This is a genomic window from Borreliella chilensis (genome assembly GCA_000808095.1).
Lineage (GTDB): Bacteria > Spirochaetota > Spirochaetia > Borreliales > Borreliaceae > Borreliella > Borreliella chilensis.
Genome location: CP009910.1, coordinates 1 through 57,671, shown reverse-complemented (window position 1 = coordinate 57,671; position 57,671 = coordinate 1). Strand labels below are relative to the sequence as shown.

The following is a 57,671-nucleotide window of genomic DNA, read 5'->3' as shown; positions in this document are numbered from 1 at the left end:
GTTAATCCTCTTGAAGTTGAGAGTGAATTGCCAAAAGGCATAATAATTCGTCAAAGCCCATCGCCAGGTAGTCAAATATCAAGTTTAACAGATCTTCAATTTTTAGTTAGTAAGGGCAAAGATCGTTTAGATAAATATGTTAAAAATTATATTGGAATTTATTATAAAGATGCAATTGCTTCTCTTTTAAATGATAATATTATCTTTGATATTGATTTGGCAAATACAGATGATTTTGGAAACATTGTATTTCAGTCTATTCCATCTGGGACTAAAGTAAATAAAGCAGATAAAATCTTAGTTACTATTGCAAGGCCTAAGATTGACAATAACGTTGTTTTTGGAATTTTGACCTATAAATTAAAGGAGCATCCGTCTTATGTTGATATATCTGTTAGATTAAAAGGTTTGGATGGTGAGAATTCTTTAATTTATTCTTTTAAATCAAAAGGAGGGTTGATTAAATTGCCCTATGAGGTTTACAAAGGCTCTACGATTGAACTTTATATTTATGATAAGCTTATCAATCAGACAGTTGTGAATTAATTGCACTTAAACGGTTTGACTAAATTAATAAAAAATTTCTAATATAAATCACACATTAATTAGTTTTGATACAGTTATAATTGATGCAGCGATTACGGCTGTTTCTGTTCTTAGAATGTTTGAAGACATGCTGTAAGAAGAAAAATTATGTTCTGTTATTAATTGTTTTTCTTTTTCTGTAAACCCTCTCTCAGGACCTACAATAATGGTTGCATTATTTACTTTTTCTATATCAATTAAATTTTTTTCGCTGTTTTTTTCAAGCAATATCTTTATTTCAAAATTTTCTTGTTTAATATATTTGAGAGCATCTTTCAAATTTTTCATAATTTTTATTTTTGGCAAATGCGTTATTCCTCCTTGCATTGCTCCAGTTATTAAATGTTTTTCGTAATCATTGTTTTTAAAGATTTTAGAATTTAAATATGATTTTTCAGTAAGCTCAGTGTTGAAAAAAATTATTTCGCATATTCCAATGCTAGCAAGTTCTTTTATGATTCTCTTAGCAACAATTGGCCTTATCATTCCAATTAGTACATTTAATTTTTTAAGTTGATTAGATTCTCCTATTTTAAAGCTTTTTTTAAAGAATAGTTTTTTATCTTTTTTATAAATACAATAGTATATGCCTTTTTCTCCGAGAATGCCAAATTTAAATTTATCGTTATCTTTTAATTTTAAGATCTTAACAAGATGTTCTGCCCTAGTGTCATTGGGTGAAATTCCTGTTTTAAATTCATTAGAAGTTATTAACATTAAATTCATTTCTTTATAATTCCTTATTATTAATATTGTATTTGTGATATAATTTTAAGTCGATAGGGGGGCATGTAGAATATATGGCTATTTCTTTAACCAAGGAAGATTTTGTTGCTAAGGTTTTTGATTATAAGAATAATAAAGAGTGGAATTTTAAAGGCGAAAGGCCCGCAATAATAGATTTTTATGCTGATTGGTGTGGTCCATGTAAAATGCTTTCTCCAATTTTTGAAAGACTTTCCAAAAAATATGAGAATAGTGTTGATTTTTATAAAGTAGATACAGACAAAGAGCAAGAGGTTTCTTCTATGCTTGGTATACAAAGCCTTCCAACTATTCTTTTTATTCCTATTGATGGCAAGCCAAAGGTTTCTTTAGGGTTTTTACAAGAAGATGCTTTTGAGAATATAATTAAGGATTTTTTTGGTTTTTAGTTTGCAAAACAAATTTAATGGCTATGGCAATTTAGGCATATTTGCAGGTTGCATATGGATTATTCTAGGGTATATTTAATTTGGCCAAATCTGATTTGAATTTATTGGTAGAAAATATTAAATTTGAGCACCTTAATGTTTTTTATGATTTTATTTTATCTGTTTTAAATACTCTTTCTATTATTGATTTTGAACTTTCAGTTATTCTTTGTGATAATGTTTATATACAAAAATTAAACAATAGGTTTAGAAAAAAGAATGAGCCGACCGATGTTCTTTCTTTTAATTATAATGAATTTAACGAAGATTTGATTGATGGCATAAATTATAAAATACAAGGAGATCTTATAATATCTTTTGAATATTTAAAATTTAGTGCTCAAGAGTTTAACGTTGAAATTTATGAAGAGCTTCAACGTGTTACTATTCATGGGATTTTGCATTTAATGGGATATAAACATGAAACTAATGATTTTCAAAAAGAAAGTATGTTAATTCTTCAAGAAAATATCTTAAGAAAAAATAAAAGGGTATTTTAGATGTTGGGATTTTTAAATTTTAAAGATAAAAAGAAAAAAAAAAGAAGCCCAGAAAACGATCTTGAAGATAAGCCGAATATTGGAACTTCTTTGATAAAAAATTTCAATGCTCTTAAAGAGACTATTGTAAAAGAGATTATGATTCCTAGGATAGGAGTTATATTCGTTGATTATGCTAAGAGCAAGGATGAGCTTTTAAAGATTGTAACATCTAGTAGTCATTCAAGATTTCCTGTTTATCACGGTACTATTGACAACATTGTTGGGATAATTCATACAAGAGACATACTTTTGCATATGTGTAAAAAAGACTTCTATGAAATAGATTTAAAAGATATTATGCGAAAGGTTATGTTTGTTCCTGAAAGCAAAAAAACAGATTCTCTTTTAAAAGAATTTCAAGAAAATCATGTGCATATTGCAATTGTAGTTGATGAGTATGGAGGGGTTTCAGGACTTGTAACTCTTGAAGATATTCTTGAAGAGATAGTAGGTGATATTCAAGATGAATTTGATAATGAGCTTGATGAAATAGTTCGCCTTGATGATGGTACTTATCTTTGTGATGCTAGAATTTTAATAGAGGATTTGAATGAAAAGCTTGATTTAAATTTGCCAAATGGAGACTTTGATACTCTTGGAGGTTTTGTTTATGATCTTTTTGGGAGGATTCCTTTGAAAAATGAAAAGGTAGAGTATGGCAATTTAGTTTTTTCTATTAAAAATATGCATCAAAGAAATATTAAAGTGATAAAGATTTCCGAGAAGGAAGGTTTATGAATTTTAGTCGAGTTTTAATGTTACTCCTTTTTAATTTTGGTATTCTATTGGGCAGTGATACTACGGCATTAGTTCATTATAAAAAGGCTCATGAGTATTATTTATCTCAAAGATATTATGATGCTATTGATGAACTTGTTGAGGCAATAAAAATTAATCCTAATTATTATGAAGCTTATAAATTTATTGCATCAATTTATTATCGTCTTAAGATATATACTCAAGCACAATTTTTCATAGAGAAGGCTTATAAAATGTCTAACGAAGACGCTGAGTATAAAATTCTTTATGCAAACATATTATTAAAAAATAATAAAATTGATCAAGCAAAAAAAATTTATTCTGAGGTTTTAGTTAAGCAGAGAAATAATATTGATGCTTTGGTCGGACTTGCTTCAATTTTTGAAAAAAATGGATTATTCATAGCTGCTGCTAATTATTATTTATCGATTCTTGATTATAGTCAGAATAATTATAGTGCTTTTGAGCATCTTATCGATATTTATCAACGGTTGGGAATGCATGATAAGATTAGGCATTTGATAAATAAAGTCAGAGTAAATTTTCTGTCTTTTCCAGATTTTCATAAAAGAGTAGCTGAATTTTATATTAGCATTAATAATTTGGGACTTGCTGAAAAGTACGCTCTAAATTATTTGGCTTTGATTGAGAGTTCTTACAAAGATCTTGGGGTTGTTGATGCATATAGATTACTTGCGATTGTTTATTTGTATGAATTTAAGTATGAAGACGCAATAGAAGTATTGCATAAAGCTGTTTTGGTTAATAAAGATTCTGATGAACTTTATTATTTGTTGGGGTATTCTTACTTAAAGTTTGGAAATGTTGAAAAGGCTATTTTAAATTTGGGGCGAGCTAAAAGTCTTAAAAAAGATTTAGAGTTTTATAATATTGCACTTGAGGAGAGTTTTTTTGCAACTAATTTTAGGAATTTTTTGAAAAATAATTCTAATGCTGAAATTTCTAAACATTATGAAGATGAGGGTGTTAAGGCCTTTAAATCTTTAAATTTAAATAAAGCATTGTTTAACGCAAAAAATGCTATTGATATTTGGCCTGATAATGATAGTGCTAGATTTTTGCTTTCAAAAATCTATAAACTTATGAATTTGGATATTATGGCTTATGAGCAGCTTTTTTATTTGGTAGAACAAAGAAATTCTACTGATTCTAGAATTTTAGATTTTTATGACGTTGTGTCTTTTGATATTAGAAAGTCTTTATTTTATAAATACGGATATAGAAGCATTGCTGATTTTAATAAGCTTTACGATGACAGAATAGTTTATAGAATGGCTATTTTTACTCGAAGCGAGAATAAATTTTTTGGAGCAAATGATTTGATATTAAGATACGCTGAAAGAGTGCTTGAGCGCAATTTAAATATAGAAATAGTTAACTATAATTTTGATTATAATAAAAATAGAGACTATCTGATTGATAATTTTTCCGAAGGATTTTCTTATTCAAGAAATAATAATTTGGATTTATTTTTAATTTTTGATTTTAAGGCAGATATTTTGAAAAATACAGTCACTTTAGTGGTAGATGTTTTTTCAGGTAAGACGGGTATTAAGGTCAAATCTTTTTCTTATAATGTGGGAGGTGTTAATTATTTAAGCAATGTTTTAAATTCCTTTTCTAAAGATTTTCATGATTATTTACCCAAAAAGGGTAAAATTTTACAAATTAAAAATGATGATGCTCTTATTAATATTGGCCAGGTAAACGATGTTGTAAAGGGCGATGTTTTTTTGATTCTTAAAGAAGGCTCTCTAAACAGTGATACTGGAGATTCTAGTTTTATTGTTTACAAAAGATCAGATATTTTGGGAGAGATTTTAATTGAAGATGTAAGTGATTATATTTCTCGAGGTACTATAAAATCTTCAACTTTTTTAAAGGATTATATTCAAGAGGGAGCCACTGTGCTTGTAAAGAGATAGTTTGACACTTGTTATTAATTTATGATTTAATAATTCTAGTAAGGATAAAATCAAAAAATTGGAGGATTTTGTATGAAATTGGCTATTAATGGCTTTGGTCGTATTGGTAGAAATGTTTTTAAAATTGCCTTTGAAAGAGGAATTGATATTGTTGCAATAAATGATTTAACAGATCCCAAAACTCTTGCGCATCTTTTAAAGTATGATTCAACTTTTGGAGTATATAATAAAAAAATTGAGTCAAGAGATGGTGCTATTGTTGTAGATGGAAGAGAGATAAAAATTATTGCTGAGAGAGATCCAAAAAATCTTCCTTGGGGGAAGCTTGGAATTGATGTCGTAATTGAATCAACAGGTGTTTTTTCATCGGCAACTAGTGATAGAGGAGGGTATCTTGATCATGTGGATCATGCTGGGGCTAAAAAAGTTATTTTAACAGTTCCTGCTAAAGACGAGATTAAAACAATAGTTCTTGGTGTAAATGATCACGATATTAATTCTAATTTAAAGGCTGTTTCAAATGCTTCATGTACAACCAATTGTTTGGCGCCTCTTGCAAAAGTGCTTCATGAATCATTTGGAATTGAACAAGGGCTGATGACAACTGTTCATGCCTATACTAATGATCAAAGAATTTTGGATCTTCCTCATTCTGATCTTAGACGAGCAAGGGCTGCTGCACTTTCTATTATTCCAACTTCAACTGGTGCTGCAAAAGCAGTTGGACTTGTTTTGCCTGAGCTTAAGGGAAAGTTAAATGGGACTTCAATGAGAGTACCTGTGCCAACAGGTTCAATTGTTGATCTTACGGTTCAACTCAAGAAAAGGGACGTTACAAAAGAGGAGATTAATTATGCTCTTAAGAAAGCATCAGAAACATCTGGGCTTAAGGGTATTTTGGGATATACAGAAGATCCAATTGTCTCTTCAGATATAAAGGGGAATTCTCATTCTTCTATTGTTGATAGTCTTGAGACAATGGTTCTTGAAAATGGATTTGCCAAGGTATTATCATGGTATGACAATGAATTTGGATATTCTACAAGAGTGGTTGATCTTGCTCAAAAATTGGTAAAATGAGTAAAAATGCTCGTGAGGTAATGAAATGTCAATAAAAACAGTAAAAGACTTTAACTTTGCGGGCAAGCGAGCTTTAGTAAGATGCGATTTTAATGTTCCCCTAAAAGAGGGGATCATTAGTGATGATACTAGAATTAAAGCTGCATTGTCCACAATAGAGTATTTAAAAGAAAGAGGAGCTAGGGTTGTTCTTGTAAGTCATTTGGGCAGACCAGAGGGTAAGAAAAATCTTAAATATTCCCTTAAACCAGTTGCCAATAGATTGTCAGAACTTTTAGGCCAGGATGTTAAGATGTTTTCTGATTGCATTGGAGGCGAAATTGTAAACAATACTTTGCAAATGAAGGATGGCGATGTTGTATTGCTTGAAAATGTAAGGTTTTATATAGAAGAAGAAAAAAATGATAAAAATTTTGCAAAACAACTTTCTGAGAATGGAGATGTTTTTGTAAATGATGCCTTTGGTGCGGCTCATAGGGCTCATGCTTCAACGGTAGGGGTTGCTGATTATTTGCCATCTGTTGGTGGATTTTTAATGGAAAAAGAAGACAAATTTCTTGGAGGAATTTTAAAGAACCCGGAAAGTCCATTTGTTTCGATTATTGGTGGATCTAAGGTTTCTTCAAAGATTGCAGTATTGGAATCACTTTTATCAAAGTCAAATGTAGTTGTAATTGGCGGTGGAATGGCTTATACTTTTTTGCATTCTGAAGGATATTCTATAGGGAAATCTCTTTTAGAGATCGAATATATTGATATAGCTTCTTCTTTTTTAAAGAAAGCAAAAGAGTTAAATGTTAAAGTGATTTTACCACTTGATCATATTGTAGCAAGCAGTTTTAATAAAAATTCTATTCCCGAGTATATTGATTCTTTTAATATTCCTGAAAACAAGATTGGTATGGATATTGGAATTAATACTTTAAAAGAAATTGAAAAGGTGATAAGCACTGCAAAAACCGTAATTTGGAATGGTCCTCTTGGTGTATTTGAATTTGATTTGTTTTCAAAAGGAACCGCAAAGGTTGCTGAAATGGTAGCTTCTTGCCCAGGTTTAACGGTTGTTGGTGGTGGAGATTCTGTTGCAGCTGTTAATCAATTTAATTTATCTGATAAAATTACTCATGTTTCAACAGGTGGTGGTGCATCTCTTGAATATCTTGAAGGGAAAGTTTTGCCAGGCATTAAGGTTTTGGAGAAGTAAAGTGAGAAAAACGTTTTTAGCGGGAAATTGGAAAATGCACTATACAAGTACAGAAGCTTCTATTGTTGCAAAAAAAATTGCAGATGGGGTTAAAACTTTAAGAGATGATATTGTGGTAATGATAGCTCCTTCATTTACAGCTTTGTCTAAAGTTTCAGAATGTATTAAGGGTAGCAATATTCTTCTTGGTGCTCAAAATATGTCTTATATGGAAAGTGGAGCAAGAACGAGCGAAGTTTCACCTTCAATGCTTTTGGAATTTGGAGTAGAATATGTTATACTTGGTCATTCTGAATGCAGGTCGTATTTGGCAGAAACGGATGATATAATAAATAAAAAAATTCTTGTAGGGCTTAAGCATCCTTTTAAGTACTTAGTTCTTTGTGTTGGCGAAACTCTTGATGAAAGAGTTTCTGGAAAAACTTTAGACATTGTTTTAAATCAGGTTAAAAAGGGGTTGTCAGGTGTTTCTGAATCAGACATTAAAAGAATAATTTTAGCTTATGAACCTGTTTGGGCGATTGGAACAGGCAAAACAGCAACTAAAGGGGAAGTAGAAGAAGTTCATAAGGCAATTAGGCTTGAGATTATGAAGCTATATTCAAAATCAGCTTCAGAAAATATTATAATTCAATATGGGGGATCTGTTAATTTAAGCAATGTAAAAGAGCTTATTAATGAACCTGATATTGATGGTGCATTAATAGGTGGAGCATCTTTGAAGGCCGAATCTTTTTTGTCTATAATCAATAATGCTTTGTAGTTAAAGAGGTCTGTTTTGGATTTATTTAGGTTTTTTATTTTTATAATTTTTGTTATTGTTTCAATTTTTATCATTCTTTTAGTTTTAATTCAAGATGAGCAAGGCGATGGAATAGGTGGTGTTTTTGGAGGTGGTAGTTCTTCTATTTTTGGAGCAAAATCTTCAAGTGTTGCTGTAAAAATTACTGGATTTTTTATAGCGCTCTTTTTTATATTTGTAGTTTCTCTGTCTTTTATGAATACCAGAAGAGCAGATAATAGTTTTCTAGATGGCATAAAGGCGGAAGACAAGAATAGTTCAACTTTTTGGGATAATGAAAGCAATCAATCAGATATTGATGTTGATGAATTTAAAGAAGAAAATTCTAAAGAAAAAAATAATTAAAATTGATTCATAATGTGTTATGAATAGTATTTTACATGGAGATGTTTTCTCTACGTAAAATACTTTTAAATCATAACTGTTATTAAATTTATTAATTCTACTGAAAGTTTATTTTATTTTTATTATGTTTTTTTAAATAATGTAAAGCACTGCTAAAATGGTTCGATCCTAAAAATCCATTGTTTGCTGAATATGGAGATGGGTGGCTTGTTTCAAGAATTAGATGTTTTGAAGAGTCGATGAACCTTTTTTTACTTCTTGCTAAATTACCCCAAAGCATAAATACAATGTTTTGCAGATTTTTAGAGATTATTTTTATTACTTCATCTGTAAAAATTTCCCACCCAATAGCCTTATGAGAAGAAGGCTTGCTTTCTTCGACTGTTAAGATTGTATTTATTAGAAATACACCTTGAATTGCCCATCTTTTTAAATCTCCGTTTGGGATAGTTTTTATTTTCAAACTTCTTTCTATTTCTTTAAATATATTTTGCAAAGATGGTGGGATTTTAATTCCTGAATCTACAGAAAAAGCAAGTCCATTTGCTTGGTTTTTTCCATGATATGGATCTTGCCCGATTATTACTACTTTTATGTCTTTAAATGGTAGGGAATCAAAAGCATTGAATATAAGTTTTGGGGGAGGAAAAATTTTCCCTTTTTTTGTTTTATATTCATGTTTTATAAACTTTACAAGTTTTTTAAAGTATTCTTTATTAAATTCATTGGTTAAAACTTCTTTCCAAGATGCTTCAATTTTTACTTCCATTCTTGTATTATATAGGAAATAGTTTGTAATTCGAAATATATTTAGAGGGCAGATTTACTATTTTTGAAATTTGATTTTTATTGTGAATGATGTATTAAAGAGAATAGATGTTTTATCTGAATTTATTACAAGTAAAAAAAAAGCCAGAATTGAAGAAGTATTAAGTTGTCGTACTAATTATTTAACTTTTGTGCTTGAAGATATTTTTCAGTCTCAAAATGCAAGCTCCGCTATTAGAACGGGTGAGATTTTGGGATTTAGTGATGTTCATGTTATTGAAAAAAAGAATAAGTACACTTTAAATCCAGATATTACCTTAGGATCTTCACAATGGATAAATTTAAATAAGTATAAAAATGCTAAGTTTGCCATTGACAGGTTGAAGTCTGATGGATATGTTATAGTGGCTACATCTTTAAGTGAAGATTCAATAAATCTTGAAAATTTTCCAATTAACAATAAGATGGCGGTATTTTTTGGGACAGAATTAACAGGTCTTAGTTCAGAGGTTTTGGGAGCTGCTGATTTATATGTAAAAATACCTATGTATGGATTTACTCAAAGTTATAATATTTCTGTTGCTGTTGCAATAGTTATGTATTCTTTAGCAATTCGCTTAAGGAAAAGCAACATTGATTACTTATTAAATGAAGTTGAGAAATCTAACTTGAGATTAAAATATTATAGGCAAGTTGTTAAAAATTATCAATGTATTGAAAACCTTATTAATTCTTAAATTTCTCTTATCTTTTTCCAAGAATTTAAAAATAGATAAAAAATGGTATCAATTGTAATTATTGTTAATGTAATAATTAAAGAACCTTTTGTAAGTTCAATATTTTTTACTTCAGGATGGAATTTAAATATTGCATTTATAGATATTGAAACTAATAAATTAGCCAGATACCCAGAAATTAGTCTTGATAGAGGATGAATGATCCATAATGATTTTATTTTTATTTGTTTAAAGTAACTATATAGCAATATGTTTATATATTGGGATAAAAAAAATGCATACGTTCCGATTAATACTGTTAAGATGTATGTAAAGTTATTGAACAATATTTTAAAATGAATATTTGACGTGTCTAGTTTATTGTGATTGAATGCTAACATAAAATTAATCATAATTGTGAAAGTTATGTTTAGTAAAAGACTTAATATTACTGAATTTGTTGCTTCTTTTTTGTTGTATTTTTCTACCATTAGATTTAAAGAGAACAATGCTGACAGGAAAGTAATACCTGATAAATTTAATGACATTCCAAATGCTTTTAAATTTCGTAGTATTACAATATTTGATATTGTTGAAACAATTGCATTAAAACAAAAAAGACCTGACTTGCCAAAAAATCGGTAAAAAATTCCCAATGTTATATATGTGAAAAGTAGCACTCCTGACCACAGGCTTAAATCAAACATATCCTTGTTCATAGCATTTGATTATACCAGATTAATTATGTTAGATAAAGTTTTTTCTTTTTATGTATTAACTTTTTTATTTTTGAATTTTTATATATTTTACAAAATATATAAAAGGTGTTCCTAAAATTCCCGCGAAACCTTTGATTAGGTACGTGGAAATTACTATATCTAGGAAAGCTTGCTTTGGAAATACTTGGAAATAGGTTGCTATGCTTACAAAAATTATTGTATCTATTAGGCCACTTACTAATGTTGATCCATTGGTCCTAAAAAATAAAAATCTAGGAAATTTGTTTTTAATAAACTGATATAGATATACGTCGTGTAATTGGGATACTATATATGCAGTAAGAGAAGCTATTAGTAAAGCTGGTATTGAAGAGAAAATGCTTTCTAAACTTTTAAAATTTTCTTCAGTTTTATTTGACATAAAGTAAATTTGGGCATTTGTCAATACTGTAAAGACAATAAAGCTGATAAATCCAATATAAACAGCATTTTTTGAAGTTTTTTTCCCATAAAATTCTGAGAGAATGTCTGTTGCAATATATGCTGACGCATAAATAATATTGCCTAATGTAGCATTAATTCCAAATATTGTAATTTGTTTTAAAACTTGAATGTTTGCTATAATAATTGACACTGCAATCCACGCAAATAGTCCGGTTTTTTTAAAAAAAAGGAACAAAATAACCAGAAATGAATAAGTAGTAATTAGCATAGCAAGCCATAAAATTTCATTAAACATAAAATTCCCTTTTATAATATCGGATTTACTATTATAAGATTTTAGTTTAGTTTTTGCAAATAAGGCAATGTTGTTGTTTTTTTTTAACTATGTTAGAATGACAATTATTTGAGGGGATGTTTTGGATTTGACTGAAAATGCTAATATTATAAGTTGCAGGCAGAGGGAATCTCTTAAAACTTCTAAAATAAATGCAAAAAATAATAACTTTACAAGCTCAAACCTTGTAATGGCTGCTTAAGTTAGCAGGGAGTTTTGTTGGATTTGGCTTTGAGGTTCACTTATACTCTTTTTGACATCAAAGCTTGCTTAGAAATATTTTCAAGTTGATTTTTAGGGACTTTTATACTTGGGAGCAATTTGGCGGTTTGCTAGTATTTCCAAACCATATTGCTTAATAAAATACTAGATAAGCTTGTAGAAGCTTATAGTATTGTTTTTAGGACGCGGGTTCAATTCCCGCCATCTCCATTTTATATTATTTTTACTTACAAATAATGCTTTAAGACATTTATAAATTTGGAAGGCATATAATTGTTATTTAAGCGTCCTATCGGAATCGAACCGACATCATTAGCTTGGAAGGCTAAGGTAATAACCATTATACGAAGGACGCAAGACAATGTATTATTTATATAAAAAAAAATAACTTATGTCAATAAGATTTGTTGTAATGTTAATTTTAGCTAGCATTTTTTATTTTAAATAAGTACAATTAATTTAACTTAAAAGTAATCAAGTACAAAAACTTGTGTGGAGGAAATTAATGGGAGAGAGAGGGGAAATATACTCTGAAAAGCTATTTACAGAGTCTGAGAGAACTTATTTTTTTAATGTCAAGGAAAATAGAAAAGGGGATTATTTTTTAAATATTGTAGAGAGTAAAAGAAGTCCAAGTGGAGATTTTGAAAGGCATTCTATTTTTGTATATGAAGAAAATATAGGTGAATTTGAATCCAATTTGCTTAAGGCAATAGCAGTTATTAAGCAGAAAATAGCTGGAGGAGCTATTAGCTCTTCTATGGGGCATAATAAAGGATATGGCGAATATGGAGAGAGGTCTAAATTAGACGATTCTAGATTCCAAAAAAAATCCCATTTATCAGGTGGGAGATTTAGAAAGAAAGATTATTAATTTTATTTTATTAAATTAGTTTAAAATTTTTTCTATGAAGGCTTAAAACCCCATATTTCTTTATTGCATTTTTATGCTCTTTTGTGGGGTATCCTTTATTTTTTTTGAGCAAATATAATGGGTAAATGTTATCGTATTCGTCCATCAGTTTATCTCTTTTGACTTTAGCAATAATTGAAGCAGCTTTAATCTCGTCGATTATTGAATCTCCTTTAATTATTGCTTTGACAGTTTTTGCTTTTATTTTTGGGACAAATTTTCCATCTACAAGTACCAAGCTGCAATTTAATTTTAAGTTTTCATATGCGGTTTGCATTGCAAGAAGAGATGCGTTGTGAATATTGATTTTTTCTATTATTATGTTTGAAATCTCAGCAAATGCATAATATGAGTTTTCAAGTATTAGTGAGGATAGATATTCTCTTTTTTCTTTTGTCAGCTTTTTAGAATCGTCTAGTTCTTTTGTAAAGTTAATTTTTTTTTTGAAAACTACAGCAGCACATAGAATGGGTCCAAAAATACAGCCTCTTCCAACTTCGTCTATTCCACAAATCATGATTGACCTTTTTAAAAATATATTTTTATTTATTATAATATGAAATTGTAGATTTATCAGTAGTTGATTTTTAATTTTAATTGGGAGTTAGTTTGGTTTTAAAAAAAATAGTGCTTTTGGGATTTAAATCTTTTTTAAATAGACAAGAGCTTGAAATAGGTCAAAATTTAAGTTTTGTTGTGGGACCTAATGGGTGTGGAAAAAGCAATCTTATTGATGCTGTTCGGTTTTGCATGGGAGAAAATGATTTAAAATTTTTAAGAGTTGAAGATATTTCGGATTTAATTTCTGTTTCAAAATTAGGAAAATCAAACTTTGCAGAAATAACTCTTTTTTTTAGTAATACTAATGATGAAAAATTGTCTTTAAGAGAATTTGGAGAGAATTTTTATATTCGCAGACGTCTTTATAAAGATGGTTCAAGCGAATATTATTTTAATAATAAAATTTTAAATCTTCAAGATTATAATAGACTTTTAAACAAGTTCCAGTTTAAAAAATCTCCTTATATGTTTATAACTCAAGGTAAAGTTGAAGACATTTCTTTAGGAAGGAATGTAAGCCTTAAATCTTTAATTGAGCAAGCAAGTGGAATAGATGTTTTGAAATTTGAAGAAGAAGAAGCCTTTAAAAATCTTAAGCAATCTAATCAAAATTTGTTGTCTTTGTTGACCTTGCAAGAAAATTTAAAACAAAAATATGACAACATAAAAAATGTTTATCTTTTGAGAAAAAAACATCAAGATTTGAGTCAAAAATTAGAAGCTCTAGAAAAAACAATAACATTAAAAAAGCTTTTCAATATTAATTTTGATCTTAATACTTTAAAAAGCGAATTAAACTTAGGTGGTTTGGGTAAATTATTGTCTTCTAGCTTTAAGGAAAAGTTAGAATTTTATTCGTTTAGAGAAAAAAGTGTTGTGGATAATATTCAAGTATTAGAAAAAGATCTTGAAATGATGAATTCTAAGATTCTTGGACTAGAGATTAAGATTCAAAAATTAGAGCAAGAAAAAAAGGTAAAGATAAATTTAGAAGATAAGTTTATTAAAAGCAAAGCTACATTTGAAGAGAAAAAAAATTTTATAAATAACGATTTATATCAATTAAATAGTTTGCTTAAAGAAAAGAAAAATGAATTTTTTTCTATAAGTGATGAGATTAATAGATATACTAAAAATTTTTTTGAACTTGTAGATTTAATTTTATCTGTATTAAAGAGCGCTAAATCAGAAGAGCTTGTTTTGTTGAAAGAAAATATATTAGAATCCCTTAAGCTTTTTGAAGAATCTTTGAGTATAAAATATATTAAAGAGATTAGGGTAAATTTAATCAAATATATAAGTAAAGATGAAGATCTTTTATCCTTATTAAAGGAGAAAATTGAGCCCATTTTTGATCAAAATGTTAATTTGAAGAAATTTTTGCTAGAAAAAAATGCTTTGAAAACAAATTTTGCTAAAGAAATAACAAATACTGAGAGATTGATCGAAGAAAAGACATCCCAATTAAATGATATATTGGGGGAGCTTGAGTATATAGAGTTTTCTAAATTTAAAAATTTAGATGAAATCAAGTTAATAGATGGTAATTTGGCATTTTTATTTGAATCCAAGAATGGTCTTGATGAGGAGCTTAAAGGTTTGTATTCAAAGCTTGAAAATTTGAATTTAGAAAAGAGTGATATTCAGCTTAATTTAAGTAATCTTATTTGTGCTTCAAAATCCGGTGATGATTCTTTTAAGGATAAAGATTTTAATTCTTTAAATTTTTTAAATGATTTTAAAAAAACTAATTATTATGAATATATAAAAAAACAGACAGAGTACGAATTTCTTTTGAATTCTAATGCAAGTATTAAGGATGAAATAGAAAATTTCAGTATTTCTAGTGGAATGTCATCTAAGTTTGAATTGGAAGAAGATCTTGAGAACAGAAAACTATTGAATAAAGAGATTGATGCAATCAATTTAGGTGATTATGTATTTTTCAATATTGATAAAGAATTTGATGAAACTAAGGATCGTTTTGAAAAAATAAGTTTACAAATAGAAGATTTAAAACTTTCAAAATATTCATTACAAAAGCTTCAAAAAAAAATAAAAAATGAGATTTATAAAAAGTTTAGGGAAGCATTTGATGAGATTAATAAAAATTTTTCTTATTTTTTTAAGAAAATTTTCAAAGGAACAGCCATTCTTTTTTATAATGAAAATACTGATAATGTCGAGATCAGAATAAATTTTTCAAATAAATTTGTTAAAAGCAATAATATGCTTTCAGGGGGTGAGAGCACTTTGGTTAGTATGGCTTTTTTATTTGCACTTTATTATTATTCTCCTGCTTGTTTTTGTATGCTTGATGAGATAGATGCAGCTCTTGATTTTGAAAATAGTAAAAAACTTTCTTTACTTTTAAAAGAGTTAGGGAAAAAAATTCAACTCTTAGTAATAACCCATAATGCATATGTTTCTGAAGGTGGTGAAAATCTGATAGGCATTACGCTTGATAATGGTGAAAGTAAAGTGTTTAATATATAATTAAGTTAGATTCAAGGGAATTAACATGCAAGATAGAAAGTTTAGTTTTAGAAAATATTTTTTAATTTTAATATTTTTGGTTTTTATTGTTTCAAGCATTACTTATTTTTATTCAACTCAAATGTTGGAAAAATCTCAAAAGTCGGTTGAAGACAACTTAGACGCTAAGCTTAAATTAGTCAATATGGAAGATTTTTATTTTGATTTAAATGAATGTTTAAATATGGATGATTTTTTTATTCCAAGGCCTGATTTTTTAAATGAAAATTTAAATAAAAATTTAGTTATTGATGGGTTAATTAAAAATAAATTTCTTGATGAGAATTTTTTCAAGGGTATTTGGATTAAAAAAGAGAATTTATTTAACATTGATATTGAGAAGGAAAATGAAAAATTAATAGATAAAATTTTAGAAATTTCCGAATGATTAAAAAATATTTGATTTATATAAGTTTGCTATTTATTATTTTTGAAGTTTATCCCCAGGCAACTTTTATAAGTCAAAATGATTTATATGAGCTTGATTTTAGCAGCAGAGAAGTAGATATTAATGTCAATACCGATTCAAAGTTTAATCTTTCTTTTAAAGATGAGTCTTGGATTTATATTAAAAGCAATGAAAATGGAGCTTTTATTAAGTTGATTGGAGAGTCTTATGATAAGGGTGCTGTTTTTACTTTTCAAACTTTTAAAAAAGAAGGTGAAATTAAGTTGATTTTTAGCTACCAAAATGTTGAAGATTCAAATGAGTTTAATAAGATAATTATCTTGAAGATTACAAAAAAGTTTAAAGTTGAAATTCCACACGGGAATGATTATTCTAATCAAGATAAGGGGATAGAAAACAATAATAACCGTTTTGAACTTGAAAATGGTGGTATTGATAGATCAGTTTCCTCAGAGATTATTGCTAGAGCTTTGAATTTGTCTTATATAAATGATTACAAAGGAGCAATAGATTTGCTTAATAAGTATAATTTTAATGATGATAAATATATTTTATTGAAGGCAGAAATTCATTATAAAAATGGGGATTATTTGGAATCTTATGAGAATTACTTAAAATTGAAGAGCAGATGCTTTGAAAGCATCATTTTTAATCTAATTAGGCTTGGTATAGAATTGAATATTAAAAAAGAGGTTTTGGATAATGCTAGATATTTAGTTGAAAAGAATGTTGATTTTTCCGAGAGTATTTATCTTGATATCTTTGAGTTTTTAGTAATAAGCGGAGAGTATGAGTTTGCTTTAAATTTTAGTTCTCTGTACTTTCCTAAGTATAGGAATTCAACTTTTTCAGATAAATATAGTTATTTATTGGGAAAACTTTATGAATCTGAGAGCGAGTATAAAGATTTTTTAAAGGCTTTGTATTGCTACAAGTTAGTTATTGATAATTACCCTTTTAGTGATTATTATGAGAGAGCCAAGATAAGATATTTGTTTTTAAAGCGGTTTTTTTAGGAGATATAGTATGGTACGAAGAAGGCTTACTAAACAACTTGAAATAATAAAAGATTATCTTTGGGATATGAAAGAATGTGTGCTCAAAATTATAGATGACTCTTTATTGGCTTTAGAGTCTAAAGATAAAAGTTTAGCTAAAAAAATAATCAATGAGGATGAGAAAATAATAGATGATTATCAATACGATATTGAGGATCTTTGTGGGAGAATAATTGCTACTGAGCATCCTGTTGCTACAGAGCTTAGAGAAATTTTAGCAATTATTAAAATAATAAGTTCTCTTGAAAGGATTGCAGATCATGCTACTAAGATAGTAAGAGTTGTTCTTCTTCTTGAATCGGACTTAGACGATTTTGATTTTCTTAATCTATATTTTAAGCCTTTAAGAGAAATGGCTGATACAGCTAAAGAGATGTTGTCTGATATTTTTGATGCATATTTCGATGGAGATTTTACTAAAATATTAAAGATAGTTAAGTATGACAATATAATAGATAAATTATTTTCAAAGCAAAAAAGTGTTGTTATTGATGCAATGAAAAAAAATCCTGAAAATTTAGATTATCTTTTAAATATATTGTTTTTGAATAGTTTTTTAGAAAGAGTAGGCGATCATGTGGCAACAATTGGAGAATTGCTTTATTTTATTAAAATAGGCGAAAAAGTAAATTTAACCTAGGGAATTATTTTAGGCTTTTTAAGCCAAATGGATGCTTATATAATATAAAATTGTTTTCTTATAAAAAGAACCAGTAATTTTAATCACTGGTTCTTTTTATAAGTTGCAGGCATTATGTATTCAAGATTTTTGTTTCCTCTGATTGTTTCTGAATGCCCAATTAAAAGATAAGAATCATTTTTAAGATAAGAGTTGAATTTATTAGCAAGGGTGTTTCTGGTTTTTTCATCAAAATAGATCATTACGTTTCTACAGAATATTAGGTCAAATTTTTTGCTAAATGGAAATTTGTCATCCATTAAATTTAATTTTTTAAAGTAAACCATTTTTTTTAAAATTTCTTTAACTTGAAATTTATCATCTTTGAGTTGATTTAAATATTTAATTTTCAAATATTTGGGCAAATTCGTTGTACGATCTTCAGGATAAATCCCTTCATGGGCTTCATTTAGAACGCTAATCGAAATGTCTGTTGCTAAAATCTTGACTTTAAAATTTACTTTATTATTTTCCATGTATTCTTTTAGTATCATTGCAATTGTATATGGCTCTTCACCACTTGAGCAACCAGCTGACCATATTCTAATCTCTGAGTTTTCCGATTTTAATATTTTTTCAACAAGTTTGGGCAATATTTTTTTATTTAAAAAGTCAAAATGCTTAGGTTCTCTGAAAAAATAGGTATGATTTGTTGATATTTTATCTACTAATTCAATTAATTGAATATTTCCAGTGCTTTTTTCTAAAAAGTTGATGTATTCAGTAAAATTTTTAAAACCTTTAACTTTAAGAAGAGATGATAATCTGCTTTCAATTAACATCTTTTTTTTTTCGCTAAGATTGATTCCAAAATTGTTGTAAACTATTTTTATTAATCTTAAAAGTTCATCCCTAGTTATATTTATATTAAGGTTGAATTTGTTTTGATTCATATGCGTTTGAATTTATTCTCCTTTTTGAATTAGAGTGATTCATTCTCATGCTAGAAATGTAAAATTTCTTTTTTAAGTTCTATACTATTAAAAGTACAGCTTAAGTTAGATATTTCAATTGCAATAATTTTTCAATTGTGATAATTTAGTATTTAAATCATTAGTATACTTACTTATTAAAGGTTGTTTTATGCAAAAAAGAAGTAGAAAAATCAAAAACGATTTAGTTATGTCTGAGTCTAAAGAGAGAAAAGTTGGTATATGGAGTATTTTTGCTCTTATTCTAATTGTTTTCGGATTTATTATTGCGCCTTTGCTTCCAGGGTTATTTGACAATCCCCATTCTTCCGGATTAAAATTTGGTTCTTATAAAGGCCAACCTATTTTCTATAAAAAAGATAGCAAGTTTGCCAAGTATGTTAATTATTATTCAAATCTTTATTCTAGATTACAAGGAAATTCTCAAAATATTAATATAGATTATAATGCTTGGTATTTGGCATTTATGAAATATGTTGAGGACATTGCTTTTCTTGACTTGATAAAAAGAAATAATTTTTATATTTCTAAGGAAATGCTCAATAAAAACTTACTCAGATCTCCCGAATATTTAGACTCTAGTGGAAATTTTAGCTCTAAAAGATATAATAAAACTTCTGATTATAAAAAAGTTAAAATTTATGATGATATGGTAGAAAATATGCTGTTTTCTAATGTGAAAATTTTTTTAAACGGTAATTTAGTATTTCCCGATTCTCTTTTCAATATGATTAAAAATATGAGTAGTGTAGAAAGGCGTATTTCATACCTTTCTCTTTCGTATCAGGATTTTTCTAATAAAGAGGCAATAATTTATGCTGAGAAAAATTTAAATTTATTTAAACGCTTGACACTTGCGACTATTCGTTTTAAAAATTTGAGTGATGCTAAGAATGCTTATGATAAGTTGTTAAACAAAACTCCATTTGAAGAGCTTGCTAAGCTTTATTCAGATGATATAGCTAATTTTAAAGGTGTTGCTTTTCTGGATAAGTATTATTTTGATTTAGATCTTAGTATTGAAAAGAAAGAGGATCTAAATTCCATTTTTTCTTTAAGAGAAAGTGAGTTTAGCAAGCCCATTAAGGTTAAAAATAAAAATGAATATCTAATATATAAGGCATTTGGGAATATTCAAGATTTTGATAAAAATTCAGATCGTGATATTAGCTCTGTTAAAAATTATATTGAAACCTATGAACCAAGTGTTATTGAAGGTTATTTGGAAAATAAGTTAAATGATTTTCTTGGCGATGTTAAATCTAATAGTTTAAGCCAAGCTCTTGAAAAATATAAATTTAGTTTAAAAGAAGAAACTGTTAATTTGTCTTATAATGTTAATGTCTATCCCAGTACTTTAAAGGAGTTGGTTGAATTTAATAATAGTAAAGCTTTTTATGATACCGTTTTTAGATTAAAAGAAAATTCTTGGTCTCAGCCTTTTGTAGCTAATAAAAAAGTTTATTTATTTTTCTTTAATACAGCTAAACAAAGATCTAATCTCATGAAAGAAGGTATTGAAAATGAAAAGCTTCTTGAAAGTTTTAACATTGCAAGTAGCGGTTTAATTACAGATTTTTTATTGAATAAAAAGGATTTTGTTAATAATTTTAATGAGTCGTTTTTTGCTTTGCAAAATTTTAGTAAAGATTAAAAAATAAATGATATGACAAAGGTTTTAGGGGCTAGTGCAATTAATTTTATTAAAGAATTAACCCAGCTTTATAGTTGTTTTTATAAATTTTATAAAACTTTGTTTTTGTTATTTTTTTTCATATTACTTGCTTGTTCTAAAGTAAGCAAAGATTTTATTGTTTTTAACAAAGATGTAAAATCTGATTCTAAGATTGATAATCTAAATTCCAATGTTTTAGAAATTAATAAAATGGAAGATTTTTTTGGAGATATTATAGATTTAAAAGGTTATAAAATTCTTGCAGTTCAACAGGAAAATTTAAATTTAGATGTTTATTTTGAACAGGTAGTTTTAGCTCAAAATTTTTCAAATCTTAATGCGTATTTGTTTATTATTGGTTTTGATCCTAGAATTAAAGCTGGAACCATTCTTTTTAAAACTCAAGTAGATATTGATCCAAAAAATTCTTACAACATGTATCTTGAAGATATTACGGGTGATTATGATTTTAATATAGTTATTCAGGGATTTTCAAAAGATAACTCTGTGTTGTATGTTTTTCAAAAATCTGTTTTAAATGATGTTTCGTCTTATAGACCTATATTTTTTGATATAGTTAATGGCACTATTCTTATTAACAAGTATGCAAGATCTTCAGCTTATGAGGAGAATAGATCAAGAGAAAGCTATTCTATTTCTTTAGAAAAGTATGAAAAAGTAGGCGAAGATTTAATAACTAGTAAGATTGAAAAATATGAATATTCTCATGTTCAAGGTAAATATTATCTTTCTTCTGTGAATGAAAAAGTTGGAAAGATTGATAATAATATTTATAAAACTTTAAAGGATTTAAGTAAAGATGAGGTTTATAGATTTTTGCATGGAGTTTGGTACGATGCCCATGATTATAATAAAAAACAGGGTAAAGATATCGATGAAGTTTTATTTTTATCTTTTGAAAGGCAGTCAAGTGAGATTAATCTTTTTAGAAAAAATTCTCAAGAAGTTGCAAAGATTGAATATATTTCAAAACCAGCTTACAATACTCTTAACATTAGCACAAAGTCTCTTTTCTCAGATTTAATAGTTTACAACTTTTGGATAAAAATTGTAGATAGAGAGAATATCGAAGTAAAAATTGACACTAGTACAAATTCTTATGATAATAGTGGATTTTCAGGGGCATTTAAGAGATATGACGAGAATGTCTTAAATTCTAAAAAGAAGGACAGTAATTCCTATTTTATTCCTAGTGGAAATTACGTATATAAGGATAAAATTTATGATTTTTCTTATCCCCATTTAACTTATATTGATGAGAATAAAATTTATTATGGTATTTTTAATATTTTCCCTTTAAACAATAATTTTGTTCTTGAATATGAAATTGATATGGGTAGTTACAAACTTATTGAATCTTTTTTCCTTGAACATAGCGAGAGAATTGTTCAAAAGCAAAAATTTTCTACAATCATTCTTAATCCTATTAAAATTTTAAAAGATGATGTAAGCTTAGTTAAAGGGCAAAAATTAAAACTTGAGAGAATAGAAAAAATAGGATAATAGTTTTTATGAAAATATTGAGAAGTATTATGGCTTATTTTAATGTTTTGTTGTTCTTGTTGATTTTAATTTTTTTATCTCCTTTTTATTTTCTTTGTAAGATTTTTTTACTTGAGCGCTATTGTATTAGATTAAGCTTTATTATAATGCGAGTTTGTATTAAGATTAGCTTATGGATTGCTGGAATTAAGATTGTTATTACAGGTTCTGAGAATATTCCCAAAAAAAGCAATGTAATAATAATGGGAAATCATATTGCGGCTATGGATCCTTTGATTTTTATTTATACTTTTGTTAATCCATTTGTGATATTGGCAAAGCACTCTTTGCTTAGAGTTCCTTTTGTGAATCTTGTTCTGATTGTTATGGGTGCTATTTTTGTTAATAGAAAGAGCATAAAATCTGCTGCTGAGGCTGAAATTAAAGCAATAAAGGTTATGAGAGAGGGTAGGTCTATTGGAATTTTTCCTGAAGGAACTAGAAATCGGGGGGGAGATACTAAGGTTTTTAAAAAAGGTGCAATTAAGATGGCGTTAAAGACAGGAACATCTGTTCTTCCTGTTACTCTTTATAATACTAATAATTTTTTTATTAAAAATATTATTTTTAATTCTGGATTATCTGTTTATATTCATGTTCATCCTTTGATAGATATTTTAAAATTAAGTGAATATGAAAAAGATAATCTTGCTAGTATTATTAGAGATCAAATAGTTAAAAAGCTTGAAGCTATTAAAATTTAATTCGTAAAGCAAGGATTTAAATGAAGACTCAAAATTATGATGAAAGCAAAATAATTACGCTATCTTCTCTTGAACATATTAGATTGCGATCTGGTATGTATATTGGGCGTTTAGGAGATGGTTCTAATATTGATGATGGTATTTATATTTTAATTAAAGAGATAATAGACAATTCAATTGATGAATTTATTATGGGTTACGGTAATGAAATTTTTATAAAAAAAGAAGGCAATCTTATTACAGTCAGAGATTATGGAAGAGGAATTCCTCTTGGTAAAGTTGTTGAAAGCGTTTCAGTTATTAATACTGGAGCTAAGTATAATGATGATGTTTTTCAATTTTCTGTAGGGCTTAATGGGGTTGGAACTAAGGCGGTTAATGCCTTAAGTTCAAGGTTTCTAGTAAGATCAACAAGAAATGGTAAATCTTTTGAGGCTTTGTTTTCTAAGGGAAACTTATTGGAATCTAGGGAAATGCAATCTTTTGATAAAGACGGTACTTATGTTGAGTTTTTAGCAGATTCAGAGATATTTGGAAAATATTCTTACAGCGAAGATTTTCTCAAGAGAAGATTTTTTCATTATGCTTGTTTGAATAAAGGACTTATAATAAACTATAATGATCAGATTTTTGAATCTAAAAACGGTCTGTTAGATTTTTTGAATTCAGAAATTAAAAGCGATGATTTACTTTATGATATTGTTTACTATTCTAGTAAAACTTTAGAATTTGCTTTTTCTCATACTAATAATTATGGGGAGACTTATTTTTCATTTGTTAATGGGCAGTATACTAGTGATGGGGGTACTCACCAGACTGGTTTTAGAGAAGGCTTTGTCAGAGCTATTAACGATTTTCTTAAAAAAACATATTCGTCAACAGATGTTAGAGAGGGTCTTGTTGCAACTCTTTCTGTTAAAATTAAAGATCCAATATTTGAAAGTCAAACTAAGAATAAGCTTGGGAATATTGAAACTAGAAGTAATGTTGCAAAGGAAGTGCAAAAGATAATTTCTGAGATTTTATATAAAGATAAAATACTTGCAAAATTGATTGAGAAAAAAGTAGTTGACAATGAGCGGCTTAGAAAAGAATTAAGCAGTGTAAGAAAAGAAGCAAGAGAGAGGGCAAAAAAAATATCTTTTAAAATTCCCAAACTTAAGGATTGTAAGTTTCATTTTAATGATAGCAGTAAGCAGTCAGAGCAAACCATGATCTTTTTAACAGAAGGAGATTCTGCGACAGGTTCAATGGTATCTTGTAGAGATGTTTATACTCAGGCCATATTTTCTCTTAGAGGAAAGCCTCAGAATATGTTTGAAAGAAATAGATCTGAAATATATAAAAATGAAGAGCTTTACAATATGATGGTAGCTCTTGGAATTGAAGAATCAATTGAGAATTTAAGGTACAATAAAGTTGTAATAGCAACCGATGCAGATTTTGATGGATTTCATATTAGAAATTTATTGTTAACTTTTTTCTTGACTTTTTTTGAAGATTTAATTTTAAATGGTCATATGTATATTTTAGAGACGCCTCTTTTTAGGGTTAGAAACAAAAAAATCACAGCCTATTGTTATTCTGAGGAAGAAAAACAAAAAGCTATTCTTGAGCTTAAGGGGGGGGGCGAAGTAACAAGGTTTAAAGGTCTTGGTGAAATTTCTCCAAATGAATTTAAAGGATTTATTGATATTAATAGTATTAAACTTACAAAAGTAGATCTTTTTAATATTAAAGAAATAAAAGGAAAATTGGGTTTTTATATGGGGCAAAACACTCCTGAGAGGCGGAATTTTATTATGGAGAATTTAATTTAATGGATATTAGAACTGTACTTAAAGATAATTTTTTGCAATATTCATCTTATGTTATTAAAGATCGTGCTATTGCTAGTGTTGTTGATGGATTTAAACCAGTCCAAAGAAGAATTATACATTCTCTTTTTGAAATGCATGATGGCAACTTTCATAAAGTTGCAAATGTTGTTGGTAATACAATGAAATACCACCCTCATGGTGATACGTCAATTTATGAAGCTCTTGTTAATATTGCTAACAAGGATCTGTTTATCGAAAAGCAGGGGAATTTTGGTAATTTGTTTACAGGTGATCCTGCCTCTGCTTCTCGTTATATTGAATGCAGATTAACCCCTTTAGCTTTTGATGTTCTTTACAGTAAGGAAATAACAGTTTATGAAGCGTCTTATGATGGAAGGAATAATGAACCTTTGCTTTATCCTGCAAAAATTCCTGTTATTTTAATTCAAGGAAGTGAGGGAATTGCTGTTGGAATGGCAGCCAAAATCTTGCCTCACAATTTTAATGAGATTTTAAATGCAGTAAAGAGTGAACTTCTTGGAGAGACTTACGATCTTTATCCTGATTTTCCAACAGGAGGGATAGTTGATGTTAATGAATACGCTGATGGTAATGGTAAAGTTTTAGTTAGAGCTAAAATTGAAACTATAGATGAAAAAACAATTGTAATAAAGGAATTGCCCTTTGGTGAGACTACTGAGAGTTTGATATCTTCGATTGAGAAAGCTATTAGAAAAAATTATATCAAAGTTTCAAGCATTAATGATTTTACTGCTGAAAATGTAGCTATTGAACTTTCTTTGCCAAGAGGTGTTTATGCAAGTGAAGTGATTGAAAAGTTATATCATTATACAAATTGTCAGGTATCAATTTCTGTTAATTTATTGCTGCTTAGTGAGAGATATCCTGTTGTTTATACTATTAAAGATCTTATTAAGTTTCATGCAGCCCATCTTCAAAAAATTTTGAAAATGGAGCTTGAATTGCAAAAAAGCAAGATTCTTGAAAAAATATTTTATAAAACATTGGAACAAGTTTTTATTGAAAACAAGATTTATAAATTTCTTGAAACAATTTCTAAGGAAGAAAATATTGTAAGTATAATATTGACCGAGATTTTAAGGTACAAAGAATCTTTTTCAAGAAAGATTTTGAAAGAAGATGTTGAAAATTTGCTTAAAATTCCAATTAGAAAAATAAGTCTTTTTGATATTGATAAGAATTCCAGGGATGTTAAAATTTTGAATAAAGAATTAAAGAGTATAAATAGCAGTATTTCTTCAATAAGAGGTTATTCAATAAATTTTATTGATTTGTTGCTTGCAAAGTATTCTAAAGAGCATCAAAGGAAGACTGAAATTTCTTTAATCAAATCAAAAAATGTAAAAGAAATAGCTACAAAGAATATGAAGGTTTATTTAAACTTAGCAGAAGGTTTTGTAGGAACTAGTCTTTTTGATGGAGAATTTATTGGAAATGCTAGTTATTATGATAAAATATTGGTTTTCAAGAAAAAAAGTTATGTACTTAAGAACATTGAAGACAAGGTATTTATAGATAAAAACAATATATGTGCTTTAATTTATGATATAAATAATTCAAAAGAACAAATATTTTCAATAATTTATCTTAACAAACTTGACAATTTTTATTATGTTAAAAGATTTAAAATAGATAAATTTATTACAGATAAAGTCTATGAATTTTTAGGAGAAAGCGATGAATTTATTGATTTTTCATTGGGTCCTAAATTTATAGAATTTTCTACAAGTAAAGACATTGTTAAACGAATTGAGATTGCTAATTTTATAGTCAAATCAAGAAGCTCTATTGGGAAGCGAATTTCAAGTAACAATTTGAAAAAGGTTAAATTTAAATAGTTTGAATATTTTAAAAAGCCTTTTTTAAATTTTAAATAGTTTGAATGCTTTAAAAAACCTTTTTTAAATTTAGTTAATATGCTAACATAGTATCAGTTTTAATAAAGAGGTTATTATGAATAAATTTTTAATTTTTGTTTTGTTGGCATTTTGTGTTTTTTCTAGTTTTGCTCAAGCTAATGGTTCTGAAAACGCTTTTTTAAGTCCGGCAGAAAAACTTTTGACCTATGAGAGTGGCAAAAAGGATTCTCTTGTGCCATTTTTATTGAATCTTTTTTTGGGGTTTGGAATAGGTTCTTTTGCTCAAGGAGATATTCTTGGGGGTATTTTTATTCTTGGATTTGATGCTGTTGGTATAGGTTTGATACTTACAGGAGCTTACTTAGAGATTAAAGCTTTTGATAATAGTTTTAAAAAAGCTTTTGATGATAGTGTTAAAAAAAATGCTTTTAAATGGACTTGGGGTAAGGGAATGATGCTAGCAGGTGTAGTTACTATGGCTTTGACAAGATTTACAGAAATTATTCTTCCATTTACATTTGCTAATAGTTATAATAAGAAGCTTAAAAGTAGTCTTAATATAGCTTTTGGAGGATTTGAACCTAGTTTTGATATTAATATGGGGCAAGCTAGTGCTCTTGGGTTTGAACTATCTTTTAAAAAAAGTTATTAGTTTTATTTATCACGAAAATGAGTAATTGCAATTTTTTATTGTGATTGCTCATTGTAATTGGAAATTAGAGCTTTTATTTATATTTTATTTCTCTACTAAGATCTTTTTTAATGCTTTTTTGTTTTAGCAGTTCTCTTTTATCGTACAATTTTTTCCCTTTACATATTCCGACTTCTACTTTAATTAGCGATTTTTTTAAATAAAAGCTAATAGGAATTAAAGTGTATCCCTCTTTTTCTTTAAATTTTTTTAGTCTTTGTAATTCTCGTTTTTTAATTAGAAGTTTTCTAGGCCTCAATTCATCATGATTAAAAATATTTCCCTCTTTATATTTTGATACGTGCAAGTTTTCAAGCCACAATTCTTCTTTTTTTATGCTTGCAAAGCTATTATTAAATGATATTTTTTTTGACTTTATTGATTTAACTTCGGTCCCTTTGAGTACTATTCCACAACTTATTTTTTCTTCAATAAAGTAATTGAATTTTGCTTTTTTGTTTTCAAGAAGCAAAGTGTTTGTGTTCAAATCTATTCCTTTGATACAATCAATCTAAAACCAATGTTTGGAGAACTCCAATTTTTCAAAAAAGAAGCTTTAGTTGATGGATTGAGTAAATTATTATTTTGATTATAATATGTTCTAATCTCTGTTATTAATGAATAAAAATTCGAATTTTCGTTATAAAAATTTTTTTCATTTTTGAATATTGCGATGTCATTGAAAGACGAATTTTGCATTAAATTCCAAAATCCAACTTTTTTTGATATTTCATTGATATTTAATGGTTTTGTGCTTTGTTCTTTTTGATACAATTCCCATTCTTGTGATATGGGGAGTCTTGCTTTGAATCCGTTGGGAAGTTTTTTAGAGTACCAGTTGGCATATTCTAATGCTGAGAAATAAGATACCCCTGTGATAGCTTCACTTAAACCCATTTGATTAAAATTTTTAAGATAATTTTCATCTACAAGCTGTTCCCTTATTAAATTTTCTTTGTTATTTAATGCCCATTTTGGATTTTCTTTTAAAAAATCTTGATATTCATATTTTGTGACATTTTGTTCTTGCATAAGAAATTCTTTTATAATATAGGTAGATTTTAGTGAAATATTTTTTGAATCTAGCTCATAATTTTGAATTTTTTCGATTTTATTTGAATTTATTTTTTTAAATCCAGGTAACTTTATATTAATTTTTTCATTTTTAGAAATTAATTGTATGTTTTCATTGTCTAAATTTTTGGTTAATGTTTTAACCCAAGGCTCATTTTCTGTTAGTATTTTTAAGTCTTTATCTAAATTTTCTAAAAACCAAAATATAGCTCTCTCTTCTAAATTAAAGTTTGTTTTTAGAGAGTCCCATATTTTTTGATTACTATTGTTTCGGTCTATTGAATAAACGGTTTTGTATGAATCTAGAAAGTCTTTAAACATTTCTATTGAATTTAAGTAAGGTATGGAATCTTTTAGAAATTTTTTAATGTATTTAGGGTGTTCTTTGAGCTCACTAGATACTAATGAAAAAACAGGGATTAATTTTGTATTTTCATTAGTATTTTTGATTTTTACCATTATTGAGAGCTCTTTTTGCCTTTGTTTAATAATTTTTTCAGGATCAGACAATTCTAAATTTATTTGTAAGTTGTAGTTCCCAAAAAATTTGTTGCGAATTTTTATGTTTTGTTCGTAGGTTTTAAAACCGATTCTTTTTGCTTTAAGAATCCCTTCAGTAGTGTTTATGTATTTATTAAGTGGAGTTCTTCCGATATATTTTTCGTTTAAATAGATGTAAGTGTTTGCAATATTAGAATTTATTTTTAAATATGCTCCTGGATTTTTAAACTTGGGAATGATTATTAGAATTGATATTAAACTTAAAAGCAATATTATTGTTGTAAGCAATACATAAACCTTGGGTGTTATTCCTAGAACTGGCTTTAATTTAACTTCAAAAATCTCAACATCCTTTTTTTCATCAATTTCTTTCATCTTTTAAAGTATAGAAAAGTATTTAAATAAGTGTCAATATTTTGTATGATTTAATTCTTGAGGTTAGATTATGTATTTAAGAAGATTGGATAAGTTTGCATCTTTTTTGGTACTCTCTGTTGAGAAATATTTAACATATCGAAAAAGAAAAAAGCATTTTTGCAAATTAAGAGCTAAGAAACGAGGATTTTTGCTTAATTTTTTATTTGATTTTGTAGCAGCAGCAATTTTTGTGCTGGTAATAAATCAGTATTTTGTTCAGGCTTATAAAATACCATCAGGTTCAATGGAAAATACTCTTCAAATAGGAGATTTTTTATTTGTAGATAAATTTTCTTATGGACCTGAACTTTTGCCAGGATTATTTAAGATTAATGGTTTTAAAACCCCAGAAGAATCTGATATTATTATTTTTGAAAATCCAGAGTACAAATCAAAGGGTGTTTTTTTTGATATTTTTCAAAGAATACTTTATATGTTAACGTTATCTTTTGTTGATCTTGATAGAGATGAATATGGCAATCCTAATGTTAGATTTCTTGTGAAAAGAGGCTTATTTGCAGACGGCAAGATTGTTAAGTTTAACAATGGTAAAGCTTATATTAAAAGAGAAGGTGAAGAAAGTTTTATTTTAGAAGATTCTTACCGATATTCGGTTGATCAGAATTTTAAGATTAAAAAGATTATTGCAAATGAAGATTATGGTATTTATGGTGATTTTGCCATGTTTGTTGCGCTAAGTCAGCTAAATATAAATTTAAGCAGCATTCCTGATTTCTCATTTTTTGATGCTAGAGTTATTGATAGGTTCGAGTTTGAAAGATTGGAATATAAGTATTTATCTGCTTTCATGCCTTATGTTGATTATTATATGGAAAAAGCCATAATAAGAGATTATGGGATTTATGTTCCTTATGGGTATATTTTGCCAATTGGGGATAATAGAGATAATTCTCATGACGGTAGGTTTTTTGGAGTAATCAATAAAAATAAAGTACTTGGGAGAACCTTAATAATATATCTTCCGTTTTCTAGAATAGGGTTTATTTAATAGTGACTTCGTATTTAACTTTCGAACAAAGACTTTCAAGGAAAAAGCAAAGAAAAACCCTTTTAAAATATATTTTAATATTTTTAATGTTTAATTTTTTTTTCACGAAGTTTGTTTTGCAAATTTTTATGATTAAAAGTAATGAGATGTTGCCAACTATAACAAAAAATACTAGCTTGTTCTTTGTTGCAACACATATAACATCTTTTTTTATTCCTTTGAAAATGAATGACATTGTTCTTTATGAAGATTTTAGATTAAAAAATAATCTTTTATTAACCTTAATAAAAGATTTCTTTTTTTTAAATAAAATCTTTAAAAGAGCAAGCTATAAAGTATCAAGAATAGCAGCTGTTCAAGGTGATTCTGTTTATGTTAGAGGTTTAAATGTTTTAGTGAATAAAAAGGGTACTGATTTTTTTTATTTGAATGGCAATTTGGTCAGTTATTACAAATTGAATAATTTTTTCAATACAGATGATGTTGTTAAGTGTTTTATTTTAAAAAAAAATGAAGTTTTTTTATTAAACGACAATTTAAGTGTTTTGAATGATTCTAGAATATTTGGGCCTATTAATAAAAATGCCATTGTTTCTTTTTTAGCTTTTAAAGTGGTGGACAATAAGATTGTTAAATAGAATTTTTGTTGATGCTGATTCTTGTAATTTTAAGATAATAAAATTTTTACAAAAATTTATATTGCATAATAAGTCGAAACTTATTGTAGTTTCCAATAAGGTTTTGAGCTTGGAAAAAACAGAAAATTTTGTTTTAGAAGTAGTAGATAATGTTGATGGATTTATTTTGAATTTAGCAGATAGGTACAGCCTTGTGATTACCCGAGATATTTTTTTTGCTAAACTTCTTTTAGATCTTGAGGTTAAAGTTATGAATGATGAGGGTCAAATTTTTAATATAAATAATATCAATTATTTATATTTTAGATCCAAAATTAATTTTAATTTGAACATTAAGATTAAAAAATATTATGATAAAGATTTTAATAAATCTAGATATGAGAAATTTATAACCAATTTTTATTCTTTATTCTTTGGTTAATTTCTTGTTTTCTAGCTTCCACAGACCTTTACCCTTAGTTAATATATAAATTGCGCTGCTTGATACAGGAATAATATCATTAAGTCCCGTTTTACTTAGCTGAGAACCGTTATAAGAACCAGGTTCTACGGATCTTGAAGGTGCTTGTAAAACAAAAACCCCTTCTTTATTTTTTGTGAATTCTGCAAATCCATTATTACTTCCAATCAATATTGCATCATTAAATTCTCTTGCAAAGTAGCCGCTAAATTCACCTACTTCGTCTTGAGTAAATATTGGCGTTGTATAATTATTTGCGCTTGAATATACTTTAAATTTTGTATCTAGAGTATTGTAGCCACCAGTCATTACTAAGATCTCAGAAAAGCCTCTAATGTTTGTTTTAATAATAGGCATTATTTCTTTGGCTTGTTGTTGGTCTATACTTGTATAGGTGTTGTTTATTCCCCATATTTTAAGTGAATTTCCTGTAATTAATTTATCCTCATTTGATATTTGATAAAATTTGTCATTTTCATTAGCTTGTGATGGGGTTTTGTCAACTCCTTGTATATCAAAAATTTTCTCTTTATTCTTTTTGTCTATAGCTAAAATATATGCTTCTTTTACGCCATCGTTTCCCACAGATTTTAAGAATTTATATGCTTTTAGTGGTTTTTTAAATTTTAATGTCCATTCTTTTCCATTTAGCTCGCAAACTTCTAGTTCTTCTTTTTTGTTTTGTGCTAAAAGATAGGTTTTCCCAGATATATTGACAATGTCATTTATAAACTCATAAGAATTACTTAAGTCAATTTTTTCAATCTTACCGTTTTCTTTTTTAAATAAATGCATGGCTGCAATATAAAGAGTTTCTCCTACTAGAGAAATTCCTCTTGGGCTTGAGCTACCCAAAATATTATACTCATGTTTTATTTTTTGCAGATTTCCCAGTTGAGAGAATATGGATTCACTTGAGCATGCTAGCAATAAGAGTATTAATAGGTTTAAAATTATTTTTTTTTTAAAATAGTTTTTATATTTTCGCTTCATTTGTATCCTACAATTTATTTACATTCACTGTGACTGATAATGATATAAGTGCAAAATGCGCCATTTTAGCTGAATTGCCAAATTCAAACATCATCCACCAAGATGCTGTTGCTCCAAAAGACCATTTGTAGTTAAAGTTCCATAAAATTCCAGATCCAAAAGAGATCGTAGGGAGTGCATCAAAAGTTCTTAAATTTGTAATATTGTTATTTCTATCTCCATATGTATTGAGAGAAAATCCTACATTTGTGAAAACTGGAACTTGAAATAATTCTCCTATATCAAATATATAGTTTATTGAAAATGTAATAGGCACACTATAAAAAATTTTACCCACACTTGAGTCTGGATTTAATATATTAAAAGAATGGTTAATGTCAAAATTAAACATATATCTTAACTCAAGTCCAATTGCTAAATTGTTTAAAATATGGTACTGATATTTTATTGCTCCAATACCCCCAGGATATAAATTAGTTGGGTAAGCTTTTGATAAGTCGTTATAAAAAATGGGCATTCCAAAACTTAAATCTATTCCTAAAGTGGAGTTTGTATGTCTGTCAATATTGACTGCAGCTTCAATTTTTTTTATGTTTACACTAATTAGCAAAATTGCAATTAGTGTTCTTGTCATAAGAAGATGTTTTTTCATTATTCTCCATTCTTTTAAAATTATTACCCTTGTATATTATAGTTGAAAATAAATTTAATTACAATTTGAAATTTAATAGTTTAAGCTTTCTTTATATTGGCAATCTGAGTATAATGTTAAGGTAATCTTGTTTGATTTAAGAGGCATATTTTGAATACTGTTTTTAATGGAAAGGATTTTGCGAATAAATATTATTTAATTTTGAAAGAATTCTTAAAACAGCACGACTTGAGAGATAAAATTGCGTTAAAAGTTGTTTTAGCAAATGATGAGCCTGCAAGTAAGCTTTATGTTTCAATTAAGAATCGAGTGGCAAAAGAGATTGGTTTAAATGTTGAGGTAATTAAATTTTCTACAAATGCTGTTCAAGGTGATATTTTAGAAGTAATTGATAGGGAAAATAAAAATTTAAGTACAGATGGAATTATTGTTCAATTGCCTCTTTTAAAAGACATGGATTTAAATTCTATTTTAAATAGCATAATTTATTCAAAAGATGTTGATGGTTTGTCCTTTGTTAATTTAGGCAAAATGATTTTAGGAGATAAAAAAGGATTTATTCCTTGTACGGCTCTTGCTGTGTTAAAGATTTTGAGAGATAAAGGGATAAAAACATCGGGAAAAACGGTTGTTGTAGTCGGTAGAAGTCCTCTTGTAGGAAAGCCTATTTCAATATTACTCTCATCAAAGCCTTATGATGCGACTGTTATTGCTTGTCACAGCAAAAGCATTTATTTGGATGTTTATTTAAGGCAGGCAGATATTGTTATTTCTGCTGTTGGTAAGTCCAAGTTGATAGATAGGAGTATGTTGTCTGGGAAGCCTTATGTGATTGACATTGGTATTTCTGAAATTGAGACTAATAACGGAAAAATTCTTTCAGGCGATACGGATTTTGAGGATGTTAAAGATTATGTTAAATTTATTACTCCTGTTAAGGGGGGAATAGGTCCTGTTACAGTTCTTATGTTAATGTTTAATACAATTAAAGCTCATTTAATTAATAATAAGATGTTTGACATTTTAGATCAGTTGGAAAAATTGGTGGAGGTGTAAATGTCTGGTCACAGCAAATGGTCAACAATAAAAAGAAAAAAAGGCGCTCTTGATGCAAGGCGTAATAAAATTTTCACAAAGCTAATAAGAGAAATAACTATTGCAGCTAAAATAGGGGGGGGGGATATTGAGTCTAATCCTAGGCTAAGAGTTGCTGTTAATAAGGCTAAGGTTGCTAATATGCCAAAAGATAATATTGAGAAAGCAATAAAAAAGGGTATTGGCGGCAATGAAGGTGTTGAATATTTTGAAATTACTTATGAGGCTTATGCTCCTTATGGAGTTGCTCTAATGATCAGGTGCTTGACAGATAATAAAAACAGAACTTCTAGCGATGTAAAAAGCGTGCTTACAAAAGGTGGGGGGTCTCTTGGCACTCCAGGTTCAGTATCATATATGTTTTATAGAAAGGGTCTTGTTGTTTACAATTTAGAAAAATATCTTGAGGATGAAATAATGGAATTAGCATTAGAAGTTGGTGCTGAAGATATTTTGGTTGAAAATAATGAAGCAGAAGTAATAACAAGTCCTGAGAATTTTGATAAAGTTTTATCTTTTTTAAAAACTAAATTTAAAGAAGAGATGGCAGAGATAGCTTTGATTCCTGAAAGTAAAATTTCTTTAAACAAAGAGCAAGCAGAAAAAATACTTCTTCTTGTCGAAAAACTTGAAGACTTTGATGATGTTCAAGAAGTAATTCATAATTTAGAGATTCCAGAAGAATTAAGTTAGTTTTTGATTTTATTTAAATCTTTTCGTAATAAAATCTTGATCATTTGTAATTCCTCTTGGTTTTTCAATTGTATTATTTAAGAAAATTTCGACTTTAAATCCATTTGGAACTTTTAGTTTAGTTGTTGTTTCTTTTGCTACCAGAGATATAGATAGGATTACAAAAACAGTTGTAAGTATTAATTTAAAATATCTGTTTAGAAATTGATTTTTCATTTGGTTTCCTTTCTTTAAGGCTTTTGCTTAAATTGGATGTTTCTGTGTAATATAATTTAATTATATGATAAATAAGATCCATGGTAAAGTTATAGATAAAAAAGAATCTAGTTTGATCTTAATGACTACTGTTTTTGAATTTGAGATTTTAGTTAGTTCATTTTGCCTTGCTAATTTTAAGTTGTCAGATAAAGTTGAACTGTTTACTTATCTTTATACGAGAGAAAATGAATTAAAACTTTTTGGATTTTTAAATTCAGATGAAAGAGAAGCTTTTAAAGGTCTTATTGGAGTAAGTGGTATAGGGCCAAGGGCTGCTTTAAGAGTGCTATCTAATATAAAGTATAATGAGTTTAAGGACGCTATTGATAGAGAGGATGTTGAGCTTGTTGCCAAAATCAAAGGTATTGGGAAAAAAATGGCTGGTAAAATGTTTTTGCATCTTAAGGGCAAGCTTTTGGTTAATAATGAGCTTGAATCTAGTCTTTTTCGATTTAAAGAATTGGAAGAATCAATTGTTAGCATGGGATTTGAGAGAAGAATTGTTACTAGTAAGCTTAAGGAGGCTTCAAATCTAGTTGAATTTTCAAATTTAAAAGACTCCGAAAAGGAACAGTTTTTATTTAAGGAGATTTTAAAAAGAATGTCAGATTAATTGTTGATTTTTAGTAGTTATAAAATAGTTTTTGAGAGGTAATTTATGAGAGAAAAGAATAGTGTAAATTTCTTAAGTTCTAATGAAAATTATTTGTATGATAAGAGTGAAAATGAGCTTAGGCCTAAAGTTTTTGAAGATTTTAAAGGTCAGATTAATGTTAAAGAAACCCTTAGTATTTTTATAAGAGCTTCTAAAGAAAGAAATGAAGCTTTAGATCATGTTTTTTTAAGTGGTCCGCCAGGTCTTGGAAAAACTACTCTAGCAAGTATTATTGCTTTCGAGATGAATGCTTCTATTAAGATTACGTCAGCACCGGCTTTTGACAAACCTAAAGATATTATTGGGATTTTAACAGGTCTTGATGAGAAGAGTGTTTTATTTATTGATGAGATACATAGGTTAAGACCAATAATAGAAGAAATGCTTTGTATTGCCATGGAAGATTATGAGTTGGATTGGGTAATCGGGCAAGGAGCTAATGCTAGAACTGTAAGAATGCCACTTCCAAAATTCACATTGATTGGAGCTACTACTAAACCGGGAAAAGTAACATCTCCACTTTATGCGAGATTTGGAATTACTGCTAGATTTGAACTTTACAGTGAAATAGAGCTTGTTGAGATAATAAAGAGAAATTCTATTATTTTAAATATTGAAATAGAAGATGATGCTGCTTTTCTTCTTGCAAGAAGTTCAAGAGGAACTCCTCGTATAGCAAATAGATTGCTTAGACGAATAAGAGATATTGCCCAGGTAACTGGAAGTTTGATTGTTACAAGCGACATTGTTTCTATTGGACTTGAAATGCTTAGAATTGATGGAGAAGGTCTTGATGAACAAGATAGAAATATTTTAAGAAGTTTAATATTGAAATTTAATGGGGGACCTGTGGGTGTTGATACTTTAGCTATTTCTGTAGGAGAAACGGCGGATTCCCTTGAGGACTTTTATGAACCTTATTTGATTATGAAGGGATTCATTAACAGGACTCATAGAGGTCGTAAAGCTACTGAGTTTGCATATCTTCACTTAAACTTAGAAATGAAAGAGGATGATCTTAGTGAAAACCAAAGAGTTTCATTTTAATTTGCCCTATTCTTTAATAGCGCAATATCCAAGTGAAAAAAGGGGATCTTCAAGGTTGATGGTGCTAGATCCTAAATTCCAAAAAATTTATCATGAGGATTCTGTAAACAATATTTTAAAATATGTAAATAGTGATACTTTTATTATTTTTAATAATTCAAAAGTTAGAAAGTCAAGAATATATGCAGAATCAGAGATGGGTAGTAATGTTGAATTTTTAATTTTAGATAGAATTGGTACGGATTTGTTTACTGCTTTGATTTCTAAGTCTAAAAAGCAAATTGTTGGCAATGTTTACAAATTTCCTGAAGGATTAATAGGCAAAATTTTATCAAAAAATAGTAATGAGATTGTTTTAAGGTTTGATGATACTATAGGAGAAGATTATTTTGAAAGACATGGATTTGTTCCTATACCTCCTTACATTAAAAGAGATTATGATAAAATAGATGAAGATCGATATCAGACTGTTTATTCTAAGTATGTTGGATCTGCAGCTTCTGCAACCGCAGGTTTACATTTTAGCAAAGATTTGTTTTCTGTTTTTGAAGAAAATAATATTGAATATGATTTCATTACTCTTCATGTAGGACTTGGAACTTTTCTTCCTGTAAGATCCAAAAAAGTTGAAGAACATAGAATGCATTTTGAAACTTTTTTAATAAAAGATTGTGTAGCTGATAGATTGGAGAATGCAAAATCTCTTGGTAAAAAAATTTTAGCAATTGGTACTACAACGCTTAGAGCTTTAGAGTCATCTTATAATAACAAGCTTAAAAAGTTTAAAACAGGGCAGCAAAGTACAAATCTTTTTATTTATCCTGGTAAAAACTATTGTTTTAACTTTGTAGACATGCTTTTTACAAATTTTCACACCCCACAATCTACCCTTTTAATGTTGGTCTCTTCATTTGCAGGTAAGGACTTTGTGTTTAATTCTTATGAAGAAGCTATAAAGAGAAATTATAAATTTTTTTCTTATGGTGATGCTATGTTATTTTTAAATCATATATAGATATTAGTTGTGAATTATTTTAATATTTAATTTATGATAGGGGTTTAATTTAATTTAATTTAATTTAATTAGGAGGAAAATATATGGATACTTCTCTTTTTCAGCAAGAAAGGCAAAAGTATGTTCCCAAATTGCCAAATATTTTAAAAAAAGATTTTAAGAATATTAGTTTAGTTAATGGAGACAATACTGAAGCAATTCAAGACAGACAGGCTTTAAAGGAATTTTTTAAAAATACTTATGGATTGCCAATTGTAAGTTTTACCGAAGGCAAGTCCGATTTAGCTTTTTCAAAAGCTTTAAATATTGGAATTATTCTTTCTGGAGGACCTGCTCCTGGGGGACATAATGTTATATCTGGTGTTTTTGATGCAATGAAAAAATTTAATTCAAATTCAAAACTTTTTGGATTCAAAGGTGGTCCTTTAGGGCTGTTAGAAAACAATAAAATTGAACTTACTGAGGATTTAGTAAATTCTTATAGAAATACCGGAGGTTTTGATATTGTATCTTCTGGGAGAACAAAAATAGAGACAGAAGAACATTATAGTAAAGCCCTATTGGTTGCCAAAGAAAACAATCTTGATGCAATTATTATTATTGGTGGGGATGATTCAAATACTAACGCTGCTATTCTTGCAGAGTATTTTAAAAAGAAAGGGGAGAATATTAAGGTTATTGGAGTTCCAAAGACAATTGATGCTGATCTTAAAAATGATCATATTGAAATTTCATTTGGATTTGATTCTGCTACAAAAATTTATTCTGAGATGATAGGTAATTTATGTCGAGATGCTATGTCAACTAGAAAATATTGGCATTTTGTCAAACTTATGGGTAGAAGTGCATCTCATGTTGCTCTGGAATGCGCTTTAAAAACCCATCCAAATATTTGTATTGTGTCTGAAGAAGTTTTGGCTAAAAAGAAAACTTTATCTGAGATTGTTGATGATATGGTATCTGTTGTTTTAAAGAGATCTTTAAATGGTGATAATTTTGGAATAGTTATAGTTCCTGAAGGTGTGATTGAATTTATTCCTGAAGTCAAGTCTTTAATGTTTGAATTATGTAATATTTTTGATAAAAATGAGAGTGAGTTTAAAGGGCTTAATGTTGAGGCAATGAAAGGAATTTTCATTGCTAAGCTTAGTGATTATATGAAGGGAGTTTATTTATCTTTGCCTTTGTTTATTCAATTTGAGCTTATAAATTCAATTTTAGAAAGAGATCCCCATGGGAATTTTAATGTTTCAAGAGTTCCTACTGAAAAATTGTTTATTGAAATGGTTCAAGCAAGATTAAATGATATGAAAAAAAGTGGAGAATATAAGGGGAATTTTATTCCGGTTGATCATTTTTTTGGCTATGAAGGTAGAAGTGCTTTCCCTTCTAATTTTGATAGTGATTATTGCTATAGTTTGGGGTATAATTCGGTTGCGCTCATTTTAAATGGACTAACGGGTTATATGTCTTGCATAAAAAATTTAAATTTAAAATCAACGGATTGGATTGCAGGAGGAGTGCCTATAACAATGTTGATGAACATGGAAGAGAGATATGGAATGCAAAAGCCTGTTATAAAAAAAGCTCTGGTCGATTTAGAAGGAAGACCATTTAGAGAGTTTGTTAAAAATCGTGATAATTGGGCTTTGAATAATTTTTATTTATATCCAGGTCCTGTACAGTATTTTGGCTCTTCTGAGATTGTTGATGAAATAACTGAGACTTTAAAGTTAGAATTATTGAAGTAGAAAATTTATGCTTATTAGAAGCTTGTTATTGTTTTTTAGTGTTTTGAATGTTTATTCAAATTCACTTGATTATTTCAAGCTTAATTTTAATTATTTAGATTTAAGCATTGCCAAAAGTTTGCCATTGCAAGATAAATTAACTTCCAGTGGCAATTTTATTTCTTCCAAAAAAGAAAATACATCTGTTGTTGGTAGGGATGATTCTTTTCTTTATAAAAATATTCAAGAGAATAAAGCTTTAAATCTTGAGAATGATCTTAAGTCAAAATTAGCAAAAGATTTGTTTAGGTTTTCAACTATTAGTATTGGATCTTTTCCAATAGTTTTATTTTTGAGCTTGTTTTTTTTTGATGTGGGATACTATTTTTATAATGGAATGGATTCAAATTACGTTCCATATCCTTTTTCAAATGGTTCTAATCTTTCAAAAGATGAAATTTATAAAAAGTTTATTGTTTCAGCCTCTATTGGAGCTGTAATTGCGCTAACTATTGCTTTGATTGATTATTTTCTTCAGTAGTATGATCAGACTTAAAAAGGAATTTATTGTTAAAGAGAATGCTTTAAGATTGGATTTTTATTTGTCACACAATTTGGAAGTTTTTACTAGAAGTCAAATTAAAAGAAGAAATGTAGAAGCGTTTAAAAAGAGTAATGGAAAATTTTTTAAAATAAAATTGTCTAAACCTGTTTTTAAGGATGATGAAATACTGATTGAATTTGATGAAGAGAATGGACAGATTGACTATCTTAGACCCAACGATATTCCTATTACTGTAATTTATGAAGATTGTAATACCATTGTTTTGGACAAGCCACAAGGAATTTTAAGTCATCCTGGAATATCGCATTGGAATGATACTGTTGTTAATTTTCTTTTATATCATATAAAAAGATTGGAAATTAATTTTAATGAAGAAAAAATTAGGCCTGGAATTGTTCACAGATTGGATAAAGATACTTCTGGTGTGCTAATTTGTGCAAAAAATATCAGTACTTTAGGATTTTTAGCTCGGCAATTTAAAGATAAAAGGGTAAATAAAGTTTATATTGCAATTGTTAAGGGTAATTTTAAGAGTCTTTTTGGAAGTATTGAATCTTTTATAGATAGGGATAAATACAATAGAAAAAAATTTACTGTTTCTAAAGAGAGAGGTAAAAAAGCATTAACAGAATATCGATTGTTACTCAATTTTGGTGAATATTCTCTTTTGGCTTTAAGGCCTAAAACTGGTCGTACTCATCAATTGAGAGTTCATATGAAATATCTTAATTTTCCAATATTGGGAGATGAGATTTATAGCAGAGTAGATGGCAACTTTAAAAAAAACACTTTGATGCTTCACTCTTATAAGCTTGAAATTGATATTGGAAAAAATTCTTACAAAAAATTCATTTCTGAATTTCCAAAAAGATTTGTTACTTTTTTGTCAAATTTTTATGAGGGCGATGAATTGAATTTAATTATTGATAATTTGGTTTTATTCTTAAAGGATTTTTAATTTTAAATTAAATTTATAAATTTATTATTTTAATGAGATTGAGTCAGCTATTTTTTTACCCCCAGTAATTTCGTTGGTATTAATAACGGTAATAAAACAATTTGGATCAACTTTTTGTGATATATACTTAATTCTTGATAAGCGCATTATTGGAACTACTATAAATACTATAGTTTTTTCTGTTCCTGCCCAAGCGCCTTTTCCGTCTATCAATGTGGCAGCCAATTTCAACTTGTTTGTGAGAAGATAAGCAATTTCTTTTCCCTTGTCTGAAATAACCAGTATAGCTTTTTGATTGCCAAATCCAGTACTTGTTTTGTCTGTCATTATGGATGTTACAAATGATGCTATTAGTGTATAAAGCGCGATTTCAATATTAAAGAAAAAGGTCGCAAGTAATAGTACTGCCAGATTAACTATGAAGTTTGTTGTTCCAATGCTGATTGAATATTTTTCTTTAATAATCATTGCAATTATGTCTGATCCCCCTGAGGATCCTTTGCCTTTAAATACTAGTCCAAGACCAAGCCCAGAAATAAGTCCGGCTAGTATTGACACAAGCATCATATCGTTAAGATATATTTTATTTTGTAAAAACTGAGAGTAGTTTATGATAATAGAATATAATCCCATTGCAATCCAACTTTGAATTATAAATGTTATATTTAAAAATCTTATTCCAATAATAAATAATGGGATGTTTAATGCAAATATTGTCCATCCTAAATTAAAGTTTAATAGGTAATGTAGCATTAATGAGATGCCCCCAATCCCTCCACTAAGAAGTCCGTGGGGAATATATAAAACATTTGTGGAGATTGCCATTAGTGTGGAGCCTAAAATTATTTGCATTGTGCTGGCAAGTATTAATTTGGGATTTTTAGCTATAGTTTTTAATTTTTTTGCTAGTATAATTAATAAGAGCTTGAGTTTTTTTTTAATTCTACGACAACGTATCTTTTTTTTCTTTTTCATCTTAACTCTAAACTTACTTTTGAGCTGTAAGCTAACAATTTACTTGAATTTTATATTAATTTTACAAAAAAAACAATTTCATTTCTTTTTTTTATTTTTTTTGATATCATTTTCATTAAAACTATGACGATGAATTATGCAAAATTTATAGGATTAATAGTACTGCTTTTTTTTTATATTTGGTTTTTTATTATTCTTAGAATGAAAAGGGCCAATCTGTTTTTGTTAGAAAAAATCAAAAATGGAGCAAAAATTTTGGATATTCGATCTACCAAAGAATATAGTAAGTCTCATTATTTGAAATCAATTAACATTCCTTTTAACAATTTATTTGCCAAAAAGGATAAGTTAGGCGATTTTGAGTCCCAAATAATTGTTTATGGTAAAAGTTTTAGTAAGTCTTACGAGGCTAAGAAAGTTTTAAAAAGCATGGGATTTAAGAATGTGTTTGTGGCTGGTACTTTGAAAGATATGCCACAAATTAAAAAAAAAGAAGTTGATTGATGGCTAAGATTATTGGGATATCTGGTGGTTCTGGAAGCGGAAAAACTACAGTTGTAAACAAGATTAGTGAGTTTATTCCAGAATTTGTCCTTATTTCTCAAGATAATTATTATAAGAGTGTGGGTGATTATGAATATGAGTTTTCTAAGGTAAATTTTGATCATCCAGATGCTTTTGATAATAATTTATTTTATGAACATTTGAAAAATTTAAAAAGAAATAGTCCAATAGATATGCCTCTTTACGACTTTATTAATCACAAAAGACAACTTAAAACAGTTTTAGTTGTACCAACTCCTGTTGTTATTGTTGAAGGTATTATGATTTTTGTTGAAGAGAGAGTAAGAAATTTAATAGATCTTAAAATATATATTGATACCCCAAATGATATTAGATTTATTAGGCGTTTAAAGAGAGATATCTCTAAAAGAGGGCGTACTTTAGAGTCAGTTATTGATCAGTACATGAACACTACTAGATGGGGTTATTATAGATTTATTGAGCCTACTAAGGAATATGCCGATCTTATTATTCCTGAGGGAGGTCACAATGATAAAGCTCTTTATGTGCTTTCAACGTTTCTTAAGTCTTTAAATAAAGAAGATCTGGATTTTATCTAAATTAATGATATTGGATAATAATCTATTTCAATATAGACATTATTTGTTGTTTTTACCTTTTCTCGTGTTTTGCTAACTAGTCTTTCAATTAAGTTGTAAGATTTTGATAAGTATATTACATTGTATCTATAGTTTTTAGATATTTTCTTCATAATAGCTTCTGATGGACCCAAGTGTTCAATTCCTTCTTGTAAAAATTCTTTAGATTTTTCAAAAAATTCCCAACATTTTTTTTTAGCAGTTTCTTCATTTTTACTTCTAAAGATTATTCTAATAATTTTGTTAAATGGAGGATAGTTTAATTTTTTTCGTATATCTAGTTCTTGTTCGTAAAATTGTTCATATTGGTTCATATAGGCATATTTTATGGCATAATAGTCGGGATTTTTTGTTTGTATAATAATTGTGTTGTCGCTTTTAAATCTTGCAGCTCTTCCAATGACTTGTGAGAGTGTTGTAAAAATTCTTTCACTGCTTCTAAAATCGGGCAACCCTATTCCAATGTCTGCGTTGATTATGCCTAGCGTTTTTATATTTTCAAAATTAAATCCCTTTGCAATGATTTGTGTTCCAATAAGTATGTCTATTTCTCTGTTTTCAAACTTACTTATTGAATCTATATTTTCTATTTTAGTAATATCAGAATCTATTCTTGCAATTTTTGCATTTGGTAAAAAATTTTTCAATTCTTTTTCAACAAGTTGAATTCCATAAGTTTTATATTTAATGTCTTTTGATTCGCATTTAAGACAGTGGTTTGATGTTTTTGTTTTATAGCTACAATAGTGGCATACAAGTTTGTTTTCTGGTTTATGATAAATTAAACCAAATGAGCAATTTGGGCAACAAATTGTATGCCCACATTTGTTGCATTCTAAATTTTTTAGATACCCTCGTTTATTTATGAAAATTAAAGATTGTCTTTTTTCATTTAAACTTTTTTGTATGCTATATAATAGTTCTGAAGAAATTGTGCTAAGCTCTTTTTTCATATTTATTATTTTTATATCTTCTATTTTGTTTTGAGAGAATTTGTTTTGCATAATTATTTTTTTTATTTGATTATGTTTCATTGCATGGTATGCTTCAAGAGAAGGTGTTGCACTTCCCATTATAAATTTAGCATTAAATTTTTTTTGCAAAAAAAATGATATATGTCTTGAGTGAAATCTTGGAGTATTTTCGGACTTGTATGTGGTTTCGTGTTCTTCGTCCATAATTATTAATTTTAATTTGGTAAAAGGCAGCATTAGCACGCTTTTAATGCCAATAACAACTAAGCTTTCTCCATTTTTAACTTTATTCCATATTAAATTTTTATTGGAATCTGGAACTTTAGAGTTATATTCATGAATTTTACTGTGTATAGTAAATGCATATTTTATTCTTTTTATTATTTGATATCCTAAGGATATTTCAGGAATTAAAAAAAGCACTTGTTGTTCTAGTTTTAAGTAGTATTCACACAATTTAATGAATATTTCAGTTTTTCCAGATCCAGGTATTCCAAAAAGGTAAAAAACATTAGTTGTTGTTGACTCGATAATTTCTTTGTAAATATTTTGTTGTTCGGTATTTAGTTGAATGAATTTTTTATGATCTGAATACTCATTGATAGGCAATGTTTGACTTTGACTTTTTTTAGATTTGGAGCTTTTAGGCAGTCCAAAAAATAAAGTTTCTCCAAATCCTGAAAATGTTTTTTTACTAATCCAATGTGCTAAATTAATGTTGTGATCTGTTATTATTTTAGTTTTGTCTATTATTTTAATAATTTCTTTTATTTTGAATTCAAATTTTTCTTTAAATTCATTTTCAAAATATTTTTTAACAATTATTCCAATTTTATTAGAGCCGTTGAAATTGACCACTACTCTAATGCCAATTTCTAGATTCAAGTTGAACCTGTAAAAAAAAAGTTTATTTAAGGGAATATTTATTGCAATTTCATAGTAATAAGTAGAATGATAATTCTCAACCATATTTTATTATGCCTTTTATTATTTTTAAATCTTGCCATATTTCTTTTTTTAATTCCGGATTTTTTATTTGATTTGTAGGAAGGTATGTAAACACTATTGGGATGCCTTTAAATCTTAGCTCTATTCCTCTTACAATTTGAATTCTTAGCGGTTGGTTTAAGAAAAAATTTATTTCTTCGCAAGATAAAATCGCTTTAGGGTTTTTATTGCTGATTTCTTGGTTTAGTGATTCAATAGTATTTATTATTTTATAATTGTCTATGTTTATGCTTTTGCACCATTTTGTTATAATATCTCTTGCAGGCTCGTTGAGGTAGTTTTTGTCTACATATATTATGATATGGTTGTTAACACTTTTTTCTTTTAAGCTATTGTTTAATGGGTTTGTTAGGTCTTTATTATTCTCAGGTGTTTTTGTAAGCTCTTTTCTATTTTCATTTTTTTGATAAATTTTAATATTTTTAATTTTCTCTATTTTTTGTTTAATCTCATTATCTATTTTTTCAAAATTTTCTGTAATTTTGCCTTCGATATTATTTTTCAATATTTGAAGTAAAAAAAGTTTTTTAGTTAAAATATTGTTATTCATAGTAAACCTTGTCTAAAAATAAAGCATTTGCAGGCGCAGTTGTTCTTGCAAGATTTCTGTTTTTTGATTTTAGTATTGTTTCAAAAGTAGAAATCGATTCTTTTTTGATTTCGATGTCCAGCATTGTGCCTATTATTGATCTTACCATTTTCCATAAAAAAGAAGATCCTATTATTTCAAAAATAATATATTTTCCTCTTTTTTTAAATTTGGCAAAATGGATATGCTTAGATTTGGATTTGCTTTTATCTTTTATGCATGAAAATGCAGTGAAATCGTGATTGCCAATTAATATTTTAGCCATTTGGTTTAAGTTGTTTATGTTTAGTTTTTTATTTACATAGTAAGCTTGACATCTTTCCCAGGGATAGTATTTGTTGCTGTTTAATATACAGTAACTATATTTTCTTTTCTGGGCGTTAAAGCGTGGATGAAATGAGTTTTCTACATATTTGAGTTTTAGTATTTTTATTCTGTATTTTAATAATATTGAATTTAAAGCTTTTTTTAGATTTTTTAGTTTAATATTGATGCTTATATTAAAAGTTATTATTTGTCCTTTTGCATGAACCCCTTTATCTGTTCTTCCAGCTGAATGAATCTTTACTTTTTTTTTATTGATTTTTGTAAGAGCTTTTTCAATTTCTTCTTGAACTGTGGGCTTTGTGAGTTGTATTTGAAATCCGTGGTATATAGATCCGTCATAAGCAATTTCTGCTAATATTTTTTTCATTTATTTGATATTTTTCATTTCCTTTGATATTTTAAAGTAAACTTCTTTGATTTTGTCTAGAAGTATTGAAGGCTTTTCTTTTGAAGATTTGCCCATTCCTGCTATTTTAGACAGAGTAGTTTTTATGTCATTTAATTGCTTATATCTGTATTCTTTGTTTTCTTTATTTCCATAAAAGTATTCTAGAAGGCCTGATAAGTAAAGAACACTGTCATAGCCATAATTTTTATCTGTATCTGGGCCAAATATGGTTGATGCGCTAACAGGTTCTGAATTGTCTTTGTCTTTTTCTATGACTAGTTTATAAAGGTATGCAGCTTTGTGGTAAAATATTTTTTGAAGATAATTATAGTTTTTGTTTGGCTCTTCTTTTTCAAGATCTTCGAATGTCCAAGCAGCTCTTATAGCTGATTTTGCTTGATTTAATGTGGGATTATGATTCTTTTCAAAATGCTCGTAACATAGCATAGCAAGAATATAGCTTGCAGCTCCTTCTTTTAATGTTCTAGATTTGTTGAAGTTGATCATGTCATCAAAAATTTCATTTATTTTTTTTCTTTCGGATTTTTTATTTTGCAAAATTTCTTTTTTGTTTTTAGGAATTGAATTGAATTCGCTTGGGAATGTTGCAAAGTAACATTTTGGGCATACTGTTATGGAATATATTCTAGGATAAATATTGCCATATTTGTCATTTTTGATATATTCTCTTTTGAGATCAATTTTTAATTCTCCGGCTATTAATCTACTGCTTCCGGTTAAAAGTTCTTCTTTTTGAAATTTAAAAGAGCATATAGGACACTCAATTTTTTCTTTTGTAAAATATGATATTTTTTTCATGAATTAATTTTCTACCATTACAAATGCAATAGCGTACTCCTTTTCATGTGATATTGTGAGATATAGCTTTAAATTCATTTTTATTGCAAATTTTTCAATTTCGTTATGCAAACAAAATATTGCGTTTCCTTTTAAAGATTTTATTACCTCAATATCTTTAAGAACGTAATGTATTTTACATTGCAATAGTGAGCTTAATGCTTTTATTAAAGATTCTTTAGCTGCAAATTTTCCAGCTAAACTTTCTAGAATACTGTTACCTTTTAAATTAAGATTTTCAATTTCTTTATGCGTAAAAAATCTCTCCATTTTTTTTTTATTTTCTAAAAAATTTTTGAATCTTTCAACTTTTATTATATCACATCCTATTGACTTCATGGTTTAACCTCTGGGCTTTCAATTATCTCTATTTTTATTTTTTTGGGTTCATAATCATATATTTCTGTCTCATTGATATTGTCTTTAAGAATTATATTTGTGTTAATATTGTAAATTCCAGGTGTTTTTATATTCGCTAAATCAAAAGCAAGGCTTATATTTTGATTGTTTATATGGGTTTTAATTTGTTTTTCAGAAAGTCTTGTTTTTATCTTTACAAACATTTTGTTTTCTGAATTTATTATTTTTTCTTTATCTTTAATTTCAAGGCCATTTTTTAGATTATTAAAAATAAGATTGGGAGATTTTATTATTGTATTTGAATATTTTTTGTTTAAATAAATATTGATTACCACGTGACTTTTTTCAAATGCAATTAAAGGATTTGGGGAAACTACTTCAAGGTAATCTGATACAAATATAGTTCTTGTATCAAACTCTTTTACTTTGGTTTGAATAGTGTTTATTTTTTTAAGTTCTTGTTCAGGTCCATATATTATTAAATGTTCAGGCAATATATTGTATTTTGCAATGAAATATTCTCCTCTACCATCTTTTTCTATAAGTTTAAATTTGGGCTCTATTTTAACTGATTTAGAGATTTTATTGTCTAGATTTAGTAATACATTTGTTTTTGAAAGCTTATATTCTGCAATGTGTATTGAGTTAAGATTTTTTATTTTTATTGGCAACTTATATTTTCCAGGAATTTTTATATTTGATGCTTCAATAAATAATACTATTTTATCGAGATCAAGGTATTTTAAGTCATCTTTGTCAACTTTTATTGTAGTCTTGACTTTGTTAAAGTCAGGAAGTTTTCTAAGAGCTATTTGATCATTTAAGATAATTTTGAATTCTTTTTCAGTGGTTATTGATTCTATTTTATTGAAATTAAATGCTACAAGCATAAGAATAGCTATTAAAATGGAAATAGCTTTATTTTGCCAATCATCAAATATTAACTTTATGACATTTGTTAGCTTTTTGCTTATTTTCATTGTTTTATTCTATTAGTTCGAGATTCAATTTATTTCTAATTTCATTTAAACTTAAATTATATTCTAATTTTGCATTGATTGTAATAGAAATGGATCCCGTTTCCTCGGAGGTTATTATTGTTATTGCATCAGAATTTTCAGAAATCCCAAGCCCCGCTCTATGTCTTGTTCCAAACGCTTTGCTGATAGAATCAACATTAGATAATGGTAAAAATGAGCCTGCATATATTATTTTATTTTTGCTAATTATCACAGCTCCATCGTGAAGAGGTGTTTCGTGTTCAAATAGTGATATTAGTAGCTCACTAGATATTAGTGCGTCAATTTTAATTCCTTTGTTGATTATTTGCTCTAGCTGTATTTTTTTTTCGATGCATATTAGACTGCCGGATTTATTTTCAGACAAATGTTTAACCGCTTTTAGAATTTCGGAAATAACTTTTAAAGTTTCTTCTTTTTTATTTGAAAGCTTAAAAGCTAAATTGAAATTTCCAATTTGCATAATTATTTTTTTTATTTCTTGATTAAAAAGTATGACTATTGCTATGGGTAGTATATTGGCTATGTAATTCAATAGCCAACTAATTGTATAGAGATTAAAATAATATGAAATAATTCCTATAGAGGTAATGATCAGCATTCCTTTTAAGAGATTTGTAGAATAAGAATTAATTACGTTTTTATATATATAGTATACCAGGATGCTAATTAAGCTTAGATCTAAAATTCTTGAGAAAGTATCTTTTATTTGATTTAAATCATTTATGTCTATCATAAATTTTCTACTTAATGTTATAAACACTGTACTTATTAATCTATATTAGTATAATATAAAATATATAAATAACACAGTTTGTAATTAATTAAATTAAATTGCTTTTTAATTTATGGGTGAAAGGGAAAAGGAAAATATTATAGCTTTAATATTTGATTTTGATAATACTCTTATTTATGGCAATATGCAGCAAGTGTTGTTTGATGAGTATTGTGTTGATTCTAGTTCTTTTTGGAAAGAAGTTGAAAGCTTAGAGATTGTTTATAAGCAAAATGGCTATAATATCATTTCTAATGAAATGATATATTTATCTCATTTTTTGACCTATGTAAGAGAGGGCGTTTTTAAAAGTCTGGACAATAGAACATTATTTAATTTAGGTGCTAAGTTGAAATTTTTTGAAGGGGTCATTGGTTTATTTAATGAAATATCTGAAATAAATAATAAGTTGGAAGACAACAATTCACAAGTAAAGATTTATATTGTTTCAAGTGGATTTAGACAAATGATTTTGGGAAGCAAAATTGCGCCTTATGTTAGCAAAGTGTGGGCGTGTGAGTTTATAGACTCTTATCTGCTGCCTTTTTATAAATCTAGAGATGAAAAGTTTTCTAAAAATAAGATTTTAAGTAGTGTTTGCTATTTTGTAGATCATACAATAAAAACCAGAGTTATTTTTGAGATCAATAAAGGATCTTATGAAAAGGTTAATGAGAGAGTGCCAAAGAGTAAAAGGCAAATTCCTTTTAAGAATATATTTTACATTGCAGATGGATTTAGCGATATCCCAGCATTTGAAATCTTAAATAATAATTTAAATCATTGTAGAAATACCTTAACAGTGTATCATGGAAATGACGAGAATGCAAAAAAATTGTTTTATGAGAATAGAGTTGGGGATTTTGCTGAGGCCAATTATAGTAAGGGCACTAAATTGTATAATTGGATAATGGAGAAAATTTGCTTGAGTGTATAATTCATTTGATTTACTTTTGTTTAGTTAATAAAAATAGCAGTAAAAATAATAAAAAGAGGGAATATGTTTAAAGATTTAAATACAAGTCAAGGAATAAAGCCTTGGAGAGTAGAATCTGTTTTTTATTGTATTGTCATAGTTTTAATATTTGTTGGGGCTTTTAAAATAGCAGAAGCTGTTTTTAAACCTTTGGCTATTTCCATAGTGTTGGGATTTTTAGTTTATCCTGTTTATATTTTTTTGGCAAAATTCAAAGTCCCAAAATTTTTAATAGTTTTTCTTATATTTTTTTTATTGTTTTCTTTTTCTTATTTGATTTTTAGTTTTGTTTATTACAGCGTTACTGTTTTGATAAGGCAATTGCCCTACTATCAAAATCAATTGGCATTTATTATGAAAGATGTGCTTAGTCGCTATAAAGTTGATAGTTCTGTTATTAGTAATATAAATTTTTCTGGTTACATTTATCCGTTTTTGACAAGAGCTTCTAATGAGATTATTGGGTTTGCAAGTAGCTTAGTAGTAGTCTTTTTATTGTTATATTTTTTGCTTTCAGAAATACATGTTTTTGGAATGAAGCTCGACAAAGCTTTTAAAAAGCCGGTATCTACTAGATTTATTGAGGCTCTAGATACTATTAATAATCAAATTGGCAAATATTTGGGGATAAAAATTCTTGTGAGTTGCTTGACGGGCTTTTTGGTGTTCATGGGATTAACTTTATTTGGGCAAGACTTTCCTCTTGTTTGGGCAGTTCTTACCTTTGTTTTTAATTTTATTCCTAGCATTGGTTCTATATTAGCTGTGTTTTTTATTGTAATAACGTCTTTGATTCAATTTTATCCAAATTTAAATATAGTGCTTTATATTTTTATATATAATACTTCTGTCCAAATGTTGATTGGAAATATTCTTGAGCCAAAAATGCAGGGAAAGAGGCTTGATATTTCGCCATTTTTGTTATTATGTTTTTTGTTTTTTTGGGGATGGCTTTGGGGTATTGTGGGACTTTTAATAGCGTATCCTTTTACTGTGATTGTAAAGGTAATAGTCGATAATGTAAGCTGGTTAAAGTCTTTTTCTGTATTTTTAGGTGGTTCTGAGATTTTAAGCAATATTAGTCATGTTCCAGGCAAAGATAAGGAGATTTGATTTTGAAAAAAAAGGTTATGCTTACAGGGGATAGACCTACTGGGGCTCTTCATTTGGGGCATTATGTGGGATCTGTAGTAAATCGTTTAAAATTTCAAGAAGAGTATGAAACATATTTTATTATAGCTGATTTACATACTTTAACCACAAAGCCTGATTTAAAAAGTATTCATGCAATATCTTTTAATGTTAGAGAAATGGTTTTAGATTATCTTGCTTGTGGGATTAATCCCAATAAGGTTAGTATATATTTGCAATCAGCCATACCTGAACTTTTAGAGCTTAATTTAATATTTTCAATGATTGTTACTGTTGCTCGTTTGCAAAGGATCCCAAGCATAAAGGATATGTGCATTGCAGCTGGACTTAAAGAGATTCCCTATGGTCTTTTAGGTTATCCTGTTCTTATGAGTGCAGATATTTTAATGGCAAAAGCAAATCTAGTTCCAGTTGGGCGTGACAATGAATCTCATATTGAATTTGCAAGAGAGCTTGCAAGAAGGTTTAATCATTTGTACAAAAATAATTTTTTTCCAATACCTGAATCTGTTTTTACAGATTGTCAGCCTTTGGTAGGAATTTGTGGTAAAAATAAAATGAGCAAAAGTCTTGATAATGCAATCTTTTTAAAAGATGATGAAAATTTGTTGAAAAAAAAAATTATGTCTATGTATACAGATCCAAATAGAATAAGGGCAGATATTCCAGGCAATGTTGAAGGCAATCCTGTTTTTATTTATCACAGTATTTTTAATAACGATCATGAAGAAGTTGAAGACCTTAAAATTAGGTATAAAAAGGGTAAAGTCGGTGACGTTGAGGTTAAAAAAAAATTGTTTTTAGCTTTGAATAACTTTTTAAAGCCAATTAGAGAAAAAAGAAGATTTTTTGAAGCTAAAGAAAAAGATTATATTGATGAAATTATTTTTGATGGCACAAGTAGGGCTAGATTTATTGCAAATAAAGTAGTAAAAGATGTTAAGGATTTAATAGGACTTTCAAAAACTTGGAATGGAATAAAGTATAGTTTGGAGAAAAATAAAAAATGAAAATTATTGATTTTATGATAAACTTATATTGGTAATTAACTTATTATTTTAATCAAACAATATTTATTTATTATGATAGACTTGCTTTTTTTATTAATCTTTTATTAAATTCTAGTAGTTTTAGCAAAATGTGTCTTTTTGTATAAATAACCTCGCTGAGCACTCTTGTTACCGGTTCTGTTTTTGAGCCCCTCATCCACAAGGTTGCAACAATTTCTTTATTAGTAGTTTTTAACAATACCTTTAGTCCTCCTGTAGCATTTCCTGTTCTAATCTTAGATTGTTTTTTGCCTTCATAGTTAATGATTTCATAATCAACTATTGATAATTCTTGAAATAATTTATTGTTTTTGATTTCTTTAATTAATAGCTTTTCATAATTGCTTTTTAAAATTTCTTGGTGTTCTATTTTGAGGTTTGTTAAGGTAGCTTTCTTAGATGATACTATTACATTGCTATAAAAATTTGTTGTATTTAAAATATCTTTTAAGCCATATTTTTCTTTATATTGGTTTTTAGATAATTTGCACCATATTTGATAGAGTTCTTTCATTTTTAATAATTTTACTATACTAATAAGGGTAGTAATTGGGTCTCTTACTTTTGAAGGATATATTATGCTACCTCCATTTGATCCTTCGCCTGAGATTTTTACAATCAATCCCTGTGCTCTTAGATCATCGGCCATTTCTGTTAGATTGGCTTCTCCAACTTCTACTCTATAAACTTTAGCATTGAAAAAATTTGCAATTTTTTCAATATTTAGGGATGTTGCGTCATTTGTTACTATTGCTATATTATTTTTTATTCCTGTGTAATAAAGATAGCTAAGTTCTGAAATTACTACAAGTGCAAATATTTTTTGTGCCTCGATGATATTTGCAGTATTTGTAGATTTATCTATGAACACTAAATTGCCCCTATCTCCATCACAATCCGGTACATATCCTAGTTCAAAAGAATTGTCTTGTAGATATTTATTTTGTAGCAGCTTTTTGCATTTATTTAAAGATTTTCCTTCAGGAATAATATTGTGCTTAAAAATGCCTATTTTGGCATTATATAATTTTATTTTCAATCCCAAAGATTCTATTAATTCTTTATCTATTGAACTGATTCTAGAGCTCCCATTCATTTCTGCTATTATTCCCATTGGATTTTGTAGTATTCTTTTTTTTAGAATTTCGATATTTTTATTGTTAATATCGTTTTCATATGCTATTTCATTTATTAATGATTTATATGCTTTGTAAGATTGATATTTATTCTCTTTTTCTAACTTTATTGTTTTATTATAATGTTCTAAAAAGGTTTGATCTTTGTCAAAATTAGTTAGAGCATGGATTAAATGGTTTATTAACTTGTAATTTTGGCTATTATTTTTAATTTGTTCAATTATTTCATGGGCTTTTGTAGAATTTAATACGCCGCCATCATTTAAACCCATTTTTATCCCATTGTATCCTGCTGGATTATGACTTGCAGAAATGTAAATAAAACCCTTTGAATCTTTACTATTTTTTGTATAAGCTAAAATTTCAGTTATTGGAAGTATGCCAAAAAAATTAATCTTTTCTTTATTTATTATTAATATTTTTATTGCTATTTCTGCAATAATGTTACCAGTTGGCCTTGAGTCTAATCCCAATCCAATATAGGGTTTAGGCTCATTTTTAAAATAGTTTGATATTGTAAATATGATTAGCGCTATTAGTATTTTATTTTCATCGCTTATTTCATTTTCTGTAGAATTTTCATTATTTGATTTTGCAAAAATTTTTCTAAATCCAGAAGGAGAAAGTATCATTTCATCAAAAGCTTTTTTAAAATTTTTCATATTAAGTGAATATTGCTTAAGCATGTAAATTTCTTCTCATTGATATTTTAGCTACATTATTGCTATAATGAACAATAATGGATGCTATATATATTATACTTAAAAATTTGGTTTTTTTCTTTATGTTAATAAATATATTTAAGGGTTTCTTTTTTTGCTGATGAATATTGGTGTTGATAAAATCTTTTCTGAAATGATACTTGAAAAGCTTAATGCTGGTGAGGTAGGGATTAATAATTTTGAATCTATTAAATATTTCCCTTGTGATAGTCATGAAAATATTCTTGATATTTCGGATAAAATTTTGAGCTTTAAGTTTGATAAGAGATTGGTTGAAGATAATTTGAAAAAATATTTTTTTGATTTTTCTAGATTTTTGCATTCAGAAGAAGATAATTGTTATGTTTTTTCTTCTTCTGATCTTGAAAATTTAGGACTAATTCTTTTCCCATATCTTTCTTTTGGAATCTTAAATGGAGGTTCTGCAACAAGCTATTTTGATTTAACTAAAAATAGGGATTTAAATAAAGATTTATATACGCTATATGAGTCTAAGATACTTGAATCTAAAGAAAAATTTGGGGAATTTCCAAAGGGTATGACCCCAGCTTATATTAATAAAGATGGTAGTTTTGGATTTTCATTTTTGGCTTTAAAAATCAGGTATCTTTTAATGGTTGCAAAAAGATATGAAGCTTTTTGTGGAAAAAAGATTAAACCTTCAGTATTCCAAATGACTAGCTTTAAGACAGATGAATTTATTTCAAAATTTTTGGACGATTTATTTGTTAATGATTTGATTAAAAGTGTAAATTTTTGCAATTTTAGAAAAGAGGATATTTTTACTGCTGTTCAACCTTTAGTTTATTGTTATGAAAAACTTGATAATTTAAATTATAGGTATTTTACCTGTAGGGATAAAGAAAGTTGTAATTCTATTTTAGCTTTGCCTGCTGGACATGGTCAAAATTTTAGAATTTTAAAAGATATTTATTTAAAACTTTATGAATCTGGGAAAAGATTTATATATATTGGCAATGTTGATAATATGGGATTTACAATTAATTTTAAAGCACTTGCTGTGATGGCTTTGACTAATTGTTCTTCTGGATTTGAATTTAGTTTTAAAAAAAAGACAGATTTTAAGGGGGGGATATTGGCAGTAAATGGTGAAGATCGTTTAACTTGTGTTGATATTGGTGGGGGAATTTCTGCAGAGATTATACAAGAGTTTGAGAGCAAGGGCTATAGGCTTTTGTTTAATTGCGCTACCGGTCTTTTTAATTTAGAGTATTTGATAAAAAATATTGATGAAATAATCAAAAAAATGCCTATTAGAATTATAGAGCAAAATAAAGAAATTGGTAAGTATATTTCAGTTGAGCAAATAACATGGGAAGCGTTAAAATTAATGGAAAATCCATTAATTTTAACGGTTGACAGAAATAAGAGATTTTTACCTGCAAAGTTGTTTATCGATATGTTGTTTAACAGTAATTATCTTGAAGTAAATAGTGCGTATTGTAGAGGGAAGGCCAATAATTTTAATTCTACTGAGGATTTGGATTGTTCTCTTTTTTCTTTGCTGTCAAAAGATTATGGGTTGCTATGTGGGTATTATAGATGGACTTTTTGAAAGTTTTATTTTGTTGCTTTTTTTGTTTAAAATTATTAGCAATAGAATCTTTGCCAGAAATAGATTATGAATATTTTAACAAGGATAAATCAGATCTTATAGATTTAATGAATTTTTTAGGTGAATTTGATTTTCAAACTATTTTAAAAAATAGAAACTTATTTATTGGAATTGGGAATTTAACAAATTTAAAAAATGTTCAAGGGCTTAATACTGATGATATTAATAGAATAAAAAAGATTAATCCGATTGGTATAGTTTTATTTAGAAGAAATTTAAAAGATGCCGAACAGACAAAGAAATTGATTAATGCAATAAAAAGTCATATTGGGCACGATATTTTTATTGCTATTGATGAAGAGGGGGGAGTGGTTAGTAGAGCTGGTGAAAATAAAAAAATGGGAGTTTATAATTTTCCTGCTATGGAATATGTGGGGGGCGTTAAGGATTTGCATCTTATTTATAAAATTGGAGAAGTTCTTGCTAAACAATTACGTAGGCTTGGTATAAATTTAAATATGGCTCCGGTTGCTGATATGAAATTTATACCACATACCCCTTTATTAAATAGAACATTTGGGGGATATTCCGCTTATAATATTGGACTTATGGTAGAGGCTTTTATTGATGGAATGCAGAAGCAAGGAGTATTTTCTGCAATTAAGCATTTTCCTGGATTAGGAGGAACAACCATAGATACGCATAAATATTTGGCGTTTTTGCCATATAGTAAAAGTTTTTTAATGCTAAATAGTTTTGTTCCTTTTGTTTTTGGCAAGGCTGCCAAATTTATTATGATTGGTCATGTAAATGTTCCTAAAATTTCTAAAGATATAACTAGTATGTCAAAAAGTATCGTTAATATTATAAGAGAGGATTTGAATATTAGCAGTATTATGATGACAGATTCTTATGACATGGGAGCGATTACAGGAAGTTTTTCTAATATTGAAAACGCTGTTAAAAGATCTTTAAGCTCAGGGGTAAATGTAGTTCTTATACCTTAGTAAAATAATAGGGAGCTATGTTTGTTTATTTGTTTATAAAAAGCTTAAATTTTATAGTATGGGTATAGAGATTCCTAGATCTAAAAGAATAAATTCTTTAAAGGAGGTAGATAATTTATAATAAATGCTGTAATTATTAGGTATGAAATCAATTTCAAATTTTAAGGCAATTAGAGGAAAGATTGGGTAGAGAAATGCGTTAGTTGTTTTCCCTATAAATGTTACAGTTCTTAGAGTTAAATCAATTTGGGTACCAATTAAGAATTTTATAGTAAGTGTATCAATTAAAATCGTATATTTAGCTATGTAAATCGTGAAAGCTAAATATAAATAATTATTTGAAATAAAATTTTTATGCATTGGGGTAGCAAAAAAGTTTGTGGGACTGAACTGTATTTCAATCCAGTCATTATAAGAGGTCAATATTCCGATAAAGGCAATATATTTATAATCTTCACTATAAAAGATAGGATTTATATAATTATGGTAAATTATACCTATTTTTAAATTTTTTTTAATTGTATTATTCTCTATAGGAAATTCCCAGTGATAAATATTTTTCTCCTTTTGAAGCAAACAAAACGGAAAAATGCTGTTTATTAGGAAGAAGATAAAAAAAAGAACAAAATATTCCCTCATGTAGTTATTATAGCATAACAAAATATCCCCAATTATTGATTATATATCAAATATATTATTATATTTATATTACATACAGTATTAATAATGAAATGATTGGATTTATATACTATAAACT

At 27.7% G+C, this 57,671-nt stretch carries 60 protein-coding genes and 1 tRNA gene (1 of these 61 running past the window's edge); 40 read left to right on the top strand and 21 right to left on the bottom strand.

The window, feature by feature from the left end:
- Nucleotides 1-546, top strand: the 3' portion of a protein-coding gene (locus OY14_00305) for a hypothetical protein (GenBank protein ID AJA90621.1). The gene continues 462 nt to the left of window position 1, outside the view; the window shows 546 of its 1,008 coding nt (coding positions 463-1,008); its start codon lies off the left edge, out of view; the stop codon is at nt 544-546.
- A gap of 48 nt (nt 547-594) precedes the next feature.
- Here the strand turns inward: OY14_00305 and OY14_00300 are convergent, their stop codons facing one another.
- Nucleotides 595-1,311 carry a 16S rRNA methyltransferase gene (locus OY14_00300; GenBank protein AJA89912.1) on the bottom strand — a complete coding sequence of 239 codons (717 nt, stop codon included), beginning with the start codon at nt 1,309-1,311 and terminating at the stop codon, nt 595-597.
- A gap of 74 nt (nt 1,312-1,385) precedes the next feature.
- Between OY14_00300 and OY14_00295 the strand changes: the two genes are divergently transcribed.
- From OY14_00295 to OY14_00260, 8 genes are all read left to right on the top strand, one after another.
- The gene (locus tag OY14_00295) at nt 1,386-1,739 is read left to right on the top strand and encodes a thioredoxin (protein ID AJA89911.1); all 354 of its coding nucleotides are present in this window, start codon (nt 1,386-1,388) and stop codon (nt 1,737-1,739) included.
- Nucleotides 1,740-1,819: 80 nt separating this feature from the next.
- Nucleotides 1,820-2,278 carry a heat-shock protein gene (locus tag OY14_00290; GenBank protein ID AJA89910.1) on the top strand — a complete coding sequence of 153 codons (459 nt, stop codon included), beginning with the start codon at nt 1,820-1,822 and terminating at the stop codon, nt 2,276-2,278.
- Nucleotides 2,279-3,058 carry a hemolysin gene (locus OY14_00285; GenBank protein AJA89909.1) on the top strand — a complete coding sequence of 260 codons (780 nt, stop codon included), beginning with the start codon at nt 2,279-2,281 and terminating at the stop codon, nt 3,056-3,058.
- On the top strand, nt 3,055-5,025 hold the full coding sequence (locus tag OY14_00280; GenBank protein AJA89908.1) for a hypothetical protein: 1,971 nt from the start codon (nt 3,055-3,057) through the stop codon (nt 5,023-5,025). Before OY14_00285 ends, OY14_00280 begins: the two co-directional genes overlap by 4 nt.
- Nucleotides 5,026-5,097: 72 nt before the next feature.
- Nucleotides 5,098-6,105, top strand: coding sequence for a glyceraldehyde-3-phosphate dehydrogenase (locus OY14_00275; protein AJA89907.1), 1,008 nt, complete (start codon nt 5,098-5,100; stop codon nt 6,103-6,105).
- A 25-nt stretch (nt 6,106-6,130) separates the two neighbouring features.
- Nucleotides 6,131-7,309: a phosphoglycerate kinase gene (gene pgk, locus OY14_00270; GenBank protein ID AJA89906.1), complete on the top strand. Its 1,179-nt coding sequence runs from the start codon at nt 6,131-6,133 to the stop codon at nt 7,307-7,309.
- Between the two features lies 1 nt (nt 7,310).
- On the top strand, nt 7,311-8,072 hold the full coding sequence (gene tpiA / locus OY14_00265; protein ID AJA89905.1) for a triosephosphate isomerase: 762 nt from the start codon (nt 7,311-7,313) through the stop codon (nt 8,070-8,072).
- A 15-nt stretch (nt 8,073-8,087) separates the two neighbouring features.
- A complete protein-coding gene (locus OY14_00260; GenBank protein ID AJA89904.1) occupies nt 8,088-8,456 on the top strand; it encodes a preprotein translocase subunit SecG in 369 nt (122 codons plus the stop codon).
- 97 nt (nt 8,457-8,553) lie between these two features.
- On the opposite strand, the gene OY14_00255 is transcribed toward OY14_00260, so the two are convergent.
- Nucleotides 8,554-9,225, bottom strand: a complete 672-nt coding sequence (locus OY14_00255; GenBank protein AJA89903.1) for a uracil-DNA glycosylase — start codon at nt 9,223-9,225, stop codon at nt 8,554-8,556.
- 79 nt (nt 9,226-9,304) lie between these two features.
- Between OY14_00255 and OY14_00250 the strand changes: the two genes are divergently transcribed.
- Together OY14_00250 and OY14_00245 are read left to right on the top strand one after the other, a co-directional pair.
- Nucleotides 9,305-9,961: an rRNA methyltransferase gene (locus tag OY14_00250; protein ID AJA90620.1), complete on the top strand. Its 657-nt coding sequence runs from the start codon at nt 9,305-9,307 to the stop codon at nt 9,959-9,961.
- Nucleotides 9,962-10,366: 405 nt separating this feature from the next.
- Nucleotides 10,367-10,585 carry a hypothetical protein gene (locus tag OY14_00245; protein AJA89902.1) on the top strand — a complete coding sequence of 73 codons (219 nt, stop codon included), beginning with the start codon at nt 10,367-10,369 and terminating at the stop codon, nt 10,583-10,585.
- A 138-nt stretch (nt 10,586-10,723) separates the two neighbouring features.
- On the opposite strand, the gene OY14_00240 is transcribed toward OY14_00245, so the two are convergent.
- Complete coding sequence (locus OY14_00240; protein AJA89901.1) at nt 10,724-11,398, bottom strand: transporter; 675 nt, start codon at nt 11,396-11,398, stop codon at nt 10,724-10,726.
- Nucleotides 11,399-11,942: 544 nt separating this feature from the next.
- A tRNA-Gly gene (locus tag OY14_00235) sits at nt 11,943-12,014 on the bottom strand.
- A gap of 150 nt (nt 12,015-12,164) precedes the next feature.
- Between OY14_00235 and OY14_00230 the strand changes: the two genes are divergently transcribed.
- On the top strand, nt 12,165-12,533 hold the full coding sequence (locus OY14_00230; GenBank protein AJA89900.1) for a hypothetical protein: 369 nt from the start codon (nt 12,165-12,167) through the stop codon (nt 12,531-12,533).
- A gap of 10 nt (nt 12,534-12,543) precedes the next feature.
- Here the strand turns inward: OY14_00230 and rnhB are convergent, their stop codons facing one another.
- Entirely contained in the window at nt 12,544-13,089 is a 546-nt protein-coding gene (rnhB, locus tag OY14_00225; GenBank protein AJA89899.1) for a ribonuclease HII, read from the bottom strand.
- Between the two features lie 92 nt (nt 13,090-13,181).
- On the opposite strand from rnhB, the gene OY14_00220 reads away from it, so the two are divergent.
- Genes OY14_00220 through OY14_00205 form a run of 4 tightly spaced genes read left to right on the top strand, consistent with a single transcriptional unit; the run spans nt 13,182 to nt 17,775 of the window.
- Complete coding sequence (locus OY14_00220) at nt 13,182-15,629, top strand: hypothetical protein (protein AJA89898.1); 2,448 nt, start codon at nt 13,182-13,184, stop codon at nt 15,627-15,629.
- Nucleotides 15,630-15,654: 25 nt separating this feature from the next.
- A complete protein-coding gene (locus OY14_00215) occupies nt 15,655-16,056 on the top strand; it encodes a hypothetical protein (GenBank protein AJA89897.1) in 402 nt (133 codons plus the stop codon).
- Entirely contained in the window at nt 16,053-17,093 is a 1,041-nt protein-coding gene (locus OY14_00210; protein AJA89896.1) for a hypothetical protein, read from the top strand. Before OY14_00215 ends, OY14_00210 begins: the two co-directional genes overlap by 4 nt.
- A gap of 10 nt (nt 17,094-17,103) precedes the next feature.
- Nucleotides 17,104-17,775, top strand: coding sequence for a PhoU family transcriptional regulator (locus OY14_00205; protein AJA89895.1), 672 nt, complete (start codon nt 17,104-17,106; stop codon nt 17,773-17,775).
- Between the two features lie 83 nt (nt 17,776-17,858).
- On the opposite strand, the gene OY14_00200 is transcribed toward OY14_00205, so the two are convergent.
- On the bottom strand, nt 17,859-18,707 hold the full coding sequence (locus OY14_00200) for a chemotaxis protein CheR (GenBank protein ID AJA89894.1): 849 nt from the start codon (nt 18,705-18,707) through the stop codon (nt 17,859-17,861).
- 190 nt (nt 18,708-18,897) lie between these two features.
- Between OY14_00200 and OY14_00195 the strand changes: the two genes are divergently transcribed.
- The 6 genes from OY14_00195 (at nt 18,898) to OY14_00170 (ending at nt 27,061) form a co-directional block, all read left to right on the top strand.
- Nucleotides 18,898-20,400, top strand: coding sequence for a hypothetical protein (locus OY14_00195; protein AJA89893.1), 1,503 nt, complete (start codon nt 18,898-18,900; stop codon nt 20,398-20,400).
- 12 nt (nt 20,401-20,412) lie between these two features.
- A complete protein-coding gene (locus OY14_00190; protein AJA89892.1) occupies nt 20,413-21,945 on the top strand; it encodes a hypothetical protein in 1,533 nt (510 codons plus the stop codon).
- Between the two features lie 8 nt (nt 21,946-21,953).
- Nucleotides 21,954-22,688, top strand: a complete 735-nt coding sequence (locus tag OY14_00185; GenBank protein ID AJA89891.1) for an acyl-phosphate glycerol 3-phosphate acyltransferase — start codon at nt 21,954-21,956, stop codon at nt 22,686-22,688.
- Between the two features lie 20 nt (nt 22,689-22,708).
- Nucleotides 22,709-24,508, top strand: a complete 1,800-nt coding sequence (locus OY14_00180) for a DNA topoisomerase IV subunit B (GenBank protein ID AJA89890.1) — start codon at nt 22,709-22,711, stop codon at nt 24,506-24,508.
- On the top strand, nt 24,508-26,388 hold the full coding sequence (locus OY14_00175) for a DNA topoisomerase IV subunit A (protein AJA89889.1): 1,881 nt from the start codon (nt 24,508-24,510) through the stop codon (nt 26,386-26,388). The genes OY14_00180 and OY14_00175 overlap by 1 nt, the downstream gene beginning before the upstream one ends.
- A 115-nt stretch (nt 26,389-26,503) precedes the next feature.
- Nucleotides 26,504-27,061, top strand: a complete 558-nt coding sequence (locus OY14_00170; GenBank protein ID AJA89888.1) for a membrane protein — start codon at nt 26,504-26,506, stop codon at nt 27,059-27,061.
- Nucleotides 27,062-27,134: 73 nt separating this feature from the next.
- Here the strand turns inward: OY14_00170 and OY14_00165 are convergent, their stop codons facing one another.
- Together OY14_00165 and OY14_00160 are read right to left on the bottom strand one after the other, a co-directional pair.
- A complete protein-coding gene (locus tag OY14_00165) occupies nt 27,135-27,587 on the bottom strand; it encodes an SsrA-binding protein (protein AJA89887.1) in 453 nt (150 codons plus the stop codon).
- 2 nt (nt 27,588-27,589) lie between these two features.
- Complete coding sequence (locus OY14_00160; protein AJA89886.1) at nt 27,590-29,050, bottom strand: hypothetical protein; 1,461 nt, start codon at nt 29,048-29,050, stop codon at nt 27,590-27,592.
- 70 nt (nt 29,051-29,120) lie between these two features.
- On the opposite strand from OY14_00160, the gene OY14_00155 reads away from it, so the two are divergent.
- The 3 genes from OY14_00155 to OY14_00145 are packed head-to-tail and all read left to right on the top strand — an operon-like array spanning nt 29,121 to nt 31,160.
- Complete coding sequence (locus OY14_00155) at nt 29,121-30,101, top strand: signal peptidase (GenBank protein ID AJA89885.1); 981 nt, start codon at nt 29,121-29,123, stop codon at nt 30,099-30,101.
- A 2-nt stretch (nt 30,102-30,103) separates the two neighbouring features.
- A complete protein-coding gene (locus OY14_00150; protein AJA89884.1) occupies nt 30,104-30,739 on the top strand; it encodes a signal peptidase in 636 nt (211 codons plus the stop codon).
- Nucleotides 30,729-31,160: a hypothetical protein gene (locus tag OY14_00145; GenBank protein ID AJA89883.1), complete on the top strand. Its 432-nt coding sequence runs from the start codon at nt 30,729-30,731 to the stop codon at nt 31,158-31,160. Before OY14_00150 ends, OY14_00145 begins: the two co-directional genes overlap by 11 nt.
- On the opposite strand, the gene OY14_00140 is transcribed toward OY14_00145, so the two are convergent.
- Both OY14_00140 and OY14_00135 read right to left on the bottom strand, forming a co-directional pair.
- On the bottom strand, nt 31,146-32,192 hold the full coding sequence (locus OY14_00140) for a hypothetical protein (protein ID AJA89882.1): 1,047 nt from the start codon (nt 32,190-32,192) through the stop codon (nt 31,146-31,148). The two genes, OY14_00145 and OY14_00140, sit on opposite strands and share 15 nt — an antisense overlap.
- A gap of 7 nt (nt 32,193-32,199) precedes the next feature.
- The gene (locus tag OY14_00135; GenBank protein ID AJA89881.1) at nt 32,200-32,844 is read right to left on the bottom strand and encodes a hypothetical protein; all 645 of its coding nucleotides are present in this window, start codon (nt 32,842-32,844) and stop codon (nt 32,200-32,202) included.
- Nucleotides 32,845-32,994: 150 nt separating this feature from the next.
- Here OY14_00135 and OY14_00130 point away from each other — a divergent pair, with 150 nt between their 5' ends.
- The gene (locus OY14_00130) at nt 32,995-33,900 is read left to right on the top strand and encodes a methenyltetrahydrofolate cyclohydrolase (GenBank protein AJA89880.1); all 906 of its coding nucleotides are present in this window, start codon (nt 32,995-32,997) and stop codon (nt 33,898-33,900) included.
- The gene (locus OY14_00125; GenBank protein AJA89879.1) at nt 33,901-34,632 is read left to right on the top strand and encodes a transcriptional regulator; all 732 of its coding nucleotides are present in this window, start codon (nt 33,901-33,903) and stop codon (nt 34,630-34,632) included. It begins immediately after the preceding gene.
- Between the two features lie 9 nt (nt 34,633-34,641).
- On the opposite strand, the gene OY14_00120 is transcribed toward OY14_00125, so the two are convergent.
- Nucleotides 34,642-34,848: a hypothetical protein gene (locus tag OY14_00120; GenBank protein AJA89878.1), complete on the bottom strand. Its 207-nt coding sequence runs from the start codon at nt 34,846-34,848 to the stop codon at nt 34,642-34,644.
- A gap of 64 nt (nt 34,849-34,912) precedes the next feature.
- Between OY14_00120 and ruvA the strand changes: the two genes are divergently transcribed.
- The 6 genes from ruvA (at nt 34,913) to OY14_00090 (ending at nt 40,860) form a co-directional block, all read left to right on the top strand.
- A complete protein-coding gene (gene ruvA, locus OY14_00115; protein ID AJA89877.1) occupies nt 34,913-35,503 on the top strand; it encodes an ATP-dependent DNA helicase RuvA in 591 nt (196 codons plus the stop codon).
- 45 nt (nt 35,504-35,548) lie between these two features.
- Nucleotides 35,549-36,592: an ATP-dependent DNA helicase RuvB gene (locus OY14_00110; GenBank protein AJA89876.1), complete on the top strand. Its 1,044-nt coding sequence runs from the start codon at nt 35,549-35,551 to the stop codon at nt 36,590-36,592.
- Complete coding sequence (locus tag OY14_00105) at nt 36,567-37,607, top strand: S-adenosylmethionine tRNA ribosyltransferase (protein ID AJA89875.1); 1,041 nt, start codon at nt 36,567-36,569, stop codon at nt 37,605-37,607. Before OY14_00110 ends, OY14_00105 begins: the two co-directional genes overlap by 26 nt.
- Before the next feature lie 83 nt (nt 37,608-37,690).
- A complete protein-coding gene (locus tag OY14_00100) occupies nt 37,691-39,358 on the top strand; it encodes a diphosphate--fructose-6-phosphate 1-phosphotransferase (protein AJA89874.1) in 1,668 nt (555 codons plus the stop codon).
- 7 nt (nt 39,359-39,365) lie between these two features.
- A complete protein-coding gene (locus OY14_00095) occupies nt 39,366-39,878 on the top strand; it encodes a hypothetical protein (GenBank protein AJA89873.1) in 513 nt (170 codons plus the stop codon).
- Nucleotide 39,879: 1 nt separating this feature from the next.
- A complete protein-coding gene (locus OY14_00090) occupies nt 39,880-40,860 on the top strand; it encodes a pseudouridine synthase (GenBank protein AJA90619.1) in 981 nt (326 codons plus the stop codon).
- A gap of 24 nt (nt 40,861-40,884) precedes the next feature.
- Here the strand turns inward: OY14_00090 and OY14_00085 are convergent, their stop codons facing one another.
- Entirely contained in the window at nt 40,885-41,835 is a 951-nt protein-coding gene (locus OY14_00085) for a membrane protein (GenBank protein AJA89872.1), read from the bottom strand.
- A 123-nt stretch (nt 41,836-41,958) separates the two neighbouring features.
- On the opposite strand from OY14_00085, the gene OY14_00080 reads away from it, so the two are divergent.
- Together OY14_00080 and OY14_00075 are read left to right on the top strand one after the other, a co-directional pair.
- Nucleotides 41,959-42,339 (top strand): GlpE protein, encoded by a 381-nt coding sequence (locus tag OY14_00080; protein AJA89871.1) that lies wholly within the window; start codon nt 41,959-41,961, stop codon nt 42,337-42,339.
- Complete coding sequence (locus tag OY14_00075) at nt 42,339-42,959, top strand: uridine kinase (protein ID AJA89870.1); 621 nt, start codon at nt 42,339-42,341, stop codon at nt 42,957-42,959. The genes OY14_00080 and OY14_00075 overlap by 1 nt, the downstream gene beginning before the upstream one ends.
- Here OY14_00075 and OY14_00070 read toward each other — a convergent pair.
- Genes OY14_00070 through OY14_00040 form a run of 7 tightly spaced genes read right to left on the bottom strand, consistent with a single transcriptional unit; the run spans nt 42,956 to nt 49,257 of the window.
- Complete coding sequence (locus tag OY14_00070) at nt 42,956-44,941, bottom strand: primosomal protein N' (GenBank protein AJA89869.1); 1,986 nt, start codon at nt 44,939-44,941, stop codon at nt 42,956-42,958. The genes OY14_00075 and OY14_00070 overlap by 4 nt on opposite strands.
- Nucleotides 44,934-45,530 (bottom strand): hypothetical protein, encoded by a 597-nt coding sequence (locus OY14_00065; GenBank protein ID AJA89868.1) that lies wholly within the window; start codon nt 45,528-45,530, stop codon nt 44,934-44,936. Before OY14_00065 ends, OY14_00070 begins: the two co-directional genes overlap by 8 nt.
- Nucleotides 45,523-46,263 (bottom strand): pseudouridine synthase, encoded by a 741-nt coding sequence (locus OY14_00060; protein AJA89867.1) that lies wholly within the window; start codon nt 46,261-46,263, stop codon nt 45,523-45,525. The genes OY14_00065 and OY14_00060 overlap by 8 nt, the downstream gene beginning before the upstream one ends.
- On the bottom strand, nt 46,264-47,103 hold the full coding sequence (locus tag OY14_00055; protein ID AJA89866.1) for a hypothetical protein: 840 nt from the start codon (nt 47,101-47,103) through the stop codon (nt 46,264-46,266). It abuts the gene before it with no gap.
- 3 nt (nt 47,104-47,106) lie between these two features.
- Nucleotides 47,107-47,481 (bottom strand): ACP synthase, encoded by a 375-nt coding sequence (locus tag OY14_00050; protein AJA89865.1) that lies wholly within the window; start codon nt 47,479-47,481, stop codon nt 47,107-47,109.
- Nucleotides 47,478-48,482, bottom strand: coding sequence for a YbbR-like domain-containing protein (locus tag OY14_00045; GenBank protein ID AJA89864.1), 1,005 nt, complete (start codon nt 48,480-48,482; stop codon nt 47,478-47,480). The genes OY14_00050 and OY14_00045 overlap by 4 nt, the downstream gene beginning before the upstream one ends.
- 4 nt (nt 48,483-48,486) lie before the next feature.
- Nucleotides 48,487-49,257 (bottom strand): membrane protein, encoded by a 771-nt coding sequence (locus OY14_00040; GenBank protein ID AJA89863.1) that lies wholly within the window; start codon nt 49,255-49,257, stop codon nt 48,487-48,489.
- A gap of 112 nt (nt 49,258-49,369) precedes the next feature.
- Here OY14_00040 and OY14_00035 point away from each other — a divergent pair, with 112 nt between their 5' ends.
- From OY14_00035 to OY14_00025, 3 genes are all read left to right on the top strand, one after another.
- Nucleotides 49,370-50,233 (top strand): hypothetical protein, encoded by an 864-nt coding sequence (locus tag OY14_00035; protein AJA89862.1) that lies wholly within the window; start codon nt 49,370-49,372, stop codon nt 50,231-50,233.
- 63 nt (nt 50,234-50,296) lie between these two features.
- Complete coding sequence (locus OY14_00030) at nt 50,297-51,385, top strand: membrane protein (protein ID AJA89861.1); 1,089 nt, start codon at nt 50,297-50,299, stop codon at nt 51,383-51,385.
- 2 nt (nt 51,386-51,387) lie between these two features.
- A complete protein-coding gene (locus OY14_00025) occupies nt 51,388-52,434 on the top strand; it encodes a tryptophan--tRNA ligase (GenBank protein AJA89860.1) in 1,047 nt (348 codons plus the stop codon).
- 70 nt (nt 52,435-52,504) lie between these two features.
- On the opposite strand, the gene OY14_00020 is transcribed toward OY14_00025, so the two are convergent.
- Nucleotides 52,505-54,295: a phosphoglucomutase gene (locus tag OY14_00020; GenBank protein AJA89859.1), complete on the bottom strand. Its 1,791-nt coding sequence runs from the start codon at nt 54,293-54,295 to the stop codon at nt 52,505-52,507.
- 136 nt (nt 54,296-54,431) lie between these two features.
- On the opposite strand from OY14_00020, the gene OY14_00015 reads away from it, so the two are divergent.
- The gene (locus OY14_00015) at nt 54,432-55,907 is read left to right on the top strand and encodes a UTP--glucose-1-phosphate uridylyltransferase (protein ID AJA89858.1); all 1,476 of its coding nucleotides are present in this window, start codon (nt 54,432-54,434) and stop codon (nt 55,905-55,907) included.
- Nucleotides 55,895-56,914, top strand: a complete 1,020-nt coding sequence (locus OY14_00010) for a beta-N-acetylhexosaminidase (protein ID AJA89857.1) — start codon at nt 55,895-55,897, stop codon at nt 56,912-56,914. Before OY14_00015 ends, OY14_00010 begins: the two co-directional genes overlap by 13 nt.
- 51 nt (nt 56,915-56,965) lie before the next feature.
- On the opposite strand, the gene OY14_00005 is transcribed toward OY14_00010, so the two are convergent.
- The gene (locus OY14_00005; protein AJA90618.1) at nt 56,966-57,526 is read right to left on the bottom strand and encodes a hypothetical protein; all 561 of its coding nucleotides are present in this window, start codon (nt 57,524-57,526) and stop codon (nt 56,966-56,968) included.
- Nucleotides 57,527-57,671 lie beyond the last annotated feature (145 nt).

Bases quoted from the DNA above. Each gene is read 5' to 3' on its own strand.
- OY14_00055 (AJA89866.1), bottom strand. From the start codon at position 47,103: ATGAAAAAAATATCATATTTTACAAAAGAAAAAATTGAGTGTCCTATA.
- OY14_00020 (AJA89859.1), bottom strand. From the start codon at position 54,295: ATGCTTAAGCAATATTCACTTAATATGAAAAATTTTAAAAAAGCTTTT.
- OY14_00135 (AJA89881.1), bottom strand. From the start codon at position 32,844: ATGAAAAAACATCTTCTTATGACAAGAACACTAATTGCAATTTTGCTA.
- OY14_00195 (AJA89893.1), top strand. From the start codon at position 18,898: ATGCAAAAAAGAAGTAGAAAAATCAAAAACGATTTAGTTATGTCTGAG.
- OY14_00095 (AJA89873.1), top strand. From the start codon at position 39,366: ATGCTTATTAGAAGCTTGTTATTGTTTTTTAGTGTTTTGAATGTTTAT.
- OY14_00255 (AJA89903.1), bottom strand. From the start codon at position 9,225: ATGGAAGTAAAAATTGAAGCATCTTGGAAAGAAGTTTTAACCAATGAA.
- OY14_00110 (AJA89876.1), top strand. From the start codon at position 35,549: ATGAGAGAAAAGAATAGTGTAAATTTCTTAAGTTCTAATGAAAATTAT.
- OY14_00050 (AJA89865.1), bottom strand. From the start codon at position 47,481: ATGAAGTCAATAGGATGTGATATAATAAAAGTTGAAAGATTCAAAAAT.
- OY14_00060 (AJA89867.1), bottom strand. From the start codon at position 46,263: ATGAAAAAAATATTAGCAGAAATTGCTTATGACGGATCTATATACCAC.
- OY14_00300 (AJA89912.1), bottom strand. From the start codon at position 1,311: ATGAATTTAATGTTAATAACTTCTAATGAATTTAAAACAGGAATTTCA.
- OY14_00200 (AJA89894.1), bottom strand. From the start codon at position 18,707: ATGAATCAAAACAAATTCAACCTTAATATAAATATAACTAGGGATGAA.
- OY14_00240 (AJA89901.1), bottom strand. From the start codon at position 11,398: ATGTTTAATGAAATTTTATGGCTTGCTATGCTAATTACTACTTATTCA.
- OY14_00040 (AJA89863.1), bottom strand. From the start codon at position 49,257: ATGATAGACATAAATGATTTAAATCAAATAAAAGATACTTTCTCAAGA.
- OY14_00160 (AJA89886.1), bottom strand. From the start codon at position 29,050: ATGAAAGAAATTGATGAAAAAAAGGATGTTGAGATTTTTGAAGTTAAA.
- OY14_00155 (AJA89885.1), top strand. From the start codon at position 29,121: ATGTATTTAAGAAGATTGGATAAGTTTGCATCTTTTTTGGTACTCTCT.
- OY14_00180 (AJA89890.1), top strand. From the start codon at position 22,709: ATGAAGACTCAAAATTATGATGAAAGCAAAATAATTACGCTATCTTCT.
- OY14_00100 (AJA89874.1), top strand. From the start codon at position 37,691: ATGGATACTTCTCTTTTTCAGCAAGAAAGGCAAAAGTATGTTCCCAAA.
- OY14_00030 (AJA89861.1), top strand. From the start codon at position 50,297: ATGTTTAAAGATTTAAATACAAGTCAAGGAATAAAGCCTTGGAGAGTA.
- OY14_00015 (AJA89858.1), top strand. From the start codon at position 54,432: ATGAATATTGGTGTTGATAAAATCTTTTCTGAAATGATACTTGAAAAG.
- OY14_00285 (AJA89909.1), top strand. From the start codon at position 2,279: ATGTTGGGATTTTTAAATTTTAAAGATAAAAAGAAAAAAAAAAGAAGC.
- OY14_00210 (AJA89896.1), top strand. From the start codon at position 16,053: ATGATTAAAAAATATTTGATTTATATAAGTTTGCTATTTATTATTTTT.
- OY14_00120 (AJA89878.1), bottom strand. From the start codon at position 34,848: ATGAAAAATCAATTTCTAAACAGATATTTTAAATTAATACTTACAACT.
- OY14_00070 (AJA89869.1), bottom strand. From the start codon at position 44,941: ATGGTTGAGAATTATCATTCTACTTATTACTATGAAATTGCAATAAAT.
- OY14_00065 (AJA89868.1), bottom strand. From the start codon at position 45,530: ATGAATAACAATATTTTAACTAAAAAACTTTTTTTACTTCAAATATTG.
- OY14_00035 (AJA89862.1), top strand. From the start codon at position 49,370: ATGGGTGAAAGGGAAAAGGAAAATATTATAGCTTTAATATTTGATTTT.
- OY14_00295 (AJA89911.1), top strand. From the start codon at position 1,386: ATGGCTATTTCTTTAACCAAGGAAGATTTTGTTGCTAAGGTTTTTGAT.
- pgk (AJA89906.1), top strand. From the start codon at position 6,131: ATGTCAATAAAAACAGTAAAAGACTTTAACTTTGCGGGCAAGCGAGCT.
- OY14_00230 (AJA89900.1), top strand. From the start codon at position 12,165: ATGGGAGAGAGAGGGGAAATATACTCTGAAAAGCTATTTACAGAGTCT.
- OY14_00170 (AJA89888.1), top strand. From the start codon at position 26,504: ATGAATAAATTTTTAATTTTTGTTTTGTTGGCATTTTGTGTTTTTTCT.
- OY14_00215 (AJA89897.1), top strand. From the start codon at position 15,655: ATGCAAGATAGAAAGTTTAGTTTTAGAAAATATTTTTTAATTTTAATA.
- OY14_00080 (AJA89871.1), top strand. From the start codon at position 41,959: ATGACGATGAATTATGCAAAATTTATAGGATTAATAGTACTGCTTTTT.
- OY14_00075 (AJA89870.1), top strand. From the start codon at position 42,339: ATGGCTAAGATTATTGGGATATCTGGTGGTTCTGGAAGCGGAAAAACT.
- OY14_00185 (AJA89891.1), top strand. From the start codon at position 21,954: ATGAAAATATTGAGAAGTATTATGGCTTATTTTAATGTTTTGTTGTTC.
- OY14_00125 (AJA89879.1), top strand. From the start codon at position 33,901: ATGTCTGGTCACAGCAAATGGTCAACAATAAAAAGAAAAAAAGGCGCT.
- OY14_00140 (AJA89882.1), bottom strand. From the start codon at position 32,192: ATGAAGCGAAAATATAAAAACTATTTTAAAAAAAAAATAATTTTAAAC.
- OY14_00275 (AJA89907.1), top strand. From the start codon at position 5,098: ATGAAATTGGCTATTAATGGCTTTGGTCGTATTGGTAGAAATGTTTTT.
- ruvA (AJA89877.1), top strand. From the start codon at position 34,913: ATGATAAATAAGATCCATGGTAAAGTTATAGATAAAAAAGAATCTAGT.
- OY14_00190 (AJA89892.1), top strand. From the start codon at position 20,413: ATGACAAAGGTTTTAGGGGCTAGTGCAATTAATTTTATTAAAGAATTA.
- OY14_00205 (AJA89895.1), top strand. From the start codon at position 17,104: ATGGTACGAAGAAGGCTTACTAAACAACTTGAAATAATAAAAGATTAT.
- OY14_00245 (AJA89902.1), top strand. From the start codon at position 10,367: ATGTTTAGTAAAAGACTTAATATTACTGAATTTGTTGCTTCTTTTTTG.
- OY14_00090 (AJA90619.1), top strand. From the start codon at position 39,880: ATGATCAGACTTAAAAAGGAATTTATTGTTAAAGAGAATGCTTTAAGA.
- OY14_00010 (AJA89857.1), top strand. From the start codon at position 55,895: ATGGACTTTTTGAAAGTTTTATTTTGTTGCTTTTTTTGTTTAAAATTA.
- OY14_00085 (AJA89872.1), bottom strand. From the start codon at position 41,835: ATGAAAAAGAAAAAAAAGATACGTTGTCGTAGAATTAAAAAAAAACTC.
- OY14_00280 (AJA89908.1), top strand. From the start codon at position 3,055: ATGAATTTTAGTCGAGTTTTAATGTTACTCCTTTTTAATTTTGGTATT.
- OY14_00175 (AJA89889.1), top strand. From the start codon at position 24,508: ATGGATATTAGAACTGTACTTAAAGATAATTTTTTGCAATATTCATCT.
- OY14_00045 (AJA89864.1), bottom strand. From the start codon at position 48,482: ATGAAAATAAGCAAAAAGCTAACAAATGTCATAAAGTTAATATTTGAT.
- rnhB (AJA89899.1), bottom strand. From the start codon at position 13,089: ATGATTTGTGGAATAGACGAAGTTGGAAGAGGCTGTATTTTTGGACCC.